This window comes from Phytoplasma sp. (assembly GCF_035187685.1).
Classification (GTDB): domain Bacteria; phylum Bacillota_I; class Bacilli_A; order Acholeplasmatales; family Acholeplasmataceae; genus Phytoplasma.
On the sequence record NZ_CP131022.1, the window covers coordinates 288,357 to 346,027 of the forward strand.

General features: G+C 21.9%; 46 protein-coding genes and 1 tRNA gene (2 of these 47 cut by a window edge). 39 read left to right on the top strand and 8 right to left on the bottom strand.

What is annotated here, in order from left to right:
• The 6 genes from der to Q2306_RS01365 form a co-directional block, all read left to right on the top strand.
• Positions 1 to 134, top strand: partial view of a ribosome biogenesis GTPase Der gene (gene der / locus Q2306_RS01340; RefSeq protein ID WP_323847516.1) — the 3' end only. 1,186 nt of this gene lie to the left of the window's left edge; 134 of the gene's 1,320 nt are visible here — the last part of the coding sequence; its start codon lies off the left edge, out of view; the stop codon is at positions 132 to 134.
• Positions 134 to 1,120 carry an NAD(P)H-dependent glycerol-3-phosphate dehydrogenase gene (locus Q2306_RS01345; protein ID WP_323847517.1) on the top strand — a complete coding sequence of 329 codons (987 nt, stop codon included), beginning with the start codon at positions 134 to 136 and terminating at the stop codon, positions 1,118 to 1,120. Before der ends, Q2306_RS01345 begins: the two co-directional genes overlap by 1 nt.
• 125 nt (positions 1,121 to 1,245) lie before the next feature.
• Positions 1,246 to 1,545 carry an HU family DNA-binding protein gene (locus Q2306_RS01350; protein WP_323847518.1) on the top strand — a complete coding sequence of 100 codons (300 nt, stop codon included), beginning with the start codon at positions 1,246 to 1,248 and terminating at the stop codon, positions 1,543 to 1,545.
• Between the two features lie 287 nt (positions 1,546 to 1,832).
• Positions 1,833 to 1,982 carry a 50S ribosomal protein L33 gene (gene rpmG / locus Q2306_RS01355; RefSeq protein ID WP_323847519.1) on the top strand — a complete coding sequence of 50 codons (150 nt, stop codon included), beginning with the start codon at positions 1,833 to 1,835 and terminating at the stop codon, positions 1,980 to 1,982.
• Between the two features lie 7 nt (positions 1,983 to 1,989).
• Positions 1,990 to 3,261, top strand: a complete 1,272-nt coding sequence (locus Q2306_RS01360) for an aminopeptidase P N-terminal domain-containing protein (protein WP_323847520.1) — start codon at positions 1,990 to 1,992, stop codon at positions 3,259 to 3,261.
• 29 nt (positions 3,262 to 3,290) lie between these two features.
• Positions 3,291 to 3,364 (top strand) — tRNA-Cys (locus Q2306_RS01365).
• 125 nt (positions 3,365 to 3,489) lie between these two features.
• Here the strand turns inward: Q2306_RS01365 and plsY are convergent.
• Positions 3,490 to 4,095: a glycerol-3-phosphate 1-O-acyltransferase PlsY gene (gene plsY / locus Q2306_RS01370; protein ID WP_323847947.1), complete on the bottom strand. Its 606-nt coding sequence runs from the start codon at positions 4,093 to 4,095 to the stop codon at positions 3,490 to 3,492.
• Positions 4,096 to 6,433: 2,338 nt separating this feature from the next.
• Between plsY and Q2306_RS01375 the strand changes: the two genes are divergently transcribed.
• Together Q2306_RS01375 and Q2306_RS01380 are read left to right on the top strand one after the other, a co-directional pair.
• Positions 6,434 to 7,075, top strand: a complete 642-nt coding sequence (locus tag Q2306_RS01375) for a superoxide dismutase (RefSeq protein ID WP_323847521.1) — start codon at positions 6,434 to 6,436, stop codon at positions 7,073 to 7,075.
• Positions 7,076 to 7,107: 32 nt separating this feature from the next.
• Positions 7,108 to 7,533, top strand: coding sequence for a transcription antitermination protein NusB (locus Q2306_RS01380; RefSeq protein ID WP_323847522.1), 426 nt, complete (start codon positions 7,108 to 7,110; stop codon positions 7,531 to 7,533).
• Between the two features lie 4 nt (positions 7,534 to 7,537).
• Here Q2306_RS01380 and Q2306_RS01385 read toward each other — a convergent pair whose 3' ends face one another.
• A complete protein-coding gene (locus Q2306_RS01385; protein ID WP_323847523.1) occupies positions 7,538 to 7,735 on the bottom strand; it encodes a hypothetical protein in 198 nt (65 codons plus the stop codon).
• Between the two features lie 150 nt (positions 7,736 to 7,885).
• On the opposite strand from Q2306_RS01385, the gene Q2306_RS01390 reads away from it, so the two are divergent.
• The 3 genes from Q2306_RS01390 (at position 7,886) to Q2306_RS01400 (ending at position 10,822) form a co-directional block, all read left to right on the top strand.
• A complete protein-coding gene (locus Q2306_RS01390) occupies positions 7,886 to 9,121 on the top strand; it encodes a DEAD/DEAH box helicase (RefSeq protein WP_323847524.1) in 1,236 nt (411 codons plus the stop codon).
• On the top strand, positions 9,118 to 9,987 hold the full coding sequence (locus Q2306_RS01395) for a deoxyribonuclease IV (protein ID WP_323847525.1): 870 nt from the start codon (positions 9,118 to 9,120) through the stop codon (positions 9,985 to 9,987). Before Q2306_RS01390 ends, Q2306_RS01395 begins: the two co-directional genes overlap by 4 nt.
• Before the next feature lie 169 nt (positions 9,988 to 10,156).
• On the top strand, positions 10,157 to 10,822 hold the full coding sequence (locus Q2306_RS01400) for a hypothetical protein (protein WP_323847526.1): 666 nt from the start codon (positions 10,157 to 10,159) through the stop codon (positions 10,820 to 10,822).
• Between the two features lie 169 nt (positions 10,823 to 10,991).
• On the opposite strand, the gene Q2306_RS01405 is transcribed toward Q2306_RS01400, so the two are convergent.
• Positions 10,992 to 12,176: a glycosyltransferase gene (locus Q2306_RS01405; protein ID WP_323847527.1), complete on the bottom strand. Its 1,185-nt coding sequence runs from the start codon at positions 12,174 to 12,176 to the stop codon at positions 10,992 to 10,994.
• Between the two features lie 1,468 nt (positions 12,177 to 13,644).
• Between Q2306_RS01405 and Q2306_RS01410 the strand changes: the two genes are divergently transcribed.
• The 10 genes from Q2306_RS01410 to Q2306_RS01455 all read left to right on the top strand — a co-directional run bounded on the left by Q2306_RS01410 (position 13,645) and on the right by Q2306_RS01455 (position 25,686).
• Entirely contained in the window at positions 13,645 to 14,490 is an 846-nt protein-coding gene (locus Q2306_RS01410) for a phosphatase PAP2 family protein (RefSeq protein WP_323847528.1), read from the top strand.
• Between the two features lie 230 nt (positions 14,491 to 14,720).
• Positions 14,721 to 16,208 (top strand): carboxypeptidase M32, encoded by a 1,488-nt coding sequence (locus tag Q2306_RS01415; protein ID WP_323847529.1) that lies wholly within the window; start codon positions 14,721 to 14,723, stop codon positions 16,206 to 16,208.
• Between the two features lie 1,417 nt (positions 16,209 to 17,625).
• Positions 17,626 to 18,717, top strand: a complete 1,092-nt coding sequence (gene pdhA / locus Q2306_RS01420; protein ID WP_323847948.1) for a pyruvate dehydrogenase (acetyl-transferring) E1 component subunit alpha — start codon at positions 17,626 to 17,628, stop codon at positions 18,715 to 18,717.
• Positions 18,718 to 18,896: 179 nt separating this feature from the next.
• Positions 18,897 to 19,889, top strand: coding sequence for an alpha-ketoacid dehydrogenase subunit beta (locus Q2306_RS01425; protein ID WP_323847530.1), 993 nt, complete (start codon positions 18,897 to 18,899; stop codon positions 19,887 to 19,889).
• 21 nt (positions 19,890 to 19,910) lie between these two features.
• Positions 19,911 to 20,141: a biotin/lipoyl-containing protein gene (locus Q2306_RS01430; RefSeq protein WP_323847531.1), complete on the top strand. Its 231-nt coding sequence runs from the start codon at positions 19,911 to 19,913 to the stop codon at positions 20,139 to 20,141.
• Between the two features lie 39 nt (positions 20,142 to 20,180).
• Positions 20,181 to 20,945, top strand: coding sequence for a dihydrolipoamide acetyltransferase family protein (locus Q2306_RS01435; RefSeq protein ID WP_323847532.1), 765 nt, complete (start codon positions 20,181 to 20,183; stop codon positions 20,943 to 20,945).
• Between the two features lie 13 nt (positions 20,946 to 20,958).
• The gene (gene lpdA / locus Q2306_RS01440; RefSeq protein ID WP_323847533.1) at positions 20,959 to 22,338 is read left to right on the top strand and encodes a dihydrolipoyl dehydrogenase; all 1,380 of its coding nucleotides are present in this window, start codon (positions 20,959 to 20,961) and stop codon (positions 22,336 to 22,338) included.
• A 141-nt stretch (positions 22,339 to 22,479) separates the two neighbouring features.
• Positions 22,480 to 23,241: a TatD family hydrolase gene (locus tag Q2306_RS01445; RefSeq protein ID WP_323847534.1), complete on the top strand. Its 762-nt coding sequence runs from the start codon at positions 22,480 to 22,482 to the stop codon at positions 23,239 to 23,241.
• A 38-nt stretch (positions 23,242 to 23,279) separates the two neighbouring features.
• Complete coding sequence (gene ligA / locus Q2306_RS01450; protein ID WP_323847535.1) at positions 23,280 to 25,286, top strand: NAD-dependent DNA ligase LigA; 2,007 nt, start codon at positions 23,280 to 23,282, stop codon at positions 25,284 to 25,286.
• A 55-nt stretch (positions 25,287 to 25,341) separates the two neighbouring features.
• The gene (locus Q2306_RS01455; protein ID WP_323847536.1) at positions 25,342 to 25,686 is read left to right on the top strand and encodes a 4'-phosphopantetheinyl transferase superfamily protein; all 345 of its coding nucleotides are present in this window, start codon (positions 25,342 to 25,344) and stop codon (positions 25,684 to 25,686) included.
• A 51-nt stretch (positions 25,687 to 25,737) separates the two neighbouring features.
• Here the strand turns inward: Q2306_RS01455 and Q2306_RS01460 are convergent, their stop codons facing one another.
• The gene (locus Q2306_RS01460) at positions 25,738 to 26,733 is read right to left on the bottom strand and encodes a hypothetical protein (protein ID WP_323847537.1); all 996 of its coding nucleotides are present in this window, start codon (positions 26,731 to 26,733) and stop codon (positions 25,738 to 25,740) included.
• A 348-nt stretch (positions 26,734 to 27,081) separates the two neighbouring features.
• Between Q2306_RS01460 and Q2306_RS01465 the strand changes: the two genes are divergently transcribed.
• Together Q2306_RS01465 and Q2306_RS01470 are read left to right on the top strand one after the other, a co-directional pair.
• Positions 27,082 to 27,597, top strand: coding sequence for a DJ-1/PfpI family protein (locus tag Q2306_RS01465; protein WP_323847538.1), 516 nt, complete (start codon positions 27,082 to 27,084; stop codon positions 27,595 to 27,597).
• Positions 27,598 to 27,751: 154 nt separating this feature from the next.
• Positions 27,752 to 29,218 carry a 2-hydroxycarboxylate transporter family protein gene (locus tag Q2306_RS01470; protein WP_323847539.1) on the top strand — a complete coding sequence of 489 codons (1,467 nt, stop codon included), beginning with the start codon at positions 27,752 to 27,754 and terminating at the stop codon, positions 29,216 to 29,218.
• A gap of 66 nt (positions 29,219 to 29,284) precedes the next feature.
• Here Q2306_RS01470 and Q2306_RS01475 read toward each other — a convergent pair whose 3' ends face one another.
• The 3 genes from Q2306_RS01475 to Q2306_RS01485 form a co-directional block, all read right to left on the bottom strand.
• Positions 29,285 to 30,655, bottom strand: coding sequence for a hypothetical protein (locus tag Q2306_RS01475; protein ID WP_323847540.1), 1,371 nt, complete (start codon positions 30,653 to 30,655; stop codon positions 29,285 to 29,287).
• Positions 30,656 to 31,787: 1,132 nt separating this feature from the next.
• Positions 31,788 to 33,260 carry a sucrose phosphorylase gene (gtfA, locus tag Q2306_RS01480; RefSeq protein ID WP_323847541.1) on the bottom strand — a complete coding sequence of 491 codons (1,473 nt, stop codon included), beginning with the start codon at positions 33,258 to 33,260 and terminating at the stop codon, positions 31,788 to 31,790.
• A 1,189-nt stretch (positions 33,261 to 34,449) separates the two neighbouring features.
• A complete protein-coding gene (locus tag Q2306_RS01485; protein WP_323847542.1) occupies positions 34,450 to 34,815 on the bottom strand; it encodes a hypothetical protein in 366 nt (121 codons plus the stop codon).
• A 699-nt stretch (positions 34,816 to 35,514) separates the two neighbouring features.
• Between Q2306_RS01485 and gyrB the strand changes: the two genes are divergently transcribed.
• From gyrB to Q2306_RS01565, 16 genes are all read left to right on the top strand, one after another.
• Complete coding sequence (gene gyrB, locus Q2306_RS01490; protein WP_323847543.1) at positions 35,515 to 37,434, top strand: DNA topoisomerase (ATP-hydrolyzing) subunit B; 1,920 nt, start codon at positions 35,515 to 35,517, stop codon at positions 37,432 to 37,434.
• A gap of 44 nt (positions 37,435 to 37,478) precedes the next feature.
• The gene (gene gyrA / locus Q2306_RS01495) at positions 37,479 to 40,004 is read left to right on the top strand and encodes a DNA gyrase subunit A (RefSeq protein ID WP_323847544.1); all 2,526 of its coding nucleotides are present in this window, start codon (positions 37,479 to 37,481) and stop codon (positions 40,002 to 40,004) included.
• Between the two features lie 111 nt (positions 40,005 to 40,115).
• On the top strand, positions 40,116 to 40,604 hold the full coding sequence (gene tsaE / locus Q2306_RS01500; protein WP_323847545.1) for a tRNA (adenosine(37)-N6)-threonylcarbamoyltransferase complex ATPase subunit type 1 TsaE: 489 nt from the start codon (positions 40,116 to 40,118) through the stop codon (positions 40,602 to 40,604).
• Positions 40,605 to 40,651: 47 nt separating this feature from the next.
• Complete coding sequence (gene tsaB / locus Q2306_RS01505; RefSeq protein ID WP_323847546.1) at positions 40,652 to 41,221, top strand: tRNA (adenosine(37)-N6)-threonylcarbamoyltransferase complex dimerization subunit type 1 TsaB; 570 nt, start codon at positions 40,652 to 40,654, stop codon at positions 41,219 to 41,221.
• Positions 41,222 to 41,279: 58 nt separating this feature from the next.
• Positions 41,280 to 42,281 carry a tRNA (adenosine(37)-N6)-threonylcarbamoyltransferase complex transferase subunit TsaD gene (gene tsaD, locus Q2306_RS01510; RefSeq protein WP_323847547.1) on the top strand — a complete coding sequence of 334 codons (1,002 nt, stop codon included), beginning with the start codon at positions 41,280 to 41,282 and terminating at the stop codon, positions 42,279 to 42,281.
• A gap of 48 nt (positions 42,282 to 42,329) precedes the next feature.
• Positions 42,330 to 43,958: a glutamine--tRNA ligase gene (gene glnS, locus Q2306_RS01515; protein WP_323847548.1), complete on the top strand. Its 1,629-nt coding sequence runs from the start codon at positions 42,330 to 42,332 to the stop codon at positions 43,956 to 43,958.
• Positions 43,959 to 43,974: 16 nt separating this feature from the next.
• Positions 43,975 to 45,066: a DUF2130 domain-containing protein gene (locus Q2306_RS01520; RefSeq protein WP_323847549.1), complete on the top strand. Its 1,092-nt coding sequence runs from the start codon at positions 43,975 to 43,977 to the stop codon at positions 45,064 to 45,066.
• An 834-nt stretch (positions 45,067 to 45,900) separates the two neighbouring features.
• A complete protein-coding gene (locus Q2306_RS01525; RefSeq protein WP_323847550.1) occupies positions 45,901 to 46,590 on the top strand; it encodes a hypothetical protein in 690 nt (229 codons plus the stop codon).
• A 667-nt stretch (positions 46,591 to 47,257) separates the two neighbouring features.
• Positions 47,258 to 48,664 (top strand): hypothetical protein, encoded by a 1,407-nt coding sequence (locus tag Q2306_RS01530; RefSeq protein ID WP_323847551.1) that lies wholly within the window; start codon positions 47,258 to 47,260, stop codon positions 48,662 to 48,664.
• A gap of 772 nt (positions 48,665 to 49,436) precedes the next feature.
• Positions 49,437 to 50,150, top strand: coding sequence for a sigma-70 family RNA polymerase sigma factor (locus Q2306_RS01535; protein WP_323847552.1), 714 nt, complete (start codon positions 49,437 to 49,439; stop codon positions 50,148 to 50,150).
• Positions 50,151 to 50,405: 255 nt separating this feature from the next.
• Entirely contained in the window at positions 50,406 to 50,903 is a 498-nt protein-coding gene (locus Q2306_RS01540; RefSeq protein WP_323847553.1) for a hypothetical protein, read from the top strand.
• 242 nt (positions 50,904 to 51,145) lie between these two features.
• On the top strand, positions 51,146 to 51,655 hold the full coding sequence (locus Q2306_RS01545; protein ID WP_323847554.1) for a hypothetical protein: 510 nt from the start codon (positions 51,146 to 51,148) through the stop codon (positions 51,653 to 51,655).
• Positions 51,656 to 51,896: 241 nt separating this feature from the next.
• On the top strand, positions 51,897 to 52,517 hold the full coding sequence (locus Q2306_RS01550) for a hypothetical protein (RefSeq protein ID WP_323847555.1): 621 nt from the start codon (positions 51,897 to 51,899) through the stop codon (positions 52,515 to 52,517).
• 75 nt (positions 52,518 to 52,592) lie between these two features.
• Positions 52,593 to 53,972, top strand: coding sequence for an ATP-binding protein (locus Q2306_RS01555; RefSeq protein WP_323847556.1), 1,380 nt, complete (start codon positions 52,593 to 52,595; stop codon positions 53,970 to 53,972).
• A 48-nt stretch (positions 53,973 to 54,020) separates the two neighbouring features.
• On the top strand, positions 54,021 to 55,661 hold the full coding sequence (locus Q2306_RS01560) for a hypothetical protein (protein WP_323847557.1): 1,641 nt from the start codon (positions 54,021 to 54,023) through the stop codon (positions 55,659 to 55,661).
• 85 nt (positions 55,662 to 55,746) lie between these two features.
• Positions 55,747 to 56,628, top strand: coding sequence for a hypothetical protein (locus Q2306_RS01565; protein ID WP_323847558.1), 882 nt, complete (start codon positions 55,747 to 55,749; stop codon positions 56,626 to 56,628).
• 196 nt (positions 56,629 to 56,824) lie between these two features.
• Here Q2306_RS01565 and Q2306_RS01570 read toward each other — a convergent pair whose 3' ends face one another.
• A protein-coding gene (locus tag Q2306_RS01570; RefSeq protein WP_323847559.1) for an IS3 family transposase crosses the window boundary here: on the bottom strand, positions 56,825 to 57,671 show its 3' portion. Its footprint extends 116 nt past the window's final position; only the last 847 of its 963 coding nucleotides appear in the window; its start codon lies beyond the right edge, outside the window; its stop codon occupies positions 56,825 to 56,827.

The following is a 57,671-nucleotide window of genomic DNA, read 5'->3' on the forward strand; positions in this document are numbered from 1 at the left end:
TTTGTTTAGTTAATGATCCGAAATTTATTCATTTTTCTTATGAAAGATTCTTAAAAAATCAATTAAGACTAAATTTAGAACTAACTGGAATACCTCTAAAAATAGTTTTTAAAAAGAAAGAAGTTTTTTTGTAATGGAGAAAATTACTATTATTGGCGGTGGCGCTTGGGGCGCAACTTTAGCTCAAGTTTTAACAGATAATAAAAACGAAGTATTAATTTATGATAATAATTTTGAATATATTCAACAAATCAATAAACAAAAACATCCTTTTTTTGATATTGTATTGTCTGAAAAAATTCAAGCTACTGATTCTTTAGATAAAGCACTTAATTATTCTGATTTCATTTGTTTAGCTATCCCGGCTCAAAATATGAGACATTTATTCAAAAAAATTAATCAAAATTTAACTGTTCCAAAAAACTTTATTAATGTTTCTAAAGGGATCGAATTTCAAAGTAATAAACTTATTTGTCAAATTATTAAAGAAGAAATAAATGAAAATAAAATAAAAAATTATGCTTTTCTTGTAGGACCTTCGCATGCAGAAGAAGTTATTTTAAGAAAAATTACTTTTTTAATGGTTTCTTCTTTGAATCAAGAATTTGCTTTGAATATTGCACGAATATTTTCTAATCCACGATATTTAAAAGTAACTGTTTCTAATGATGTATTAGGATGTGAAATTTGTGCTTCTTTTAAAAATGCTTTAGCTTTAGTTAGTGGTCTTTTAGATGATGGTATTAATTTTGCTCATAATGCTCGTTCAGCATTTATTACTTTTGGAATTTTTGAAATGAAAAAAATTTTAATTTCATTTTCTAATTCTATTTCTGATGATACTGTTTTAAGTTTAGCAGGATTAGGTGATTTATCAGTTACTGTTTTTAATGAAAATTCTCGTAACTATCAAGCTGGCAAAAAAATTCAAATGGGTCAAACTTTAAATCAAATTTATGAACAATCTAATCAAGTTATTGAAGGTATTTATAATTTAAAAGTTTTTTATCATTTAGCTATTCAAAATAAAATTAATTTACCTATTATTAAAAGTGCTTATCAAATAGTTTTTAACAACAAACCTATTAGTAATATTTTATTAAATCTTTTAGAAAAATAACCAAATAAATAATAAAATTGTTTTATTCTATTAATTTATGTTGATAATATTATTTTTTATGTTAGAATTTTATTAGTTTTATATAAAAAATTTAAAATTAATGAAAAATAGGAGATTATAAAACAATGAATAAATTAAAATTGATTAGTAAAATATCTGAAGAATTAGGAGTTAAAAAAGATCAAATAGAGACATTTTTAATTTCCTTAAATAAAATAGTAGTGGAAAGTTTAAAAGAAGAAAAAGAAAATAATCCAGATGCTAAAGTAATTAAAGTAATTGTTGGTGATTTAGGAGCAGTTCATTTAAAACATAGAAAAGAAAGAATTTGTAAAGTACCTAAAAGTGAAAAAGTTTTAACTATTCCAGCACAAGATGTACCAGTTTTTAAAATTAGTAAAAAAGTTAAAGATTCTTTTAAATAAAAAAATATTTTTTTCTAATTATATATTTTAAAAAATAATTAATTATTATGATTTTAAACGCAGATATTTATGTTAATTAAACAAATAAAAAGTGAATGTGCCAAAAGATTTTATTTATAATTTGTTTATCCAAATACAAAAAGTCATTTATAATATCTTTTGGTTTTTTAAAATTAAAATTATTAAATGTTTATTTAATAAAAATAATATTTTTGAAAATAAATTATTATATGAATTTATTATAATTAATTTTGTAAAATACTGTAAATAATAAAAAAGGTTTAAAAATGAATAATTTAGTAAAATTAATTTGTACAGAATGTGGCAGAGAAAATTATCATACTTCTAAAAATAAGAAAAAAACTCCTGGACGTTTAGAATTCCAAAAATATTGCCCTTTTTTACGTAAACATACTCTTCATAGAGAAAAAAAATAAAAAAATTGTGAGTTTTAATAAAATGCTTTCTTTTTATAAAAAAAATCGTTCTTTAGTTTTTGCTAATATGAACAAAGGCAGTATTGCTTTGTTTTTTTCTAATCCAAGTAATTTTGTGCTAAATATGAATTTTGAATTGGATAAGAATTTTTACTATTTGACAGGAATAGAAGAAAATAATGTTGCTTTGATACTTATTAAAAGTATCCGTGGTCATGAAGAGACTTTTTTGTTTTTAAAGCCTAATGATTTATTAAAACAAAAATGGGATGGAGAAAATTTAACTTTTGAACAAGCATCAAAATTAACTTCTATTCCTTTATCAAATTGCTTAGATATAAATTTTATAGATTCTTTTTTATTTAATTGTTTAAATGCTTTACAAAATTCTAAATACAGTTTTATTGATAATTTTTATTTAGATTTATCTAAAAAAAATATAAATGATTTTGAAAATTTATATTTATCTAAAGCTAATTATATTCAAAAAAATTATCCTTATGTCAAAATTTTTGATATTTGTCGTTTTTTATCAAAAATGAGAACTATTAAAAATGAACAAGAAATTGATTTTATAAAAAAAGCCATTGCTTTTAATGATAAAGCTTTGAGAGAAATAGCTCAAATGTTAAAAACAGGTATGTATGAATATCAAATAACATCTTTTTATAATTATTTTTTAGCAAATCATGCTCTTCGTCCTTCTTTTAATGCTATTGTAGCTTCTGGAAAAAATGCTACTATTTTACATTATAATAAACAAAAAAGCCGAATTAAAGCTAATGATTTAGTTTTGTTAGATTTAGGTGTTAATTATAATAATTACTCTTCTGATATTTCAGTTTGTTTTCCTGCCGACGGAAAATTTACTTTTCAACAAAAAACTATTTATAATATAGTTTTAGAAGCTAATAGAAAAATTATTGAATGGATTAAACCAGGGTATACTTTTGCACAAATGAATAAATATGGCAAAGAAATTTTAACTAAACGTTTACGAGCAAATAGTTTTTTAGGCGAAAATGAAACAATAGAAAAATATTGTTATCACGGGTTAGGGCATTATTTAGGTTTAGAAGTGCACGATGTCGGAAATATTTACGAACCTATCCCAAATAATAGTGTTATTACAGTTGAACCTGGTTTATATTTTGAAGAATTTAATTTAGGAATTAGAATTGAAGATAATATTTTAATTCGAAATAGTGGTAATATAAATTTAACTGAAAATATTCCTAGAAAAATAGAAGATATCGAAAATTTAATGCAAAAAGAATAATCTTTTCTTTTTTACAAAGAAATTCTCAAGGCCCTGTAGCCAAGTGGTAAGGCATGGCTCTGCAAAAGCTTGATCGGCGGTTCAAATCCGTCCAGGGCCTCCAAAATTGATTTTTAATTGATTTTTATAACAAAAAAGTATTTTAATAAAATGTTATCTATTTAAAGTGTAAATCGAAAACGTAATTAGATACATTTTTTTAAAATATTTTTTTAATATAATAGAAAATTATTTTTTTTTGTTAAAATAAAATTTATTTTCTTTTCTTTTTATTAAATTTTTAATATTATTAGTATGTTTTATAAAAATCATAATAGTAATGATTAAAACTATTAATAGTTGAGAAACTTTAATAGTTTTTGGGCCTTCGTCAATATAATACCAAATCCATAAAAAAATATTAATTATTGAAGTAGCCAAAATAGAAGATAAAGAAGCGTATCCTGAAATTCTAACAAAAATAACAAAAAAAATAATTCCTGAGATGCCAATATAAGGATTGATAACTGTTATAAAACCTACGGAAGTAGCTATCGCTTTCCCTCCTTTAAATCGATTGAAAACAGAAAACATATTACCTATAATCACTAATAAACCACTGATAAAAAAAGTTTCTTTGTCTTTTATAGCTAATAAACAAAAACCTTTGCAAAAATCTAATATAAAAATTATTAAACCATATTTGAAACCTAAAACTCTAACTGCATTTGTAGAACCTATATTTTTAGAACCTAACAAACGTAAATCTTTATTTTGGAATAACTTACTTACTATTAATCCTACAGGGATAGAACCAAACAAATAAAATAAAAAATAGGTAATTATATTGATTATAATTTGGGACATTTTTTCTTTACCTTTTGTTATATAAATTTCAAGACATTTTTTATATATTTTGAGACATATAATATATTTTATATGTTTGTGATATGATTCGAAAAAGTTACATATTGATTATAACTTTTTTTTGTAATTTTAATTCATTTTAATAATAAAAAATATTGAAATTATATTTTTATTGAGTTCCAAAATATAGAACCGCTAGAAAGTCTTTAATTAAGTCAAATTGTTTATTAAAAAAAAAAAAAAGATTTTTTTGCTAAAAACTTAATTTTAAAAAATAATTTAGTTAGAAAAATTTTTTTAGATAGAAACTAAATTATCGTAATAGATTCATTGTGTTTTGGTTATTTAAAATGGGGACTTTTCGCGCACCACCCCGTACAAAAGTAATTTTCCAATCATACCGAGGTTTTAAATTTCTAGCTTATAATTTGTAACTGCTTTAATTTTGTCGAAAGTTTAGAATTTTTTTGAGTTGATTCAATCGTTAACATCAAGTTAACCACCTTTCTTCATCCAAAATTAAAGCACGAAATTTAATTCTCCTTTCGCCCTATATCATGTTTTCCATGACTTCTTGGTTGGGCAATTATCTTAGTATATTCCAATCTAAGTTTTACTCTAACGACTACTATGGTTCTGTTTTTTTCTTGAGACCATAAACTTAATTATGTTTTCCTTACGGAGAGTCTTTTAGGAAGATGAAAGTTACTCTTATTAATTACGTGAACTCTTTTTAGGTACGCCAACCTTGGCTTTAACTAATTATTACTAATTATGTAGATTAACATCGTTTAGCTAGGTAGGGTCAAGAAGGGTTGGTATTAAAACCAGACAGATTTTATCTTAAAATCCGAAATAATTAAATTAGATATCTAATCCATCTAATTTATCCCTTCTTGCAAATCTTTATCAGTTATTTCCAACTCGGTTTTAACATTACTTTATTTTGTGCACTTAGGCTTTTTTCAAGGTTTTCTATATGATTCTTTGTTCTTGTAAGGTCATTGTCAGGTAGTAATTTCCCCTCAACTAACTTCTTTTATCTGCTGTAACCTTCTATTCTTTCGTTTAGGAGGTCCGAGAAAATAACTTGTGCGTTATTATCCAGCGCCCCAGTTTATTATGCTGGAATTAATTAGGTTTCTCTTTGGCTCTTATGTGGATTTGTTATATTTTTAATATAAACTACAAACAAACTGATATAACGATAAATATCGAGAATTTATGAGAATGATGAAAATTATTTTTAGAACTTTATTTATAATTGATTTTACTTTCTATATTTTTATTTTGTCGAAAATGGTGTTTTCATAATAATTGGTTAGTTGAATATTCTTATTCCTCGTTGTTAATTAAAATTTGATGTGTTTTTCTTTATTTTTTTCGGGAAATAGATTATTTTGACTAAATTTTATGAATAATTATATTTACGAATGTGTTTAACTTTTTTGGTCCTTTTTTAATAAAATGTTTTATTTTCCTTGTTTTTATTGTTGGTTTTGCTCATATAGTGAACGGTTTTGTTGTCCCGGGCAGTAACAAATTTGTTTATATAAATTGTAATTTTTCATAAAAATTAATTTTTTTTTGGATTTTGGTTGCCAGAGTTGTATTGAGTATATTTTGTTTTGTTGTCTTTTTTAGGGTGGAAGTTTGAGATGTATTCGATTGTTTTGCCTGTCGTTTTTAAAAAATCAGTTTTTTTGATTATGTTTTCTTTTTGAGGGTAGAATTTGGAGATGTGGTTTATTTTTTTGTTGTAGTTGTGTTTAAATGGTAATTATATAGATTAAATTTTTTGATTTTGGTTTTCAACGTATTCACTTGGGTTATTTTGTATTTCTTTTTCGGAAAACATAAAATATTAACATACAATTAATAATATAATAGATATTAAGATTACGACAATAACAAAAGTAATTGTTTTTGATTTGGATTTTGTGGTTTATAAATTTGGTTCATAATTTAATTTTTACTGTTTATTGTAATATTTTTTTTTTTTTTTGATATAAATCGTCTTTTTTAAATAAAAAAACCAATTAAAGTCTTTTCAGAGTTAATAATTTTTAATTTTTAAAATATAATTTTATCTAAAATTCATTATAGTTTAGATTTAAGGCTATTTTTATTCTTATATTATAAAATTTGAAATTAATCCAAATTTTTATAATTGTTTTTTATAAATTTTTCGCAAAATATTTTAAATTTTTTAATATTATTTTTTTATATAGTAATTAAGTGTTATAATTTTAATTGAATTAAGTTTTTTAGATAATAATAAAATAATTAATTGTAAAATTTTTAAAAAAAGGATATATTTGTGATTATGTTAAAAAATTTATTTAAATTACCAGAGTTAAATTATTCCTACGATGCTTTAGAGCCATTTATAGATGCTAAAACAATGGAGATACATCATACTAAACATCATCAAACTTATATTAATAATTTAAATGCAGCTTTAAATAAACATCAAATTTTAAATAAAGATTTAGATTTTTTATTAAAAAATATAATTTTTTTGCCTTCAGATATTAGACAAATAGTTTTAAATAATGGAGGAGGCCATTTTAATCATTCTTTTTTTTGGACTCTTTTAAAATTAAATACAAATTGTAATTCTTCTTTTGAAATATGCCATCTAATTAATAAAACCTTCAGAAATTTAGAAAATTTTAAAGAAGAATTCGGGATAAAAGCTAAAAATGTGTTTGGTAGCGGTTGGACTTGGCTAATTTGTGATTTTCAAAATAATTTAAAAATAATTAATACTCCAAATCAAAATACAGTTTTAGAGATGGGACATCCTCTTTTAGGATTAGATTTATGGGAACATGCTTATTACTTAAGTTATCAAAATCGTCGCCCAGATTATATCGAAGCTTTTTATAATGTTATAAATTGGCTTCAAGTTGAAAAATATTTACAAGAAGCACTTTTAACTAATTTATCTTTAAATTCTAAATAGAATAGGTTGTTCTCTTGGAAAAGAATTCTTTTATGTTGCCAAAAAATTTTAGAAAATTAAGATTAGAAATTATGACTAGTTTATATCAATATGATTTTTATCAAGAGGAATTGAGCAATCAAAATTTTAATGAAGTTAAAAATATTTTGATTTTAGAACATATTATCGAAAATATTTGTTTAATTGATAAAATTATTAATAAAAACTTATATGGTTATGGTATAAATAGATTAAATAAAGTTGATAAAGCAATTATTCGTTTAGCTACGTTAGAATTATTAGAAAAACAAAATTCCCATCAAATAATTATTAATGAAGCTATCGAATTAAGTAAAGAATATTCTACTTTAAGTGATGGAAAGCAATATAAATTTAATAATAAACTTTTACATTTGATTTATGAAGATATTCAAAAAAACAAATATAAAACAAACGAGCTTTGTAAAAGCTCGTTTTAAATTATTAAACTATATTTGATAAATTTTTATAAATAAATGTGATAATTTCTTTTATAGCTAAAATAAACGGCACTAACAAAATTATAATTAGCATTATAAAAAAAATTTTTTGCATTAAAGATGTTTTCTTTTTAGGGAAATTATTATAATACATTTTTTTGTTAGATTTTTTATTTTTTGGAAAATCTATTTTTTTTTTCATTTGGGAAGACCTCATTTTTTTATAGAATTTGACTATTTGCGATTTATATTGATTAATTTAAAAAAAAATAATAAAAAAATTCTTTAAACTTATATATATTATATAAAAAAAGAATGTTTTAAATCATTTTTTTAAATAAAAGGATTGAACATGGAAAATTATATTAAACAAAAATTAAAACAATTAAAATTCGAACAAATAACACCTATCCAAAAAGAAGTATTTGCTAATTTTAAGCAACCTTATCATTTAGTTGGAAGTGCTCCAACAGGAACAGGCAAAACTCATGCTTATTTATTGCCTGTTTTAAGTCAAATTGATTGGAATCTAAATGTTATTCAAGCAGTTATTGTTGTTCCGACTAATGAATTAGTTTTTCAAGTTTTTAAAATGTTAAAGGAATTAGAACAAAGAAATTCACAAGTTAAAATTTTTTATGGTGGTATGGATAAACAAAAGATTTCTAAAAGTTTAGAAAAAAATCAACCCCCTTTGATTATAACTACTTTGAATAAATTAAATGAATATACAGTTGTTTTAAAAAAACTTAATATTTATAAATCTTCTTTTTTAATTTTAGACGAAGCGGATGCTTTATTTGATCAAAATTCTTTGTATACATTGGATGTATTATTATCAAAATGGAAACCTAAAATTTTATTATTTTCAGCTTCCATCACTAATAACATGAATACTTTTATCCAAAAATATTTTGGTAAATCTTTATTTTTAGATGTTCATTCGCAACAAAAATTAAATATTAAATATTATCTTTTACAAAGTTCTTTGCAAAAGCGTTTAAATGATTTGAAACATTTTATGAAAAATTTAAATCCTTTTTCTGCTTTGATTTTTTTTTCCAAAAAAACAGAACAATTAAAAATATATAACGAGTTAAAAAGCAATAATTTTAATGTTTTAAATTTTTCTTCTGATTTGTTAGTTAAAAAGAGAAAATATTTGATGACAGAAATTAAAAAAATGAAATATCAATATATTTTAGCTAGTGATTTAGCAGCTAGAGGTTTAGATTTAGATATTCAATGGGTTATTCATTATGATTTGCCTTCGAAAAATTTAGAATTTTTTCAACATCGCAGCGGTAGAACAGGTAGAATGGGAAAAGAAGGCAACGTAATTCTTTTTTATGATGAAAAAGAAGAACTTTCTTTAATTAAAATTAAAAAAAATTATGGTATTTGTTTTAACAAAATAATGTTAACTGAAAATGGTTTTCGTGAAATAAAAACTGATATAGATAAAAACAAGAATAATTCATTGTCCGATCTCAAAAAAAAGAAAAATATTTATTCTAGTAAAAAAAGAAATTTATCGATTCAACATAAATATAAAAAACATATTCCTTTGAAAAGGAACAAAAAATGATTAAAATAGGTAGCCACGTATCTTTTAAAAACCCTGGGTTTTATTTAGATGCTGTTAAACAAGCTTTATCTTTCGGTTCTAACACTTTTATGATTTATACAGGAGCTCCTCAAAATACTAAAAGAGTTAATATAACAAATACTTATTTAAATGAAGCCTTACAAGAAATACAAAAGACAAATATTAATTTAAATGATTTAGTAGGTCATGCACCTTATATCATTAATTTAGCTAATGTGTTTTCTGAAAAAAGAAATTTTGCTATTTCTTTTTTAACTGAAGAAATGAAAAGATTTGATCAATTAAAAATTCCCCAAATGGTCTTACATCCGGGCAATGCTTTGCAAAAAACCAAAAAAGAAGCAATTCAATTGATTGCTTCCGGAATTAATCAAATTTTAACAAATACACATTCTTTACAAATAAAAATAACTTTAGAAACTATGGCTGGGAAAGGAACAGAAATCGGTTCAACTTTTCAAGAATTAAAAGAAATTATTAATTTAATAAATTGTAAAGATAGAATAGGTATTTGTTTTGATACTTGTCATGTGTTCGATGCTGGTTACGATATTAAACATAATTTTGATCAAGTTATATCTGAATTCGATCATATTATTGGTTTAAAATATTTAACTGTTTTGCATATCAATGATTCTAAGAATAATTTAGGTAGTAAAAAAGATCGTCATGAAAATATTGGTTATGGTTGTATAGGTTTTGAAGCTTTAATTAAAATTATTTATTATTCGACATTATCTCATCTACCTAAAATTTTAGAGACTCCTTTTATCCAGGATTTTCCTATTTATACAGAAGAAATAATAATGATAAAAAAGAAAACATTTAATCCTTATTTAAAATAATCATTATTAAAAAAAACAGATTATAAATTTTAATTATTTTAGAATTAATAATATACAAAATATTAAAATAAGATTAAAATTAAAAATCCAAAATAATATATGAAGACATAACTAGTTTGTTGATTTTTTTACAAAAACGCAATATAAATTAAATAAGATTGGAACTCAAATGAATTTAAAAAAAATAATTTTTATATCTATTATGACGGGTTCATCTTTAACTTTAATTTATTTTCAACAATATTTTTCTTATAACACACCTCTTACTTATAATAATTATATTATATTGCCTAGTATTACTTTGATTCTTATGATTTTAATTTCGGATTTTTATTATAGCTTATTTGGTGTTTTAATTTATGGTTTGTTATCGGGTTTGTCTAAGTATACAAATTATATACAAATTTATGATTATTTCATTATAAAAGATTTTGGCATTAATGCTTTTGTTTTTTCTCAAATTTTATTAAAACATTTTCTTTGTAATTTTGTTTATTTAGGTTTATTTTTTGCTTCATATAATATAGAACAAAAGAGAAAAATAGTTTTTCAAAAATTTTGGTTATTTTTGTTTTTAATAATTTTAATTCAAAGTATTATTTTAACTACAAATGGCATTTATTTTTATGGCAAAGTTTATAAAACGTTAGTTCACCGAGTTACATGGTGGCCTAATTTAAAAAACTTAATTAATAATTATTTTATTTTAATTATTTGGCTTTTTAATTTTGTACCAATTTTTATCAATAATTTGTTGGTTGGCATTTTAGTAACTTTTATATATCGAAGTATTCAAAAAACAAATTATTTACATATATTAAATATAAAAATATAAAAATATAAAAATATAAATAACGATTGAAATATCAGCAAATCAAGTTTTTATTATGAAGTTTAAGTTAATATTATTAACTAATATAATATTTTTTAAATAAATATAAATTGTTTATTTTTTGTAAAACAATTTATATTTATTTGTTTATTTTGATATAATTATGTAATTATTATTTGTTATTCCTAGATATAGCTATTTTATAAACATCAATCATTTTTTCAGCAAATATCTCTTGTTTATAATTATAAGTGGATTGTTTAGCTTTTAATGACATTTTTTCATGTTTTACTTTATCTTTATAAAGACATTTTAAAGCTTGAAAGAATTCTTCTTTATCATTATATAAAAAACCATTTTCATTATTTTGAATAACTCCATCTAATGCTTCATCATAACGAGCTACCACTGGTAAAGAGGCAGATAAAGCTTCAATATAAGTTAAACCTTGAGTTTCGAATAAAGAAGCATTAAGAAAAACGCTTCCTAATTGATAATATAATCCTATTTGATCGTTAGGAACAAAATTTAAAAAAATAATTTTGTCTTTTAAATTTAATTTTTTAACTTTTTTTTGTAAATTTTTTTTTTCAGGTCCATCGCCGATGATTAAAAATTTACTTTTATCGTTTTGTTTATGAAAAACAGCAAAATTATCTATAAGAAAATCAATTTCTTTTTCTTTAGAAATTCTTCCTATAAATAAACAAACAAAAAAATCTGTTAAACCTAACTTTTCTTTTAAAATATTTACTTCTTTTTCAAAATAATTTTCCGGATTAAATTTTTGTAATTGAATGCCAGATGGAATAATTTTATATTCTTTGTCTATCGGATAACGTTTTGTTAAAAAATTTAAAGTTTTTTTAGTAGGAACGACAATTATATTAGCTTTTGAAATAAATTGTTTTAAAATATGATCTAATAATTTTATAATTATTTTTCTAAATATTTTAATCCAAAGAAAATTATTTTTTTCTAAAAAAACATGATACATAGAATGCATTGTATAAATTAAAGGTATGTTTAATTTTTTATGAATATATAATCCTAAATATCCTATTCCTGCTTCTGTATGAACATGAATTATATCTAAATTTAAAGCTTGTATTTGAGAGATATGTTTTTTATATGTTATAACTAAGCGGCAACCTTTTACACTTTTGAAAAATAATGGTATTGCTCCCTTAATCCTAATGATATAAGGATCTTCTTCTTTATGTTTTGGAACAGCTTCTGTTGTTATAATATAAACTTCATGGCCTAAAGATTCTAAACCTTGTCTCAGTGATTTAGTAGAGACGACGACGCCACCGATAAATGGTTCCCAACAATCTAAAAATAAACCTATTTTCATTAATAATTAAAATCGTCTTTCTTATTTATTTTTTAAAAAAAATTATGTATTTTTTATCGAAAAATTTATTACAATTAAATTATAATAAAAAACTAAATTATAAGATAAAAAAAGTTTAAAAAGTAATCAAAAATTATGTTTTTTTTTTTATAATCATGGATTTTATTTTTTTTAAGTACAAAGATAATGATATGTTTGATATTGTTTAAGTTTGCTGCTTATAATATTATTTTATAATTTTTTTATTATTTATTAATATTTAAAATTTTAAAAAAAACGAAGATAATAAAAATGATGAATTTGATGGAAAATGTAAATAAAACATTATAATGATTTATTTTATTAATTTTCAATTTTTTTGTTCTTTTGTATATGTTTTTAAGCCTTTTTTCATGCATCGCAATATTCTTCGAGAAATTTTTTCTCTTGGATTATTTATGAGAGAAAACACTTTATTAGCGCATTTGGTTTTTTAAATTTAATTAATACAAATAGATATTTAAAATATTTATTTTATTTAAATTTAATTTGTTTTGTTAATTATCGTTTTTTTGTATATTTTATGATTTAAATTTTATTTTTTGAACATAAATTATTGCCTTTAATATTTTTTTATTTATTATTTTATATAACTCAAGACATTATAACACATGATAAAATATATATTGGTTTTCTTTATTCTTTTTTATTTTTTTGATTATATTTTTTTAACAGAAGTTTATTCCCTTTATATAAATTAAATTTCTAACATTTATAATAAGTATTATAATAAATTTATTTTTATTATTATCTTTTCAAATTTTTTTATTTTTTATCTTTTTTTATCAAAATAAAAAACAAAAGAATTGTTAAAAAATATATAATAAATTAATTGATAACTACCCTGTTCCTTTTTTTAAATGCAACTTTTATCTTTTAAATCTTTAAAATTACTTTTTAAGATTTAAAATTAAGTTTATAATTTCATATTTTTTAATACTTTATTTGTTCATATATAATACTAAGATAAAAAAATTTAAAAACACTGTAACAAAATTTAATTTTTTTCATATATTATATCATTTTTATTTAGAAAAATTATTTATCTTAGATGTTGAAAATATTTGAAGTAGTGATAAATAATTTAATTTAGCTAAATAATTTAATTTAGCTAAAAGCTATTTTTTTATTTTTTTATTAAATTTTTAAAAAATAAAAAGTGTCTAAAGTTTTGGAAAGTTTTTTCAGAAGCCTTTTAATCAATTTTTATTATATACTCTTCTACTTAGAACACATAAGAAACTATTTTAAATTACAAAAAAATGTAAACAGACGAGACTGTACTATTTCTTTTGATACTCTATCGAAAAAAATTACTTAATAAAAAAATTTAAACATTTATTATTTTTATAAATAACAATTATATTTATTATTTAATTTGTTTTAACAAATTTTTTTATAAAAAAATTTTACAAAAGGAATTTCAAAGATGGAAAAAGAAAGCAATTGTAAAAAAACATTATCATACAAAAATCGAAATAATTATAAACGTTTAAAAAATTATATTTTAAAATTTGTTCTTATAATTTTTATTTCGCAAGTTACATATCATGTTGTTTTATATTTTATTGATTGGAGTTCCATTAAAAGATATATTGTCATAGGCGGTGACATACAAAAAAATAATTATTGGATCCAAATATTAAATTTAGGAATAAACAAAAAAATTAAAGGTCTTTTGAGTTTTCCTTATTGCAAATTTTCAAGTTTTTTTGTTTTAATTTACATAAGTTCTATTTTTTGGTGGTATACTATAACTCCAATTTTGGTATATAAATATTTATATTCAAATTATGATCAAGACCCAAAAGTACTAAATGTTTTATTTAAATCTTTTTTTATAGTTCTTTTTATTTCTTTGATTATTTTTTTAGTTTTTCCTATTCAATGTTCAGGAATAGATTTAAATATTCCATCAAGTGATGATAACAAACTTTTTAATTTATTAATAGCTAAAAGTGATTATTTATTAGATCGAATTTATAAGATGGATCATATTAGAATAAATTGTTTACCTAGTTTACATGTTTCTAATAGTTGGTTTTGTTACATCCCTTTTCGTTATGAAACAAACAAACGTATTCCTAAAAAAATTATTTATATTCAATTTATTATCGCTATTTTGGTTTTTATTTCTACTTTTGTAATTAAACAACATTATATAATGGATGGCATAGTTGCTATTGCTTTAGTAGAATTAGTTTTTTGGTTGGTTTGGAAAAAGACTAAAAACAAAAATAATACACTTTATATTGATAATTCTAATAAATTTTAACTAAGTAATAGTCAACGTTTAATAGAAGGCTTAATATAAGTGTTACATTTTAAATAATAAATCTATTTAACATGCTTTTTAATTAATTGAATTTAATTAATGAAAAAAATAAAAAATTTATATTATTATAATAACTAAAATTAATATTATTTTCTTTATTTTGATTTTTCTAATTAAAAAAGAAATTAAAAATTTGTAAAAGTAAAAAATTTAATAAAAAGGTGATTTTGATGCAAAATAATTATAATAAATTAGAAAAAAAAATAGAAAAAATATATCATTTAAAAAATATTTTAAGTGTAATACAATGGGATATATCTTGTAATATTAAAAAAGATTCATTGGAAAGCCGTACACAAGAAGTTATTACTGTCGAAAACATAATACATTCTGAATTAACATCTCAAGAAATACAAAATTTATTAGAACAAACTAAAAAAGAATTCTCTTTGTTAGATGATTGGCAAAAAGTTAATGTAAAAGAAATAGAAAAACAAATTACTGAAGCTAATTTAATTCCGATAGAATTAAAAGAAAAAATGACTATAGCGACCGCTCATGCTGAAATTAATTGGCGTAAAGCAAAAAAAGAAAATGATTATAATCTATTCAAACCTTATTTACAAAAAGTGTTAGATTATACTAAAAAAATTGCTAAAATAAGAGCTAAAAAATTTAATTTAAGTTTATATGATTCTTTATTAGATAAATTTGATGCAGGAAGTACAACTAAAGAAAATCAAGAAATTTTTGAAGTTTTAAAAAAAGAATTGCCATTTATTATCCAAAAAATTTTAAATAAACAAAAAGATATAATTTTTAATGAAATACCAATGAATTTAGACATGCAAAAAAAAATTAATCAATATATGACAGAAGTTTTAGGTTTTGATTTTCAAAAGGGTCGTCTTGATGAATCTACACATCCTTTTTGTGGAGGCACTCCTTATGATATTAGAATGACAACAAAATACAACCCTAGCAATTTTTTAGATGCTTTTTATGCGACAATACATGAAACAGGACATGCTTTATATGAACAAAATCTACCTGAAAATTATAAAAATCAACCTGTAGGTCAAGCTAAAAGTTTTCAATTTCATGAAAGCGAATCTTTATTTATGGAAAAACAAATTGGAAAATCCAAATCTTTTATCTCTTTTTTAAATAAAATTTTAAACAACCAATTTAATCAAACAAATTCAATATTTGAAGCAGATAAATTATATAAACAAGTTAATCAAGTTAAACCTGATTTTATAAGAATTTTTTCTGATGAAATCACTTATATGTTTCATATTATTTTACGTTTTGAAATTGAAGAATTATTAATAAATGATAAACTTTCTTTAGATGATTTGCCTAATTGTTGGAATCAAAAATCTCAAGAATATTTAGGTATAATGCCTTGTAATTATAGCGAAGGTTGTCTTCAAGACATTCATTGGTCTCAAGGAGCTTTTGGCTATTTCCCTAGTTATGCTAAGGGTATGATAATTGCTGCTATGAAAATGAAAAAATTAAAAAAATTATATCCTGAATTAGAACATGATATTCAAAATGGTGAATTTAAATATTTAAATAATTATTTAAATAAAAATTTCAGACATTTAGGTTCGTCTAAAAAATCTAGAGAATTATTGTATATATCTACAAGCGAATACAAAATTAATCCTTATATATTTTTAGATTATTTAAAAGAAAAATTTTTATTATAATATTTTATTTTGGAATACTCTAAGATTGAGTTCTAAAAAAATAATTTATTATAAAATCTAAAAAATAAGTCAAATTTTTTATTAAGCAAATAAAACAGTTTGACTTATTTTTTTAAAAGTTAATTTTTAAAATAAAAATCTCTTTCTTCTAATTGTTTTATATATAACTTAAATTAAAAAAGGATACTCCTTAAAAAATTTTTTAATTTAAGTTATATATAAAACAATTGGGATGTCTAGTTTTTTAGAAAAAATTAATTTTAAGGGTGAAAAGATATATATATCATAATAAGTAATTTAATCAATTACTTGTTTGATAATACTAATATAATACGTAAAAACAGAAGAAACTTCATCGGTCATATAAATTTAAAGAATATGTGATTAGAGTAAAATACGAATTAGAATTAATTCAAATGAACTATTCAAGATGTGTTATTTTAAGTCCAAATGAATATCATGTAAAATATCTAATATTTTTCTAATGGGAATAAAAATAGTAAATTTTAAACACCGAGAAGGAAAATTTAATGAAATGAGGATGTGCATAATATTAAAAAGATATTAGTATAGTTTTTAACAATTATCATCACAACTATTAGATTAGTAAATCCAATATATATCTAATTAATAATATAATTCATCCATCTTAAAATTAAAGGTTATAAACCTAAAAATTCGAGGCAAAAAGTCGAATGGTTTAAAAGATAAAGATACTATTTAGTGGTAGAAGAAGCAAAACTAAGTCAGAATACAAGACAAAGATTTATAAAACTTCACAAGTTCGAAGCATATAAGTAATTATAATTTGAATAAATTATGAATCGTATAGTGAGATATATACGTTAGTTCTTGAAAGGGATATAATTATGGCAAGTTCGTACACTTGGAAACACTTGTTCGTACAGTTTTAGATCGGGAACAATTTGTAATAAAGTATATTTGTAATAAAGTATGTAAATACAAATTCCATATTCAAACTTATTTGATTTATCGCTATTCAAAATAGTAATCTTGGAGAAGTTTTTTAAAATATAAATATCGTTAAAGACATAGATATTTTAAAAAAATAAATTTATTTATCAGTTGAGTATATTTTTATTACGAATTATAAACAATAATTATTTAAAAATAAGTTATAATTATTAAGTAAGTTGTAGATGTGTAAAAATTTACTAAATATTAAATAAATATTAAGTAATTATGTTTTTATAAAGTTATTTTTTATATCATAATTATTTTGGAATATTCGTATTATACATATAATATTTTATATTTGATAAATGAATTATTATTTTTTAAAATTTATTCATTTTAATTTATTTTTTACAAAAATATAAAATTTTTCATATGTATATTGAATATATATTTGCATATATAACTAAGATTGATAAAAATTTTTAAAAAAGGACGTTGTATCGTGGAATTATTTGATTTATATAATCCTTTAAAAAAACAAAAATTACAGATTTTGGATTTAGAAGGTAAAGTGATTAATTCAGAATTAGAACCGAAAATATCTGATGGCGAATTATTAAAGATGTATAAAATTATGATTTTATGCCGTATTTCTGATTTAAAAGCTGTTCAATATCAACGTCAAGGTAGAATGCTTTCTTATGTTATTAACCAAGGGCATGAAGCTGGACAAGTTGGAATAGCTTCTGCTTTACAAGATAAAGATTGGATTTCCCCTTATTTCAGGGATATAGGATTGTATTTATATCGTGGTATTTCCTTAGAAAATATATATCTTTATTGGTTTGGTAACGAAAAAGGTTCTCAAATGGATCCTAACAAACGTATTTTGCCTGTTAATATTATAATAGGTTCAAGCGTTAATATAGGAGCAGGTTTAGCTTTAGCTAGTAAAATTCAAAAAAAAGATGAAGTTACTTTAACTACAATAGGTGATGGCGGAACAGCTCATGAAGAATTTTATGCAGGTTTAAATTTTGCTTCTGTATATCAAGCTCCTTTAGTTGTTGCGATTCAAAATAATCAATATGCTATTTCTACTCCTAGAAAAATTGCTTCTCATTCTGAAACTTTAGCTCAAAAAGCTTATGCTTTTGGCATTCAAGGTATTCAAGTTGACGGAAATGATGTTTTAGCAGTCCATGTAGCTATTAAACATTTTGTAGAAAGAGCACGTCAAAAAAAAGGGCCTGCTTTAATAGAAATTATAACTTATCGTATGGGTGCTCATACCACTAATGATAATACAAAATTATATCGTTCTGTAGAGGAAGAAGAACAATGGAGATTGAAAGATCCGATTGTTCGTTTTCAAAAGTATTTATTAAATAAAAATATTTTAACCCAAGATATGATAGAAGAAATAGATAAAGAAACTGAACAACATGTTAAACAAACACATGATAAAATCATGTCTTATGGTGATAAAGTAGAACCTATTGAAATTTTTGAACATATTTATGATAAAATGACACCTCAATTAATAGAACAATATTCGGAATACGAAACTTTTTTAAAAAATAAAAAATAATCATAAATTGTATAAAGTTTTATTTTGTTAAATAAATGTTTTTTATCGAATAAATTTTATAAATAATTTTTATAATGTTTTCAGTTTATATAAATTCAATATAAATTATTAAAGTTTATATTAATTCCGATCAAGAATATATTCGTGCATAGGATAAATATTAAAAAGGAAATCAAAAAATGAATTCACATAAAGTTTCAATGAATTTATTGCAAACTATTAATCATACTTTAGATATTCAGTTAGCTAAAAATCCCAAAATAGTTTTGTTCGGCCAAGATATTGGTAAATTAGGTGGTGTTTTTAGAGTTACAGCTGGTTTACAACAAAAATACGGAGAAGAACGTATTTTTGATACTCCTATATCTGAATCTGCTATTGTTGGTAGTGCTATAGGAATGTCTATGAATGGTTTAATACCGATTGCAGAAATTCAATTTGATGGTTTTGTATACGTCGGATTACAAGATTTAATTTCTCATGCAGCAAGAATGAGAAATCGTTCTAGAAATAGTTTTTCATGCCCTATGGTTTTGAAATTTCCAATTGGTGGCGGTGTAAAAGCTTTAGAGCATCATTCAGAATCTTTAGAAGTAATTTTAGGTTCGATTCCAGGTTTAAAAGTAGTTGTTCCTTCTAATCCTTACGATGCAAAAGGTCTTTTAATTGCAGCTATTAATAGTCCAGATCCAGTAGTTTATATGGAACCAAAAATTTTATATCGTGGCAAAAAAGAAGAAGTGCCATTAGAAGAATATGAAGTTGAAATTGGCAAATCTAAAATAGTTCAAGAAGGAAAAGATATCACTTTAGTAGCTTGGAGTTCTGCTGTTCAAATTTCTAAATTAGCAATAGATTTATTAAGTAAAGAAGGTATTTCCGGAGAATTAATAGACTTAAGAACTATCAATCCGATAGATGAAGAAACTATTTTAAATTCTGTTAAAAAAACAGGTAGATTATTAGTTGTACATGAAGCAACAAAAACTTATGGTCCAGCTGGAGAAATCATATCTTTAGTTAACGAACATGTTTTTCATTATTTGAAAGATTCTCCGCAAAGAGTTACAGGTTTTGATATTATTATGCCTTTAGCTAGAGGAGAATATCATCAAAATTTAAATCCTGACAAAATTATTTATAAAATTAAAAAAATGTTTAATAAAAAATAAAAAATAAAGGTGATTATTATAATGGTTGAATTACGTTTTACAGATATTGGTGAAGGTGTAAATGAAGGAGAAATAACTAGAATTTTTTATACAGAAGGAAAAGAAGTAAACGAAGGAGTAGATTTGATAGAAGTTGAAACAGATAAAGCTACTGTTCCTATATCTTCGCCTATTACAGGAAAAATTATAAAAATATTTGTTAAAGAAGGTGATAAAGTAGAAGTTGGAGATTTATTATTAACAATTGAATAAATATTTTAATAATTTTAAATAAAGGAAATTAATATTAATATGGAAAATAATAATAAAAAATATGATAATAATTTAAAACATGAGAACAACAATACAGCAAACGAAGTAGAAATTATTAAAATATCAAAAATAAGAGAAATAATTGCTAAAAGAATGGTTGTTGCTAAAACAGAAATTCCAGACGTTACTATAACAGAAGAAGTTGATATTACTAATTTAGTTATTTTAAGAAAAAGATTAAAAAACGAATTAGAACCACAAGGAATTAAAATAACTTACATGGCTTTTATAGCAAAAGCAGTTGTTTCTGCTTTAAAAGAATTTCCATTATTTAACTCTAGTTTTGATCCTGAAAAAAACGAAATAATTATAAAAAAATTTATTAATTTAGGCATTGCAATTGATACTTCTCGTGGTTTAATAGTGCCTAATATTAAAAATGCAGATAAATTAAATATTATTGAATTAGCCCAAGAAATACATAAATTAGCTAAAAGTGGTCAAGATGGTAAATTAACATTGAGCCAACTTCAAAATGGAACTTTCACTTTGAGTAATTTTGGTACTATTGGCGGTTTACAGTGTACACCTATTATTAATTTGCCTGAGTTAGCTATTTTAGGAATTGGTAAAATTATTAAAAAACCAGTAGTTAAAGAAGATAATATTGTTATAGCCGACGTTTTACATTTATCTTTAAGTTTCGATCATCGTATTATAGATGGCGCTGATGCTTCTAGGTTTATCAATAAACTTTCTACATTGTTACATGATATCATTGAATTAGAAAAGCATATTTTTTAAAGAAAAATAATATATGAAAAAATATGATATTTTAATTATTGGTGGCGGGCCCGGCGGTTATGTTTCTGCTATTAGAGCGGCTCAATTAGGTGCTAAGGTAGCTTTAATAGAAAAGCATAAAGTTGGTGGTATTTGCTTAAATTATGGTTGTATCCCAACTAAAGCTTATTTAAAAAGCGCTAAAATGTTTGATTTAGCTCAGAATATAGAACAGTTCGGTCTTAAGAAAAATAGTGATATTGTTTTTGATTGGTTATCTATTTTAAATCGTAAAAATAAAATAGTTCAGAAGTTATTTAATGGTATTAATGTTTTATTAAAAAAAAATAAAATTGATCTTTATAAGTCTTTTGCAGAAGTTTTAACTCCTAATATTGTTCAAGTAGGAGAAATTACATTAGAAACTGAAAAACTTATTATAGCCACAGGTTCTAGTGCTTTTATTCCACCTATTCCTGGCGTTAAAGAATCTTATGAAAATAAATACCTTTATACTAGTAAAGAATTAGTTAATTTAGAAAAGTTTCCTAAAAAAATAATTATTATTGGTGGCGGAGTTATAGGAATAGAATTTGCATCTATTTTTAATAAATTTAATTCGGAAGTTGTTATTATAGAAAGACAACAAAATATTTTAAGTAACATGGATTATGATATTGTTAATGTTTATGCCAAAAAATTAAAAAAAGATAATATTAAAATTTATACATGTTCTGAAGTAATAAAAATTGAAAATAATAAAGTTTATTATAAAAAAGATGAACAAATTTATCAAGATGAAGCAGATATAATTTTAATGGCTGTCGGTACTAAACCTAATTTAGATGGAATTCAAAAATTGAATTTGAAAATAGAAAGAACAGGAATAGTTACTGATGAGTTTTTAAGAACTTCTGTTGAAGGTGTTTATGCTATCGGAGATGTTAATGGCAAATATATGTTAGCGCATGTAGCTAGTCATGAAGGCATAATAGCTGTTTCTCACGCTTTAAATTATAAAGATCATCTTATTCCTATGGATTATAATTGTGTCCCTTATTGTGTTTATGGTTTTCCTGAAATAGCATCTATAGGACTTACTGAAGAACAAGTTAAAACAAAACAAATCTGTTATAAAGTTTCTATTTTCCCTGCAAGTGCTATTGGAAAAGCTTTAGCTGATGGCGAAACTGATGGTTTTGCTAAAGTAATCGTTGAAAAAGATAGTTTAAAAATTTTAGGTATGCATATATTAAGTTGTAATGCTACAGAATTGATTAGCGAAATAGGGGTTGCCATGGGTTTCCAAGGCACAGCTCATGATATAGTTAAAACAATTCACCCTCATCCGAGTTTATCAGAAATGATCTTAGAAACTTTTTTAGGAGTAATCGATAAACCTATTCATATGTAATGTTTATTATAAAATAAATATGATAAAAAAAATTTTAAAAATATATATAATAATGAAATAAAACCCAAATAATTGGGTTTTATTTCATTATTGAATAAAATATTAATAATAAAAATTAATTTGTTAAAAGAGAAATAAAATATGTTAATCGATACACATACTCATTTAAATTTTTCAAATTTTAATAAAGATTTGAATCAAGTTCTGCAAAGAGCATATGACAACGATGTGAAATATTTTATCGTTCCAGGAGTTGATAAAGAAACAAATGAAAAAGCTATTGATTTAGCTGTTAAAAATTCTTGTATTAAAGTTGCCGTTGGAATTCATCCTTGTTATTGGTTGAATGAAGATCCTTTGAGTATTGAAAAATATTTTAATTGTCCACATGTGGTTGCTGTAGGAGAGATCGGTTTAGATTTGTATCATGAAAAAAAATTTTTACCCATTCAAAAACAAAATTTACAAATTCAAATAAAATTAGCTTTGAAATATAACTTACCTATTGTTTTACATGCTAGAGAATCTTTTGATGAAATATATCAAATTTTATTACCTTATAAAGGTGAAATAAAAGGAGTTTTTCATTGTTTAACCAACCATTTAGAAGAAGCAAAACAAGCTTTAGAACTAGGTTTTTATGTAGGCTTGGGCGGTATTGTTACTTATGAAAAAGCTGGGGAAGCTCATAAAATAGCTAAAAAAATTCCATTGGATAAAATTTTATTAGAAACTGATTCACCTTTTTTAACTCCTTCGCCTTTAGACAAAAATAAAAGAAATGAACCTAGATTTGTTAAAATTATAGCTGAAAAAATAGCTAAGTTAAGAAACATTAGTTTCCAAGAAATTTCTGAAAAAACAACTAATAATGCCAAAAAATTATTTAATTTAAAAATATAAATATAATGTTAAAGTAATCACGATAAAGGTTATTCACGATGACATCAGAAATAAAAAATAAAATTAAACATTTAACAGATACACTTGATAAAGCTAATTATGAATATTATCATTTGAGCAAAACAGAATTAATAGATCATCAATATGATGCTTTATTAAAAGAATTATTTTTGTTAGAGAAACGATATCCTGAATATAAACTTCCTTATAGTCCTACTTTAAAGGTAGGTGGTTTTTTAAGTTCTAAGTTTGAGAAAACAGAACATCTATTACCGATGTTATCTTTAGATAATGTATTTAATTTTGAAGAATTAAAACTTTTTTGTGAACGTGTATTAAAAAAAAATATTCCTTTTTGTTTTATTTTAGAACCTAAAATTGATGGCGTTGCAATTAATTTAAAATATAAAAAAGGTATTTTAGTTCAAGCTGCAACAAGAGGTAACGGTTATATAGGTGAATTAATAACTGATAATATTAGAACTATCAAAAATATCCCTTTAAAAATTAAGGAAGAAATAGATTTAGAGGTAAGAGGGGAAATTTTATTTGATCACGATTCTTTTGAACAAATAAATAAAGAACAAAAAGCTAAAAATAAAATTTTATTTTCTAATCCTCGTAATGCTGCTTCAGGAACTTTAAGACAATTAAATTCTAATATAGTTGCTAATAGAAATTTATCTTCTTTTATTTATTCTATTGTTAATCCTCCTATTTTTATTAAAACTCAAGAACAAGTTTTAATATTTTTAAAAAAAATGGGTTTTTCTATTAACCCTTATTATGATGTTGTTTTTTCTTTTGAAGCTTTAAAAGAAAAAATCGATTATTATACAAAAATAAAGACAAATTTGCCTTATGATATAGATGGTGTTGTCATCAAAGTAAATGAATTAATATTTCATGATTTAATAGGTTATACAACTAAATTTCCTAAATGGGCTGTGGCTTATAAATTTAATTCTTTAAAGGGCGAAACAATAATTCGAAATATTGATTTTCAAATTGGTAGAACGGGAGTTTTAACTCCTATCGCTTATATTTTACCTATTATCATAGATGGTAGTTTATTATCTAAAATATCACTTCATAATTATGATTATATTCAAAAAAAAGATCTTCGTATTAATGATTTTGTTGTAGTTCATAAATCAGGCTCTATTATTCCTGAAATTGTGGCAGTTGTAAAACAAAAAAGAACTAATCAAATTCCTTTTAAAATGATTTCTGATTGTCCTTTTTGTCATAAATCTTTAACGAAAAAAGATGAAGAAGTTGATTATTTTTGTTTAAATGACGATTGTGAAGAAAGACAAATTAAAAAAATCATTCATTTTGTGTCTCGTGAAGCAATGGATATTAATGTTTTAGGAAAAAAAAGTTTAATTACTTTTTTTCAAAACAAGCTAATTAAAAGAATTTCTGATTTATATTCTTTAAAAGATAAATATCAACAATTAAAAATATTGCCTGGTTTTAAAGACAAAAAAATAATGAATATTTTAAACGCTTTAGAAGCCAGTAAAAATCAAACTTTTGATAGAATTTTATATGGTTTAGGGATTGATCACGTAGGTATTAAAATAGCTAAGTTATTAAATCATAAATTTCAACATATTACGAATTTAAAAAAAGTTACTTTTGAAGAATTAGTTCAAATTCCTGAAATAGGACCTGAAATAGCTCATAGTATTTGTAAATATTTTCAAAACGAAGATAATATCAAAGAAATTGATTTATTACAATCTAAAGGAATTATTTTTGGAACTTTAAATAATCTAATTGAAAATGTTACGCTCGATAATATATTTAAAAATAAAAAAGTAGTTTTGACAGGCATTTTTGAGAATTATTCAAGAAAAGAAATAACTGTTATTTTAGAAAAATGTGGTGCTTTTGTTCTTGATAATATTTCTCGAAAAACGCATTATTTAATTAAAGGTGTTAATAGCGGTTCTAAATTGCTAAAAGCTCGTTTGTTCAATATTAAAATAATAGATGAAAAAGAATTGAATTCTCTTTTGAATTTGAATAAATATTAAAGTAATAATTATTCAAATTAATAACTAAATATTATATAAAAAAAGGTTATAATAAATGAAAAATATTGGTGTGGATTTAGTTGAATTAGAAGAAATTAAAAAAGTAGGAATAGATAAAATAGCTAATAGGATTTTGTCTAATGAAGAAAATTTAATATATCAAAAGATTAATCATTTAACAAGAAAAATTAGTTTTTTAGCTGGCAGATGGGCCGCTAAAGAAGCTATTTTTAAAGCTTATCGTAAAGGTGATTACCAAAATAATTATTCTGATTGGTCTATTTTGAATGATGAAGCATCTGGGTTTCCTTATGTCATAAATTCTTATTTAACTTGTAAAATTATGATTTCAATTTCTCATAGTAAAAATTATGCTTTAGCATTTGTTGTTTTATTATAATACCAATATTCAAATTTACAAAAAAAAAAAAAAAAAAAAAAAAAAGAGCTTTTATAAACTCTTTTTTAAGGTTAACTCTTTATATGGAATTTTTTTAGACAAAATATTTTTAATTGTATATTTTTTTTTAATGAAAAAAAATATAAATATGAAAATAGTTAGATTCATAATTAACATAATAATTTGTTGCTTTTGTAATTTATTTTGTTCGTTTAATAAAGATGTTATTTTATTATTATTTGAATTTTGTTCTTCTTTTATTTTATCTTCTTGAAATATTTCTATAAAAAAATTTTTTAAATTTATTTTTATTTTTTGATATTTTTTAAAAGATTCTTGAAAATAAAAAGTGGCTCGATCATATTTATTATTTATGTTTTCATTATTATTAATATTATTATTTGTTGAGTAATTATTTTCTGCTTCTTCTAGTATTAATTTCGCTTTATTAAATAAATTTGCTGCCGTTTCTTTTGTTTCTATATTTTCCATTTCTTGTTGTATTTCTTTTTTTATATTGATTGCACTTTCTTTATTATAAAAAAAATCATTTGTTTTATCTAAAAGTCTTTTTATTTCTGTGATTTCTTTTTTTATTATTTCTCTGTTAACTAAAGTTTTATATTTTTTGATATTAGTTATACTTTTGTTATAATTTTGAAGTGAATTTTTTAATAAAATAACAATTTGGTCTAAAAGGATTTCATTTGTTTCTTGTTGAAATGCTTTTTGTGCTTCTGTTAATTGACCTATAGCCGTGTTTTTATCATTTTCGTTTTCTATCGTTTGTATTGCATCGTCTAATAAAAAATTTTGAACGAAAGAATGATCGATTTTATTTTTTAATTTTTTAGCTATATTTAATTCTGTTTCGGCATTTCTCTTTTTTACTAAAATTTCCTCCAAAATTTTAGTAACTTTGCCTTCTTGAATTATTTGTGTTGCTTGGATTTTTTTACTAAAAATGTAGATGAAAACACAAAATATGCAATAATATAAAAAGTAAAGCAAAATTTTATTTTTGAGATATTTTTTTCGTATTAACAATTTAGTAATTTTTTAATTATTCTCTTTTCTAAATTTATTTTTATTTATTTTTATTTATTTTTATTTATTTTTATTTATTTTTATTTATTTTTATTTATTTTTATTTATTTTTATTTATTTTTATTTATTTTTATTTATTTTAATGGATATTTTTTTTATAAAAGAATACATATCCAGATAATTATAACATATATAAAAATTATTTTAAGGAAAATAGCAAAATTTTATGTAATATACAAATTTAATATAAAATAATGATACAATTATTTAGGATTTGAATAAAATTAAATATTAAATTATTTTATTATATTTTTTGAATTCAACACGAAAAGAGTATGTTATTGGCTTATGAAAAAAGGTTTATTGTTTTTATATAATGGTTTCGAAGATTGTGAAGCTTTAGCAACAAGATCTTTTTTAAGAAAAAATTTATTAGATGTTGTTACTTTTACTTCAAATGCTACTTTAGAAGTTTTTTCCTCTCAAAGACTTATGGTAAAGTCAGATTTATTTATTGATGAAATTCAATTATCTGAATATGATTTTTTAATTATTCCAGGAGGTCCTTATGTCAAAAAAATATTAAAAGAAGATAAAATAAATTTAAATAAAATTTTAACAATTTTAAAATATTTTACTGATAATAGAAAAATTATTGGTGCTATTTGCGCTGCCCCTGCTTTATTAGGTAAATTAAATTTATTAGAAAATCACAAATTTACTTGTTATCCAGGTTACGAAAAATATATAAAAGGTAATTATTGTCCTAACGAAAAAGCAGTTACTAGTGATATTTTTGTTACTTCTCGTTCTCCAGAAACAGTTTTTGATTTTATAGAACATTTGTTAAAAAAATTAAAATAATAGATGTTTTATAGGATAAATAATGTTTTTGTATTTATTTTTTGAGGATAAGATAATATCTTTTATACTTTTTTAGCATATTAATCAAAATTACTAAATTTAGTAAAACTTAATGTATTTAATTGCATTTATAGAAAGAAAATATATATTACTAATGAAAACAATTAGCAATTCAGACATTACTTCTTTAGGTGAAAAAAAAAATAAAAAAATAATTATTTTAGGTTTTTCATTATCTTTAATTATAATGATTTTATTTTTGATTTTAGTTCATGTATTTTTAAGTTATAATCATGGAAACATAGAATCACCTTGGCATAATTTTATGTCAATGTTATTATTTATCATGTTTTTTGCTGGCATTCTAAAGTTTATAGGTTCTAAAACTCCTATTTTAAAAAATATAGGTGGCGGTCCTATTTTATGTTTGCTTATTCCTGCTTTTGTTTTTCATTATAATTTTGGTAATGATACTTTTCAAAATTTTCAAGAACAATTTATTAAAAAAGCTGATTTTTTTGGTAAAAACGATAAAAGCATTGGGTTTACTGATTTTTTTATATCTTCTTTAATAGTAGGAAGTCTTATAGGCATTAAAAAAGAATTTTTAGGTAAAATGTTAAAAAAATTTTTGCCCTTAGTAATTATTTCTTTAACAATATCAGCTTTATTTGTTGGAACAATAGGTTTCTTTTTACAACCTATAAAAGGTTTAGGTGCGGCAAGCACTAAAAATAATTTTTTAGATTCTATATTTTATATTTTTATTCCTATTTCTTGTGGTGGTATTACTTGTGGTATAATTCCTTTATCTAAAATTTTTTCACAAGTCAACAATGGTGGAACAGAAGATGCTTTTAAAGCTCATATTTTGCCTTCTTTATTAATTGCGGGTATTTTCAGTGTTATTGTATCTGGTTTAATAAAAAAAATATGGGGTCAAAGTAAATATAGTAGTCCAAATAAAATGTTAGAAAAAAATATGGCAACTGATAAAGAAAATATAAAAATAACTCCTGAAATTAAAAAGACAGAATTCAAAATTAGTTACGAAAATATTACTACCGGTTTAATAGCTACTTTTTCTTTTTATATATTAAGCGGTATTTTAAGAGAAGGTGTATCAAAATTATTTCAATTTATACCTATTTTAAACAAAGTATCTGCACCCCCGATTATTATTTTCTTAGTTATATTAGTAATAATTTTTAAATTTTTTGATTTAATTTCTGCTTATTATGTTAAATGTATTGATCAATCTTCTAAATTTATTACAACTAATTTTACATCTGCTATTTTCTTTTTATTAGGAATAGGAACGGATTTTAATAAAATAAAGGATTCTATGTTCAATTTATCTTTTGTTTTAATATGCTTATTATGTGTAATAATAACTGCCTTATCAGCTGCTATTATTGGTAATAAATTCGGATATTATCCTGTGCAATCTGCTATTTCTGCCGGTCTTTGTTCTAATAGTATTGGAGGAATTGGTAATATCGCTATTTTAGAAGCTTCAGATTCTATGGAATTATCTCCTTATGCTCAAATATCTACGCGTATTGGTGGAGATATTATAGTTATATTAACTAGTATTTTGTTTCCGTTAATTTATTGTTGAAAATGATTTTATTTAATCAAATTTTATATTTAAATAATAAAAAGTTATATGATAAATAATATTTATTTAATCATATAACTTTTTATTATTTAAATATAAATCATATTCAATAATTGTACCATCTGAAGAAATACTTTTGAATAATTCATCTGTTATTTTGTTATATTCATATCTAATATTTACTCCATTTGGCAATGTCTCTTCTGTTAATAATTCTTTTATAGAATCATATTTTTTAATTGTTCCGTCAGGTAAAATTTCTTTTATTAAATTCTTAGTGATAGGATCGAATTCTTTAATATGTTCATTTGGTAAAATTATTTTTAATAATATTTTGTTATTTAGGTCGTATTCTTTGATTGTTTTTATTTTAGTACCATTCGGATAAATTATTTGTTTGATTTCATTTGAATCATGTTCGAATTCTATTATATTTTGGTTTGGTAAAATTAATTTTAGTATTTTATGGTTGTCTTTGTCATATTCTATTATTGTTTCTAATATTTCTTTATTTGGTTTTATTTCTTTGAGTATAAAACCAGTAGAAACGTCATATTCTTGTATCGTTCCATCTTTCATAATTTTTTTAATTATTTTTCCTGTCAAAGGTTCATATATTATTACGTCGCCATTGGGAAAAATTTCTTTTGTTAATTTATGGTAATATAAACCATATTCTTTGATATGCCCATTGTTGTAAATTATTTTAATTAATTTTTGAGAATTTAAACTATATTCTTTTATTATTTTTTTATCTGACGTGATTTCTTGGAAAGAAAATGCATTATAATTTCTGATGTTTCCGTTAGGAAAGATTTCTTTTACTAAACAAGGTTTATATTCTTTGATAATCCCTTTTGAATTTATTTTTTGTAATAAATGACCTTTTTTAGCGTTGTATGTTTTTTGATATTTTAAATTTATTTTTTCATCATTCATTTTATTATCATTTATTTTATTTTTAATAAAATATAATTCTTTGATCAAACCATCTTCTTTATAATCATATTCTTTAATATTATTTTGTTTATCAATAATTTTATTTAATTGTTCTTTCTGGTAATCATATATTAATTGAAAATTATTATTTTTTGAAAACATTTTTATTATATTTTTATTTAAATCAATATATTCTATTAAAAGATCGTCTTCAGGAATTTTTTTATTTTCTAATAAAATTCCTGTAATAGGATCAAATTCTTGTATATGACCGTTAGGAGAAATTTTTTTTAATATTTTATTTGTAAAAAAATCTAATTCTTGTATATGGCCATCATCTAAAGTTATTTTTTTGATTAATTGTTCATTATTGGCAATTTTATTTATAATATTGTTTTTTTTATTTTCTTTTAACTTATAAAAAAAATAAAATATGTTTAAAAAAAATATTATAAAAAAAAGTATACAAAAAATGTTATTATTTTTATTTAATTTCAACGAATTGCCTTTCTTATCGTGTAGTCAATTAATTTAATAAAAAAATTTATAATAAAAAGCATTTTTATTATACATGAAAATTAATTCGTATAAATAACGAAAATTAAATAATTATTTTTAATAATATTTTTCGTGATTAAATAAATAAAATGAGTTGCTTTTGATATAATTGTACTATCTACAAGTATTTATAAATAATTGGGTTTTTAGGTTTATAATATTTTTTATTCCTTATTTATATAATATAAAAACTAAGTAATTATTTCTTTTTCATTTTTTTGTTTTTTTCTAAAATAAAAACCCAAAATTCTTATTTTATATTGTTTTTTTTGATTCGTTTAATATATAAATTTTTTTTGATTATAATTATTAGCAGTTATATCAACTTTTAAATGATAAAGTGATAATTTGTAATCTTTTAAGAAATTAATTTGTTCTTGTACATTTTTTATTTGAGTTTTGAAATTTTTTATTTTTTCTTTTAATTGTATTATTTATTTTTCTTTATTTATGATTTGTTTTATATCTTTTTTTGGTCACAATTGATAAATTGTTTGAAGTAGATAATAAATCAATTGAATTTTTAAATTCAATATTTGTTTGTTGCTAATTATTAATAATTTTATTAGGGCGATAGATTTTTTCTAATTTTATATATTTTATGCCATTAGCCAAATAAACCCTATTTGGGCACTAGAAACAAATTAGATAACTATTTTGATTGACTATGAGCATTTAATTTCGTTTTTAGATTTAATAATTAATTAAAGCATTATTTTGAATATTTTGTTTATTTTGATTATTAGTTGCAAAAAAAAAAAAAAAAAAAAAAAAAAAGATCAACTATAATATATGTCGTGTATCGAAAGGAATTTGTCATTTAGATTCCACATTGCATTTGAATATAATATCTATTTTTGTTCTAACAATTTGTTTTATATTTTGGATAATTTTTGATGCAAACGCATCTTTTATTATTTTCTAGGCGTTATAATAAATTATTTTATTTTTCATTGTTTATTTTTAATCCTTATAATAAAGTTAAATAAAACATAAAAACACGTAATAATAGTTTTATAATCATTTCGTTTTCTTAAAATACAAATAATTAATTAAGAAAATTTTTTAGGAATTATTTTTTTATTTTAAGCGATTCAAAAACTATTTTATCATTTTCTTTTATGATGAATTCTTTTTTATTTATACAAGCTTCTAAGGTCGCTATATTTTTTTTTGCTTTATCTGTACGTTTTATTTTAATTTCGTCTTCTTTTGAAGTTGTTTCTACTGAAATGCTACCTTCTAAATCAAAAGCTGGACATTCATTTCTCCATGACAATAATTTTAAAAGATTTTTAACAATAGGGCGTTTGACTTGTTTTCGGATCTCTTCTAATGAATAGTAATGTCGATTGATATTTCTACCTTCTTGAGAAGATTCTAATAATTTAATATCATTTTCTCCGGCTAATAATCCTACATAATAAATTTGAGGAATTCCTGGAGCGAATATTTGAAAAACGCGAGCTAATAAATAAGAATAATCATCATTACCTAAAGCAGAATAATAAGTTGTGTTAATTTGATATATATCTAAATTATTATATGAAGCCGAAGAATAAATTTTTTTAACATTAGCTCCTATTTTATATAATTTGTCAGAAGTATAATTAATTTCTTCATCTGTTAAAATCTCTCTAGCATCTACTACACCTATGCCATCATGAACATCTAAAGTAGTAAATTGTTTCATAGGTGAATTTTTTAACCAATGAGCTAAAGTTTTTGTTTTTCCTGAATACAGTGTATAAAGAACTATCAAAGGTAAAGCGAAATCATAAATAAAATAATTATGTTGACTAATTTTTTTTGAAATCTTATAATTTTCATGAATTTCTGGTAAAATATCTACTTGTAAAGGTTTTAAAATATTATCGACTTCTTTTAATAGTTCCCATATTTCTGGTTCTACAAAAAAACAATTTGTATCTATTTTTTTACAAGCATAAGCGAAAGCATCTAAACGAATTAAACTAGCTCCATGATTAGCCATATCTTTTAAAGTTTTTTTTATAAATTCTTTGGCTACTATATCTTTTATATTGATATCAATTTGATCTACGCCGAATGTATTCCAAAGGTTTTCTGTTGTTCCATCTTCAAAATTAATAGTTTGAAAAGGTGCTTTATCTTTACGTTTATAAATTAAATTAATATCTTTGTCGGTGGGTTTATTTGTTCCTTTTTGAGACCAAAATTTTTCCCAACGGATAAAAAAATTTTTATATTTTGATTGGTCATGATTTTTTTGAAATTCTTTATACATTACAGATGAAGATGAAATGTGATTGATCATAAAATCAAACATTAAATAATATTGTTTACTTAATTTTTCAATATCTTCCCATGTCCCAAATAAAGGTTCAACGATATTATAATCTGATGGCGAAAAACCACGATCACTTGTAGAAGGAAAAAAAGGTAAAATATGTATTCCACCTATAGCGTTACCTAAATTTTCTTTTAGAACTTTATTTAAATCTTGAAGATTTTGTCCTAATGAATCAGGATAAGTTATCAACATTACTTTGTTTTCGAATTTCATTAATTATATGACCCTTATTATATAGAATTAAAATATTATTTTTGAATTTTTAATTTTTGTTATTTACAAAGAAATTATATTATTATTATAATAATTTTTGACAATTTTTTTATTTAAATATTTTTTATTAATATTTATGAAAAAAATGTAAATTTATTAATCTTTTTTAGTATCATAAAACTAATAGGAATTATTTTTATTTTATTTAAAAGATGATTTTGTTATTTTTGTTATTTAATGATAAAATTTTAAAAATTATTGAAAGCCTAAAGAAAAAAATATTTTTTTATTGTATTAAGATTCTTTTATTCGATTTCAATCTTTTTCTTTTTGATATCTGAGGCCGTTTTTTAAAGAAAACTTTGTAAAACAGAAATTCCTGAATATTTTTATTTATTAAATGTATTATGAATTAAAAATATAATAGTTTAAACATTTACATGATGCGAACAAATATGATATGTTTAAAAACAATAAAACAGTAATTTAGATAAAAAAATAGAAATTACAGAATTAAAAAAATATTCGATTGACATAAAAAAATAAAAATGTTTATGAAAATTATGAAAATATTTTGTTGGTTCTGATGTTAATATAATAGCAAATTATTAATAGTAAATTATAAAATAACTTTGAATAAAATAAATTGCTATTTGTTATTTTTGAAAATTGCTTAAAGATATTTTAGGATTTTATTTTGTTTATAGTTATTTTATTTCTTTTTCTTTTGAAAAAAAATTAAAAAAATTTTGATCAAAATATCGTAGAAAGATAAAATATTTAACTTATTTCTTGCATAAGAAATAAAAAATTTCTACATTAATATATTTTATATAATATTTTATTATATAAAATAAAACTCAGAACTAAATTAGTTTTTTATTGAAAAAAGCTTTTATTTTTATAATAAATAACTAAAACATTGATAATAATAAATATCGGTAATATTATAAATGGACATTTAGTAAAGTATGGATTAGTAAAGTACGGAATAAAAACGAAGAGAGTAAGGACAAATAAATAAAAAATAAGATATAAATGTAAAAAACCAAATTATTTATTATTTGTTCAATAAATAATTTGGTTTATTAATTTTTGGGTTTTAATTATCTAAATTAAAATTATAAATAATCATTACTTTTTTAAGTATATTTTTATAAATTAATTCGAATATAATTAATTTTATTTTTTATTCAGAATTTTTTCTTTTTTTGTTAAAATTAGAGGACATCAATTTTTTAAATCGAGCAAAACTATTTTTTTTATTTTTTTTTGTTGAAATTGATTCTTCGTTATTATCTAATAATTCTTTTTCTAATTCTTCTTCAGATGATATATCATTTTCTTGACTTATTCCATCGTTTGCAGGCGAATCATCATTTATTGTAGAAGAAGTGTTAGAAGAAATTACAGAATATTTATGATTTTTAGGCAGTAAAACAAAACAAAAAGCTAAAGAAGTTAAAAATGTAAACATAAATGTAATAATAAATAATTTTGCGCCGGTTGTAGCAAATGTATCTTTTTTATTAATTATTATAAATTCCTCATTCATTTTTTATTTTTTATTTATTTTTTATTTATTTTTTATTTATTTTTTATTTATTTTTTTATAAAAAGTGGATTTATTTAAAAACCACCAAAACTATTATAAATGTTTTTTATATATTTGAAACATTTTTTGTAATAAAGTTTGTTTTTTTATTTTTTTAGATAAATTTATTATAATATATCTTGGAGTTATGTAAAAAATAAAAATTAGTTTAATTTACAAATCAAAATAAAAGGTTTTTTAGTTAAAATTATTCCTAATACAAAATATTATATAATTATTTTATTGAACATTTTGATTAGAAAAAGATTTAAATAAGATTAATTATAAAAAAGCAAAATAAGTTTTATTTTTATATGTTACATTTATTTTTAAGTTATTTTTACAAATATTTTAGTTTTAATTTGTGCATCTAAAAAAGAAATAATTGTTTATTACTATTTTATTTTCAAATTTTTATGTTTTACAATAAAAAAATAAACAATGTAAAAACGTGAATATTTATTTAAATTATCTTATTTTTATGTTATAATTCTTTATAAATATTTTGTATTTATATAATCAAAAAATTAATAAAGAAATATTGTGAAAAATAAGAAAAGACTTTAATATTTATAGATATACAATATAAATTTTTGTATTCTTGTATTCTTTTGAAGTTCATATTATACATACGATAATAAGGAGAATTGAATTTTACAAATGGATAAAAATAAAAAATATAATGCTGATAGTATTAAAGTTTTAGAAGGATTAGAAGCGGTTAGACTAAGACCTGGGATGTATATCGGTTCTACTTCTGAAAAAGGTTTGTATCATTTGGTTTGGGAAATTATAGATAATTCTATTGATGAATCTTTAGCAGGTTTTGCTAACGAAATTTTTTTAGAAATTTTAGAAAATAATGTTATTCGTGTTTCTGATAATGGAAGAGGAATTCCTGTCGATATTCATCCAAAAACTAATAAACCGGCTGTAGAAACTATTTTAACTACTTTACATGCAGGTGGTAAATTTGATAATTCTTCTTATAAAATTTCGGGTGGTTTACATGGAGTAGGCGCTTCTGTAGTTAACGCTCTTTCTTCTTGGTTTACAGTAGAAATTCATTTGAACAACGAAATATATTATCAAAAATATGAAAAAGGAATTCCTATAAACCCTTTAACTAAAAAAGGTTTTACTGACAAAAGAGGAACAATAATTACTTTTACTCCTGATCCAACTATTTTTGAAAATATGGAAAATTTTACTTATAAATTAGATATTTTAAAAGAAAGAATTCAACAAATAGCTTTCCTAAATAAAAATATTAAATTGAAAATTATTGATAGAACAAAAGAACCATTACAACAATTTGAATTTTATTATAAAGATGGCGTTAAAGAATATATTGCTTATTTAAATCAAAATAAAACAACTTTAAATCAAATTTTTTATAAAGAATATTCTGCAGAGCAAATTGTTTACGAAATTACTTTTCAATATACAGAAAATTATACTCAGAATATTTATTCTTTTGTGAACAATATTCCTACTAAAGAAGGTGGAACTCATGAAGAAGGATTTAAAATATCTTTAAATAGAATATTGAATAAATACGCCAAAGAAAAAAAGTTTATAAAAAAAGAAGAAACTAGTTTGATCAGTGAAGATACTTTAGAAGGTATAACGGCTATTATTTCTTTAAAACATCATAATCCTTTGTTTGAAGGACAAACTAAAAATAAATTAGGTAATCAAGAAGTTAGGCAATTCGTCTCTAGGTCTTTCGGAGAATTTTTAGAAATTCATTTATTAGAAAACCCTCAAGAAGCTAAAAAAATTATGGATAAATGTTTATTATCTATGAAAGCTAGGATAGCTGCTAAAAAAGTACGAGAAATAACTAGAAAAAAAATGTCTTTAGAATTATTAAATTTTAATTCTAAATTAACTGATTGTTATACTAAAGATCCTAGTTTATCAGAATTATACATTGTAGAGGGTGATTCGGCAGGAGGTTCTGCTAAACAAGGTAGGGATTCTAAGTTTCAAGCTATTTTACCTTTAAGAGGTAAAATTATTAATGTAGAAAAATCACGTGTAGAAAAAGTTTTAAGTAATAATGAAATTGTTTCTTTGATACAAGCTATAGGTACTGGCATTGATAAAGAATTTAATTTAAATAAAGCTCGTTATCACCGTATTATTATTATGACAGATGCTGATGTTGATGGAGCGCATATTAGAATTTTAATACTTACTTTCTTTTTCAGAAATTTAAGACCTTTGATTGAAAATGGTTATGTTTATTTTGCGCAACCACCTTTATATAAAGTAGAAGATAGAAGTAAAAAACTTAAATATTTTTATAATGAACAAGAATATACTAAATATAAAGATAGTTTGAAGCTTCAAAATAAACAAATTTCTTCTCAAAGATATAAAGGTTTAGGCGAAATGAACCCCGAACAACTGTGGGAAACTACTATGGATCCGAGCAAAAGAACTTTATTAAGAGTATCTTTGGACGATGTTATAGAATCAGATAAAGTTTTTTATAAATTAATGGGTAAAATGGTTGCTCAAAGAAAAGCATTTATTGAAGATAACGCTACTAAAGCAGAAATAGATGCTTAATAATTTCTTTATTTTTTTCAATATTAAAAAAGGCGATAAAAATTATGTCAAACAAAATTAAAAAAAATATTTCTTTAACTGAAAATAATTCTGATATTGCTGAAAATATAGGGATTATTAAAGATGTTAATATTAATCAAGAAATGGAAAAAGCTTTTTTAGATTATTCCATGAGCGTTATTGTTTCTAGAGCTTTACCAGAAATCCAAGATGGTTTAAAACCAGTTCAAAGAAGAATTTTATATAGTATGAAAGAATTAGGTGTTTCTTATCAATCTAGTTATAAAAAAGCGGCTAGGGTTGTCGGTGATGTAATGGGTAAATATCACCCTCACGGAGATAGTAGTATTTATGAAGCGATGGTAAGGATGGCTCAAAGTTTCAATTATCGTTATCCTTTAGTTGATGGACATGGTAATTTCGGGTCTATTGATGGCGATTCTGCAGCAGCAATGCGTTATACAGAAGTACGTATGTCTAAAATAGCAATGGAATTAATTAAAGAAATAGATCAAGAAACCATTGATTTTGTAGATAATTATGATAATAGTGAAAAAGAACCTAATATTTTACCTACTAGTTTTCCTAATCTTTTAGTAAATGGGACTACAGGGATTGCGGTTGCAATGGCAACTAATATTCCGTCTCATAATTTAGGCGAAGTAGTAGATGCTTTAATTGCTTATATAGATGATAAAACAATTTCTATTGTTGACTTAATGAAATATATTAAAGGTCCTGATTTTCCTACAGGAGGGGAACTTTTAGGCATTGATAAATTACAAGAAGCTTATGAAACAGGAAAAGGGAAAATTATTATTCGTTCTAAAACAGAAATTATCACTTCTGATAAAAATAAAAGCTCGATAGTCATTACCGAAATTCCTTATCAAATCAAAAAAAGTAATTTAATTAAAAATATTGTTTATTTATATAGAAACAAAATTTTAGATGGTATTACAGATTTAAGAGATGAATCTTCCAACCGTAAAGGGATTAGAATTGTTATTGATTTAAGAAAAGATATTAATCCCAAAATCTTTTTAAACAATTTATATAAAAGATCTCGAGTTCAAATCTCTTTTCATTTCAATATGGTTGTTTTAATTGATAAAAAACCTAAATTAGTTAATTTGAAACAAATTTTAGAAGCTTTTTTTTCTTTTAGAATAAATATAATTAATCGTCAAAAACAATTTGAATTAAAAAATGCTTTAAAAAAACAACATTTAATAAAAGCGGCAGTAATTATTTTAAATGATATTGATGATGCTGTTCAATTAATTAAAAGTTCTAAAGATGTTAAAGATGCACGTGAAAAATTAATTTTAAAATATAATCTTGATGAACTTCAAAGTAAATATATTTTAGAAATGAGTTTACAAAGAATAACTAATTTAGAAATAGAAAAATTTAGAATCGAAGAACAAAAATTAATTAAACAAATTGAAGAATGTAATTCAATTATTGAATCTCAAAGCAAAAAAGAAAATATTTTAAAAAAAGATTTACTTCAATTGAAAACAAATTTTAAAGACGAAAGAAAAACTTTTATTTGCAAAGATCAAGAATTTAATATAACTGATGAAGATTTAATCAAAAAAGATGGCATTTTAATTACTATTACTAATAAAGGTTATATTAAACGTTTAGGAATAGATACTTATAAAAGACAAAATAAAGGCGGTACTGGTGTTAGCGGAATTACTATGAATGAAAACGATTTCGTTAAACATTTGGTTAATACCACAACTCATGATTATCAATTGTTTTTCACCAACAAAGGTAAAGTTTATCGTATGAAAGGTTATGAAATACCTGATTACTCACGTCAAGCTAAAGGAATACCATTGATTAATTTAATTCCTTTAAGCGAAGGAGAATTTTTAACTTCTGTAGCAAGTTTAAAACCTGATTTGAAACAAAATTATAAATATTTGGTTTTAATAACTAAAAAAGGTTTAATTAAAAGAAATAATATTAAAGATTATCAAAATATTCAAAATAAAGGTAAAATAGCATTTAACTTGAAAAAAGATGATGAAGTTTTAACAGTTTTAAAAAGTATAGGTAACCAAGATATTATTATGGCTAGTTCTAATGGAAAAGCTATTCGTTTTAACGAAAAATCTATCAAACAAACTAGTAGAATGGGTAGTGGAGTTATCGGAATGAGATTAGATTCTGATGAAAACATCATAGGTGCTGCTGTTGTTCAATCAGATGAACAAGATATTTTAGTTGTAACTGAATTAGGTTATGGCAAGAAAAACAAAGTTGTCGAATATAAAAATCAAAAAAGAGGCGGAAAAGGTATTAAAACCTTAAAAGTTACTCCTAAAAATGGTAAAATTATTGCTTTAAAAATTGTTTTAAACGAAGATGAATTAATTTTAATTTCTGAACGAGGAAAAATTATTAGATTAGAAAATAATAATAAAATTCCAACTTTGAAATCTAAAGTTACTCAAGGCATCAAATTATCTAAATTAAAAGATAATGATAAATTATTCACAGTTGTTGTTAATAAAAAAAGCAAAGATACAAATATAGATATTATAAGTGAATAATTTTTTATTTGTAAATCAAAAAATCATCTAATTAAATTTTCCCAATTAGATGATTTTGATTTTTTATTTTTTTTATCTTTATAAAAAAATTTACTAAGGTTTTTTTAAGATATGGAAATTGAAAAAAAAAAATATTCGAAAATAACTATTTCAGCATTACAAACTAAAAAAATAGGAATACAACTTTGTCAAAAAATTATTAATAGACTTTTAAATAAAGAAACTCAAAAATATATTATTATTTTGGAAGGTCAAATAGGTTCAGGCAAGACTATTTTAACTAAAGGGATCGCTAAAGAATTAGGAATTAAGTCTGAAATCAATAGTCCTAGTTTTATTTTGTTAAAAACTTATACAAATGCTTTTAATAAATTACATCATTTAGATTTATATCGCCTTTTAAACGAACAGAAAACAACAAAACATTTAATAATAGAAATAGAAGAGTTATTAGAAAATGTAGAACAAGGTGATATTATAGTGATAGAGACAAACCAAAATATAAAATCTTTTTTCGAAGATTGGGATGTTTATATTAAAATTAATGTTTTAAATAGTAAAACAAGAAATATTTTGATAGAACAAAAAAATAAATTTTGATCAAATTATATTATTCGCTTACATAATAAGAAAGAGTATTTTAAGATATGGAATCATCTAGAACAAAAAAATATATTATTTTAGATGTTTCTGCTAGTGTTCAAATAGTTATTTTGAGTACTAAAGATACAATTATTAGTATAAAAAAAAAGACATTCAAACAAGATTTTGTCTCTGGTATGATTCCTTTGATTTCCGACATATTAAATGAAAATAAATTGAGTTTAAAAGATTTATATGGCATTATTGTAGGTATAGGCCCTGGTTCTTATATAGGTAGTAGATTATCTGTTTTGACATCTAAAATTTTAGCTTTAGAATTGAATATACCTTTATATCAAATAAGCAGTTTATTATTGTTATCAAGTGGTTACAAGGAAAACATTCTAACTCCTAAAATTTATGCTAAAAAAAATTTTTTTTATAGTTTAAGTTTAGAAAATAATAAAATAATTTTATCAGAAAATATTTATAAAAAAGATTTTTTAAATAATTTTATAAATAATTTCTTATTAGATGAAAGTAATTTTAAATTTTCACCTCAAAAAATTTTTTTTTATATGAAGAAAGTTTTAGAACCTTCTTCTTTGATTCCTAAATATTATACTCATTATTAAAAAATCAATTTTATTTCTTTTGGACTAAAAAAATAAGAAATTAGGTTTTTGTATTATTATGATTATTTTATCGATTGAAACTAGTTGTGATGAAACAAGTATTGCGGTTACTGAAAATGGTAAAAAAATTTTATCTAATATTATTTTTTCACAAATAAAATACCATCAACAATTTGGTGGTGTAGTGCCAGAATTAGCTTCACGTAAACATTTAGAAGTTATTACTTTTGTTTTAAAACAATCTTTAAAAAAAGCTAATATTACTCCTCAAGAAATTGATTTGGTTGCAGTTACACAAGGGCCAGGTTTAATTGGTTCTTTGTTTGCTGGAATTAATTTCGCGAATACATTTGCTTATGTTCATGATAAACCTTTAATAGGAGTTAATCATTTAATAGGGCATATATATGCTGCTCAAATAGAAAACGAAATAAAATTTCCTTCTTTAGTTCTTTTAGTTTCAGGCGGTCATACCGAATTATTTTATCTAAAAAAACACTTTCAAATTGAAAAATTAGGTCATACTTTAGACGATGCTGTTGGCGAAGTTTATGATAAAATTGCTAGAAGTTTAAAATTAGGTTATCCTGGTGGAATTATTATTGAAAAATTAGCTTTGAAAGGGCAAGATGTTTGTTCTTTTACGCGACCTTATTTAAACAATAAAAATTTAAATTTTAGTTTTTCTGGTTTAAAAAGTCAAGTTATTAATTTTATTGATAAAAAAAAGAATAATTTAGAATTACATATGAAGGATATTTGTGCTTCTTTTCAAAATAGTATAATAGATGTTTTAATAAATAAAACTAAAAAAGCTTTAGCTTTGTGTTTTGCTAAACAATTAATAATTGTAGGCGGTGTAGCTTCTAACCAATTTTTAAAAAAACAATTTCAAAATACTTTTCAAAATTTAGAATTAGTAGTTCCTTCACCGCATTATTGCACTGATCAAGCGGCTATGATTGGCATCGCTGCTTATTATCAAAATCTTTTGAGTTTCCCTAAAGGAAAAAAACAATATAATTTAACAGCAGTTCCTGATTTGTCTTTATTTTTTTAATAACTGCAAAATATAAAATATATTTTTATTAGCGAGGAAATTAATTTAATGTCTCAATTATGTAAAGAATCAAATTTTATTAAAAGTATTATTAAAAAAGATTTAAAAGAAAAAAAATATACAAAAATAATTACTCGTTTTCCTCCCGAACCTAATGGTTTTCTTCATTTAGGGCATGCTCGAGCTATTATTATTAATTTTGAATTAGCAAAATTTTTTAATGGCCAAACTTATTTAAGATATGACGATACCAATCCTAATGTAGAAGAACAAAAATATGTAGATTTTATTTTAAAAGATATTCGATGGTTAGGTTATCAACCAGATAAAATTTGTTTTGCTTCTGATTATTTTGAAGAAATTTTTGAAAGAGCAATTGTATTAATAAAAAAAGGCTTAGCTTTTGTAGATGATTTTAGTCCAGAAGAAATCAAAGGACAAAGAGGAGATTTACTACGACCAGGTAAAAATTCTCCTTATCGCGAACGAACGGTAGAAGAGAATTTAGATTTATTTTTAAAAATGAAAGAAGGCATTTTTCCAGAAGGAACTAAAGTTTTAAGAGCTAAAATTGATATGGCTAGTCCTAATATTAATCTAAGAGATCCTGTTTTGTATAAAATTTTGAACGCTTATACTTTTAAAAAAAAACATTATTTTATTTTTCCTTTATATGATTTTGCTCACCCTTTAGAAGATTCTATCGAAGGTATTAGCCATTCTTTGTGTTCTTTAGAATTTGAAAACCATCGCCCTTTATACGAATGGGTCTTAAAAGAAACTGAAACAAAACATATTCCTACTCAAATAGAATTTGGGCGTCTTAATATTAATAAAACAGTTTTAAGTAAAAAAAGTTTAAAATTTTTAGTTAATTCTGGTTTAGTTAGTGGTTGGGACGATCCTAGAATGCCTACTTTAAGGGGTTTGAAAAATAGAGGTTATACACCAAAATCTATTAAAAAATTTATTTGGGAAATTGGCTTGTCCAAAAATAATTCTCATATTAATCAAGAAATGTTAGAATCTTTTGTTCGAGAAGATTTACAAAATAAAGCAAAAAAAATAATGGTTGTTAGCGATCCTTTAAAAATAACTATTATTAATTATCCAGATAATCAAATAGAATTTCGTGATATTCCTTATCATAACAAGATTGAATTAGGAATGAGAAAAGTTTTTTTTTCTAAACATCTTTATATTGAAAGAAAAGATTTTCAAATTGAAAAATCAGATTCTAAATCTAAAAAATTTTTCTTAAATGGTGAAATTAGATTGTTTTATTTTTATTTTATTAAAGCTGTTGAAGTTATTAAAAATAAACAAGGCGAAATTATTGAAATTTTAGCTACTTACGATCCTAAGACTAAAAGTGGTACTAATTTTAAAGAAAGAAAACCTAATGGTACTATTCATTTTGTAGAAATTAATACAGCAAAAAAAATTATTATAAATTTTTATCAAACGCTTTTTAATAAAGATAATCCCCAAAATTTAGAGATCGATTTTAACCATTCTTCTTTAGAAATAAAAGAGAGTTTTATTGAAGGTGGAATAAAAAATATTCAAAAGAATGAAAAATTTCAATTCATCCGTAAAGGTTATTTTTCTTATGTTGATAGAGAAACTAAAATACCACATTTTAATGAAATTATTTCTTTAAAAAAAATTAAATAAAGAAAAAAATAAAAATATGAAAAAAATAAAAAGTTTAATTAAAAATTCATATGAATTAGAATTACAAGAAGATGGTCATAAAGGGGATATCATCGATCTTAAAGAATGTTTAGAATTAAATTTAACTTTATTACAACAAAAATTACATCAAGATGAGATACAACAAGAAATAACAAAAACTAAAGAACAATATGAACAAAAAATAAAAGATTTACATAATCAACAAGAATTATTATTGATTAAAACAATAATGGAATTAGAAAATAAAAAAAATAATACAATTAATGAATTAAAACATGAAATTACTAAACTTACATTAACCAGAACCGGTTATAATGTTAAATTAATAGGTGAACATTTAGAAAAATGGTGTAATAACGAAGTACAAAATCAATTGTTAATTGCTGATGATATTTCTTGGTATAAAGATAATCAAATTATCCAAAATAGTAAAGGCGATTTTGTTTATAAATTACATTATGATGAAAATAAAAAAGAAAATGAGCTTTTAACTTCAGCTCTTTTAGAAGTTAAATCAGAAGCTAAAACTTTAGACAATGTTAGAAAACAGAAAAACGAACAATTTTTTAAAAAATTAGATAAAGATCGTAATAATAAAAATTTAGAATTTGCTATTTTGGTTAGTGAATTAGAATATGATAAAGAAAATGATGCTCCAGTTCGTAAAGTCTATGAATATCCTAATATGTTTATTATTCGACCTCCTTATTTAGTTATTTTTTTAAACATTATCACTGCTTTAGGCCGCAAACATAAAGAATTAATTTTAACTCTTTCTGAAAAAAAACAAGAATTTTGTCAAGAAAAAGAAATAGAAGAAAAATTTAACAAAATGAAAGAACAAATTTTAAATAATGCGTTTACTAAAATCAAAAATAATTTGTTGAAAATTTCTGAAGAAAACGAAAAAATTAAACAAATATCTCGATCTTTAAATAATTCTTGTTACCGTATTCAAGAAAAAATTCAAATAATTATTGCAGAACATTTAGAAACTGTATTTAATCAAATTAAAAATTTTAAAATAACACATATTATTAAAAAAATTAAAAAAATTAATCATTTAAATAAACAAAAGAGATCTTAAAAACATGTCTCTTTTTATTTAAATTATTAGTAGTTATTTTAATAATTTTATTGTATCTATGTATTTTAGATAACTATTTAAATTTAAAAAATATATTTTACTTTAGAAAGAAATCAAAATGTATACTAATCAATTAAAAAAAACGAATAATAATAAATTAAACATAATTTATTGCAATTATTGAGGTTTTACAAAAGTTTAGAAACTTTTGACTTTTTCAAATTCTTTAAGACTGGCTATTCAAGTTAGTCTTTTTTTATTAAGCTGGAGTGCTCTTAAAAACCGAACCGATAGAAAGTCACAATTTTTTCTAAAAATAATTTTTAGAAATCAAAATTGTTTATTAAAATATTTTTTTAATAACATAAAAAATAATTTTTTTAACAATTAAAATTTTTAAATTATTAAAATTAAAAAATGTTTTTTTTTTTTTTTGTAGTATTATATTAATAATAAATAATTTGAATTTATTTTGTGCGAAATAATTAATATTGAATTTAGTTTTAGTTCAAATATATATATGAATACTACATATGTCTAAAGATAAGTAAGTTTTTTAATTATTTCATTTTAAGATTTTTAAATATTAGTAAAGTTTTTAAAATTTTTTAAAATAAAAAAAGAAGTTTTAAATACGAATGAAACACTTTCTGCAAAATCTTATTTATTTAAATATTATCTTTTTTTATTTTTATTACTAGTCTCTCGAATACTGTATAATAATAATAATACTCACGGATAAATCTTTAAATATGTTAAATATGTTGTAAATGCGAAATAAATTTAAATATTTATAAAAGTTTAAAATATAAATAAAAAGGATTATAAAAAACAATGAAATTCAAAATAAAAGATAAATTATTGATTTTATCGGCAATTGTTATTTGTTTGTTTTGTTTAATTATGTTTATAAAAGCCAATAATGTTAGAGATACGGATTATAAAAAACATTTAGACTACGAAGCTGATTTCCAAACTGAATCACCTCTTTTTGCGGTTACAAAAAAACAAATTAGCGGTTTAAATAGAAAGCTTATACCAAAAAGTTTATCTACAACAGTAGATGATGACTCAAATTATGTTAATTCGATATCATTCGAACAAGCGGCAAACATAAATGGAAAAAATATTAAACTTAATAGCGGCGATGTATTTTTAAAAATAGAATTTTACAACTATGAAATGCAAAAAGACTTAATGAAGTGGTTTGATATACAAATCTATATGTATGATGAAACAAGTGCAGCATATTTAACTGAATTAAAAATGAATAAAATAAATGGAATATATCAGTTTAGCGAAAATAAATATCCAAAAATAGAATTAGATAACAAAACAGGCGATGGTAATCTAAAATTTAAATGTATAGTTACACAAACGCAACCAATAAAAGGTAATTTAAGCGAACATATAACACAAAGTTTAAAAAATTCACAATTAAAGTTTGTTAAGAGTTATCAATTGGTAGACTCAAAAGGTAATTCCATTGATGATAAAATAAATACTTTGGTGGATCAACAATAAAATATTATTAACAAGTAACAAATTAATATAATAAAGTTAATAATTTGAATTCAATAACAAAGTTATTATTAAGTATTTATTGTTAGCATTTTTATAAAAAAATTCTTTATAAGTTAATTCAAAAAATATAATTCCAAAATATGCAGAAAAAATGGAATTATTAAAAGATAAAAAATTGATACTCATTTGAAACAAATTCAAAAATTATAATAGTCAAATAAAACATACCAATAAAAATAAGATAATAATAATTTTAAACAATTAGATGTTAAAAAAAAGCTAACACAACTTTAAAAATCAATACTGAACGGGTAAATATTTAATAAAAAAATAATTTTAAAATTTTAATTTTTTTATTAAATTACTTTTTTTCGATAGAATAGCAAAATAGTGGTGTAATTCCGTTTTTGACAACAGATTAAGATTTTTTATGAAGACGTTCGATATACTTTTCTTTTATAAACGCTTAAATAAATAAGTTATGCAGTCTATAGAGATAAATGTATACATTTTTTTAAAATGTAAACTTGGTTAAAAGTATTTTTCTAATAAATATTATATAAATAATTTTAATACATTTATTAAATAAAATAAATATTATATTTCTTGACAAAAAATATTGTCAATATTTTTTTATTTAATAAATTATATGAAAGTAGATTATATCTTGAAAATAAAATTTTGTAAAAAAGTTTTATTAATTATTTACTGTTTAATTGTTATCTTATTTAAAAATTTTAAAATTTTAGCTCATAATTATTTTTATGTTGCACAGTCGTCATACGAAATTCCAATTGCTAACTTCGAAGAATATCAACAAGAATGGTTAAGAAATGAATTGATAACAAAACCTTACAAAATATATAATATAAATGTTCATGATATCATAACTAATTTTAATAATTTTAATATTGATAAGATGGAATATTATAAATGGTTTAACAATAAACAATTGAATGAACTGATGATGGAAGAAAATGCTTATTCTAAAACAAACCCATTAGTATGTTATTTTCAATATAGAGATAATCCTTTCGATATCAAATGCCCTACTAATATTAATGAATACCAATCGCAAAAACTACTAGACAATCAAATAGCTATTAAAAAGTTATTTATATTTTATGATAAAGAAGAAGTGACAACAAATATTGATATTAATATTAATACGATGTTAATCAATGTGAAACATTTGGAGGATGAATCGCAAAGAATAAAAGATGAATTTTTAACACAACAACAAATAAGTCAAAAGAATAAGTTAGAAGAATCATTAAATAATACAAATGTATTAAATATAAATATATTGCCAATAAAAGAGTTTATTTATGAGCAAACAATTAAAGTCGAAAAACAAAGAAATTCATATGTTGAAAAATTAACCAGTACATTCATAGAAAAATCACAAGTCGATTTTAAAGATATAAAGGATTTATTAAACATAATAGAAAAGTCATTATTATACAATATACTTCAAAAGAATAATAAAGATTTTTATCATTTAGAGTTTAAAAATTATAATAAAAAACAAATAACATACTTGCTTTGTGATTCTAATACACCTCAAGAAGATATTGATCAGTTTATGAGAAGCAAAAAATTAGTCCCTAAAAAGGCAATAACAATAGATAACACAATAACAACAATATTAGAAACTGAAGATACAAATTATACAATTCGTTGTACAAAAATCCAAAACATATTAAATGATGATTATGAGCAAAAGTTAAACGAATTAAAAAAAAAGACGGTTATTAAATCAGATGTACAATTGAATACATTAAAATATGTTGATACAAATATATTTATAAAAAATAAAGAAAAAATTAAAACTACAGAAACTAATAACTTTTTAACAAATTATGTTAAACAAGAAGCTGTCTTATATGATTACAATGGTAATGAATATACTTATATTAAAACAACAAAAACTATATTTTGGGTCAACATTGCAATTACTTATATATTTAAGTTCAATGAAAAACAAAAAGACATATTATTTCTTGAATTTAAAAGAAATAACTCCGAACTAAGTTTTGAACAACCTACGAAACCACCTAACTTAAATATTTAGATAAAGCAGAAAACAAAATTAATTTATAATTTCGCTATTAATTCATAATCTTTTTTAATTAAATTTAAGTAATAAAAAAGTCTGGTCAATAAAACTTGTCAACAATTATACAAATCAAAAGGATTAAATAACAAATATTCGTTTTTATCGATATTTTAATCATATCTTGTTTTTTAACAAAATCTAATCTATATTTTTTATTTTGAAATATTTTGTTAAATAAAAGTTTATATTTGATTAATTGGTTTTAAACTAGGATAAAATAAAGACGCTTCTTTATAATTGAATGACCAAAATTTTTCTTTTAAAAATTACAAGATTATATATAAAGTTTTATGATATTAATCTTATTATATTCATGGTGTTATCTGTCGAAAAGTTTACAAATACACAAAAAAGAGTTCAAAGATCATTTAATTATCAATACTAATCATTTCACAAAATTATTTCTCTCTATAAGACTTCAAAGTCCTTATGACTTTCGAAGTCTTTTTTATTCGTCTGAAGTGTTCTTGAAAACGAAACGATAGTAAGCCCCAATTTATTCTAAAAGAAATCAAAATTGTTTATTAATTATTTTTATATTAACATAAAAAATATTTTTTTAAATTGTAAAATTAAAAAATAATTAAAATATTAAAAATAAAATAACAAAAGGTATCATATCTAAATGCATCCTATATATTAAACACTTTTAAATTTCGTTTTTATTTATGTTTTTTAAATTTTTTATAAAGATAATAAATAAAAAATAAAGGAAAAATAATTATATATGGGTGTTAATATAAAAAATTATTTAGGTATAGAAAATAAAATTAACGAATTATTTTTTATTTACGATAAAGATAATAAAAAAAATTATTTTATCCGAGAACAAATATTTTTATTATTTTATAAAAATATAATTTGTCGTATTGTTAGTAAATTAAAATATTATCCTAGATGTTTAGAGAAAATTGATTTAATTCATGAAGGAATTTTGATTATGGATGATATATTATTGAATTATGTTTATACAAAATATAAATGTGATTTTGTAACCTTTGCTAAAGGGAAAATTAAACAAAAAATTGATAAATTAATTCGTTTAAGTCATTATCCTTCCACTCCTATAAGAGTTTATAATAAAAATAAAAAAAATAAAAGACCAAATCAAGATATTGAACTGTTTTCTTCGAATGAAAATATAGAAAATAGAATAGTCACAAAATATGAATATGAACCTTATTTTCCTAAAATGCTGAATCCTCATCAAGAATATATAAAAAAACTTAATTTTGAAATATTTTTACATAAAATGCACAAAAAATTGAATAAAATGGAATATCAAGTTTTAATGTATAGTTATGGAATTCCAAAAACAATTATTAATAATATATATTATGGATGTTTTTTGGCGGATTTTGAAATATCCTCAAGATTAAACATAACAAGAAAACAAATTTATAAATATAGAGAAAAAGCCATTTTAAAATTAAAAACATAATAGATAATAAAATTATTTTATAAATTTTTATTAATAATTTGTTTAAAAACAAATTATTTTATTTTTATTATGACCTGAGCAAGTCTTAAAACTACTTATATTTAAACGAATTCGTTAATAAATATTTTTTGTTTTTAAGAAAAGTAAAAAAGTTATCAAAAATTAATTTTTATAAAGTTTTTTGTTTAATTTTAGATTCGAAAAATTATTAATTTGTTGCGCAACTACAAATTAAAAAAATAAGGAGTTCTCGAAATGGAACAAAAAGAAAATAAAGAAAAAGGAACCATATTTAAAAATCCAGAAATATTAGCTAAAAATTTAAATTCAACTATAATGCAAGTTATTGTTTTTGTTTTAGTTTTTCATATTTACAAAGAATGGGATTTAGAACAAATTAAAAATTTAAATGTTTCTTTTTTATTTTTCTTAAAAAATTTTATTGCTTGTCATTATCAAATAATTTTATTAAATAAGTATCGTAATAATTTCAAAACATTGAATAAGACAAATAATTTACTGCAAGAAGAATGTAATTCTTTATACTTAAGAATTAAAGAAAAAGTTTTAAATGATGATAAAACTCAAGAACAAATATTTAATGAATTAGAAAAGGAATATCAAGATATATTAAAGGAAGATACTAATAAACTTATTTCAGAATTTATTGCTCAAACATTGATAAATCACTCGACTAATAATTCGTTTCAAGAAAAAGTTGATGATTCAAAAGAATCTCCTAAAAATGAATAATTTTTAAAATTGTAATAAAAAGTAATGAATAAAAAATTTAATTATTTTTTATTTAATCGACCAAAGAGATTAAACATTATGTTTAATCTCTTTTTTATATTCTTTTTGATTGTTTTAATGAAATGTTATAAAAAAATTTCAACGAAGAAATAACAACATTGAAATGATTTACATTCATTATTTCAATTATAAAATAAAAAAAATATAAAAAATATAAAAAATATAAAAAAAGGAAATGAAATATGATTTTTCAAGATAAAACAAAAATTTTAAAAATCTTTGGTCCTATTTTGTTATTTATTATTTTATCTTTAGTTGCTTTATTTTCCGTTATTTACCCTGAACAAAGCCAAGATTTTATAGATAAGGAATTATTAGAAAATTCAAATCCAAATTTTAATGATTTATCTCATGGTTCACACAAATCCATTGATTTAACTCAAGTACATAACGAATTACAAGAAATAATACAACAACAACAAAAAGACATTCAATCTAAAGAAGAAGAAATTAGTTTTTTGAATAATTTGATTCTTAATAATGATAATTACGATGATGAAAATAATTTTCAACCCAAATTAGATTTATTTACTTTAGATAAAGAAAAAAAAGATTTAGAAAATAAAATAAACCACTTAGAAATTTCATTGACAACTTCTGAACAATTAAATTCTGTATTAAAGGATAAAATTATATTTTTAGAACAACAGTTGAATGATGAATTTTATTTAAAAGATACACAACAAGAATAAATTAATTTGTTAAAAGAAGAAAATAAAAAAATATTAAATGACCTGAATAATTATAAACAAAAATATTAAGAATAATTTTATCATGAAATAAATAAGTTAATAAAATATAAATTATTTTTTTAATAAAAATTTATTGATTTAATTTTCATTTTTTGAAAGTGTCATAACTTAATTAAATATTTAGACATTTTTCGTTCAAGTTGTACATGAGAAAAAGAATAAAGAGAAGGTTTTAATATTTATGATCAAAAAACAAAATAAATTCAAATTTTTCATTTTATTTTTAATTATAACTATTTTATTTTCTTTATTAGCGACATCGATTTATTTTTTTCAAAGAAAAACGGAAGAAATTCGATTAGAACATGATTTTCCTACTTTTGAGATAGAACTTATAGGTGGTAATCATCAAAATAAATATCTTATTCCGATTTCTATTCCTAATTTAAATAAAGACAAATACGAACATTTGATAAATATAGAACATAAAGCTATTTTACATTCTAAATCTACAGAAATAAAAGAAATTTTGTTTTTAAAAATTACACTTTCTTTGGAATCGCCTAATATTACATTCGAAAATAGAAATAATTTTTTTGCTTTTCAATTTCTTGTAACAGATGCAAATAAACAAAAACAAATTTATTCTGATGATGATAGACCTTGTTATGTACATATGCAGCCGAACAATACACAAACAATTATTATTAATACTCAATTACAACAAAAAGATATTTTGACTTCTAATCATCCTAAACTTTATTTAATTTATGATTATGAATTAGTAGATAAACAAGGAAAATCAATTACAGGTGGAACTAATATTGTTACGAATAGAATCACTAATGTCGCAAATAATTAATTGTTAATGTTTTGATAAAAAATAATCAAATGCAATATTTTTTTAAAAATAAAAAGACTTTTTAAAGTTAAAAAAGTGTTAGAAAATAGAGGTTACGCGTTGAAAGAACAAGTAAATAAAATTCAATCATCAAACAAAATATTTTTTCTTTTTGTTTTTATTTTAATCTTTGTAATTTCAATTTTTTATATTTGGGTTCATCATAAAGCTATTACTGAAAATGAACATAAAATTCAACAAATAGAAAAAAACAATATTTCTATAAGTGATAAATTAAAACAAATTGAAAAAAATATGAAAGAACAACAAATAAATCAAGAAAGAACGAAGACAGGATTACAATCTGATAATTCATTTGATAAAAACAAATTTTATAATAAAAATAAAGATATTTTGTTAGAAAGTGATAATTTTATAGCACAAGATTTTAAAAAATTTCCAACTTTTGAAAAATTAGTGGGTTTGAATGAATCTAAATCAGCAGCTAAAGGTTTTATTAATTTTTTTCAAAATAAAAAAGCTTTTGAGGATAGAGGAAAAGTAATTGTACCTAAAGGTTTAATGATGTACGGAACTCCTGGTTGTGGTAAAACTGTTTTTGCAGGTTCTATTGCAAGAGAAACGGAATTACCTTTTATTGAGGTATCTTGTTCTATTTTTGCTCAAGAATTTGTAGGTAGAGCGCCTAAAATGGTAACGGAATTATTTGACTTAGCTAGAGAAGTAGCTTATCAAAATAATAAAGGAGCAATAATCTTTTTAGATGAATGCGAAAATATTTTTTTAAATATTGATAGTTTAAAACCAGGTTCTGAAATTGCTAATGTTGTTAATGAATTTAAAATTCAATTAGAACCAAAAGAAGGAAAACATGATTTAGATAAACCTATTTTTGTTATAGGGGCTACCAACCATATGGACGGTATAGAACCTGCTATTTTATCGCGTTTTACTCATCGTATTGAATTAAAACCAGGTAATAAAGCGGAACGAAAAATTCAATTGAATAATATTTTACAAAGAAATCAATTTCCTATTACGATAGAAGCTAAGAAATATTTACTAGAAACAATTAATGATGCATTAGAATATTTACCGCCACAATACGAAAAAAAAATTGATGGAACCGTAGTAGAAATTTCAATGGAAAAAAATTATAAAAAAGCTTATCGTGTTTTAGAAAATTTGGTAAAAGAAGCTAGTTTAAAATCCATTGATCGCGAAATAATAAATCTACAAGAAAACACAAAATGTTCTCATCCTAATCATGAAGAGCGTTTTGGAAATAATAGAATTTTCGCTAATAATAATTTATTGAAACAAAAAACTGATTTTCATATTTTAGAAAATTGTTGCGAATGTAAAGCGATTAATGTTGAAGATTTGAAAAAATCTTATCAAATAATAATGGATGAATCATGTAAATCTTTAGAAAAAGCGGAAAATAAAAATTAATATTTTATTAATAATGTTTGACAAAATATAATTAAAAGGAAGACAAAAATGTTATCACCTTTCGGTTTAATTAGTGGTTTTACAAATGTTAAATTATATTTGACATTATTTTTTATGGGCATACTTATTTTTTTTATTTTTTGGATAATTAAAAAATTTAGTGGTCATCAAAGTTCCATGAAAGAAAATATAATTTATTTTTCTATTTTAATAGGGGCTTTATTTTTAATTTGGTTATTTATTTTGAAAAAAGAACCTATAACTAAAAATTATGATAAATTAATTGGAGAAGTTAATCAAGCTGTTAATAAATATGATGATATTTGCAATAAATATAAAGGATTAGCTTCTAATTGGGAGCAAGAATTAAAAGATGCTGAAAATGAATTAAAAAGAATTGCTGAAATGCAAGAAATTACTGAAGCTGAAAAAGCTAAAATTCAATCCATAATAGAACAAAATGAAGAAAACATTATTAATATAAAAGCACAATTAATTAATATTCATGGGGAGATATTGATTGAAAAAGGAAAATTAAAAGATTTAGAAAAAGAAAAAGAAAAAATTGAAAGCGAAATTAAACAAAAAGAAAAAGAAGTGTTGAAAGAAAAAAATGAACAAAAAAAAGAAAAATTATATTTCGAAATCGATCGACTAAGACAAAAACATATTCAAATAGTTGAGGAAATAACAAATACAAAAATAAAAATTAAAAAATTAGAAACAGCAGAAAACGCATTAATTAAACAATTAAAAATAGTAGAAGAATTTAAACAAAATTTAATAAAATCTATGAACGATTTAAATCTAGAATTAAAAAAAATAGCTTCTTATATTATTACAATAGAAGATAAAAAACGCGAAATACAGAAAAATATAGATGAAACAAAAACACAAATAGACAAAATTCAAATAGAATGTGAAGCTTATCGTAATTTTAAATCTATTTTATTAGTGCTTAGACAAAACGCGGAAGCCTGGGAAAGATCAAATTCATTTTCTTTAAATAATATATCTAAACTTTTTTTTAAAGCTTTTGAAACAGTAACGGATGTTTTGACTGTGAATATGAGATTTCGTATTTTTCAAGATAAAGTAGTTTTTGATAAAGATTCTAATTCACAAATAAGTAAATTATCAATAAATTTATCTAAAAATCACCCTATATCTATTATAGTTGATAGTTTGATTCAAAAAAAAGGCGAAGACCCTAAAATGATAAGCACCGAAATGTTAAAAATTTATATGGAGGACATTAATAAAGAATTAGAAAGATTAGAAAAAGAATATAAAATACAAGAAAATAAATATATGGAATATAAATCACAAAATAATAATAATAAAATTATTCAAGAAATTAGAGATTTTAAGATAAAAACAATTAAAGAGGATAATATGATTATGGGAGATTATAGCAAATGGATAGGTGAATATGAAAAATTAATAGGTGAATTAGGTCAAAAAAAAGATGAATTTATAGAAAAAGAAAATCATTTAAATAAAATTGATAATTTAGACAAACAAAAATATAGAATTGAAGAAAATATTGAAGCCAAAGAAATAGAATACACTGAATTACAACAACAAAATCCTAGTTATAACAAAATTCAAGAAAAACTTCTGGATAGAAAAAATAAGAAAACTGGCATAAAAGTTCCTCATTTTGAAATACAAAGAGTAAATAATTAATTATTTTTACAATCAAGTTTAATAAAAAAAATAAATATTTTTTATATGGGATAAAAAAATTGATATACGAAAAGGATTATACCCAATGATTTTAAATAAAATAAAAATTTTTATTATAATTTTGTTTTATTTCGTTATTATTATTTTTGTTAAATTTATTTTTGCATGGGGTTATTTTCATGTTCGTTTGGGCGATGATTTAAATCAAAGTCAATATCAAATTCAAATTATGGATACGAACGAACTTGCTTATGAATGGTTAAGAAATGAATGTCCTACTCAGATATACAATATAAATATTCAAGATTGTGAAAGTATGAAACTTTTTTTAAAAGAATATAAATATTTAGATACAAATTTAAACAATAATGTGCCTGGTTATAATAGTTTCAAACAAACACAATTAAATTATATTTCTTTAAAAGAACCTCCCAAAGGGTTATTAGGCGTTTATATTATTCCTAGAGAAAATCCTTTTCAAATAAAATATTCTAATAAACAATATTCTAATACATTATCTGAATTGTTAAATGATAATAAGATTTCGATGAAAGAAATTTATTGTTTTTGGGATGTTAAAGAGAAACATAGAGAACAAGATGTTAAAATTCATCATATTGTATTAAATATTCGATCACATGAAATAGAAAATTGTATAAATAATTATTTAGATTCAAAAAATATTTTTAGAAGTAATAGGAATGTTCGAACGGGTTGTTATAATATGACCCAAAAATCTGGACTTATAATCCCCTTACCTCATTATAGTTATTATAATATACAAGCGGTGACAAATATTTATTTTGATGATGGTATTCGTATTATGGACATTAATAAAGGTAATATCCACGATCTTTTGAATATGGCCAATGGAGCTAAAAATATTTATATTTTTAGTTTAATAATATTCGAACCATTCTTGCTTCATAATGAGGACTTTCTTCGTCCTTTTGAAAGAGCAAGATAAAATGATTCATTCAGATAACGATTTTAAAATGGATTATACAAGTTAAAACAAATTATGATTTGTAAAATTTTGAAAGAAATAATATTATATATAATAGTTTTTATTTATATGTTAGTTGTTTTTTGATTTTTAAAATTTAAGTAATATTAATAGCAAAATAAATTGAAATTTTTTGAATCCAATTTATTTTATTTTTTTAAAAATTTTTAAATTTTAAATATTGGAAAGGCGATTTATAATTAAATTTGGCGAATATCCAATGTTTATTATAATAATTAATAAAATTTTTAATTTTTTTATTTAATGTTTTTAAATTTTCTGTATAGAAATTAGGTTTGTTTTCTTTTAAATAACCTTTTAAAGTTCCAAAGTAAGATTCTATCATTGCATTATCATTAGGAAAAGCTTTTCTTGAAATACTAATCAAAAAACCTTTTTTTTTGAGATATTTTTTAAATTGAATATTTTGATAAACACTGCCTTGATCTGAATGCATAATACAAGGTTCTTTTAATTTTGGCAATTTTTTAAAAGTTTTTTTTACTAATTCTAAATTTGGGTTTTCACTTATTTCAGATGATAAAATTTGATTATTAAAACCATCTATTATAACTGACAACCATAATTTACCATTTTGAGTCGGAAAACAAGTTAAATCGGTATATATTTTTTGTAAAGGTTTATCGGCTTTAAAATTAAAATTAATCAAATTAGACTTTTGTTCTATTTTGTTATAAAAACTTTTTTTATTATAAGGTTTTCTATATGTCATGAGCCATTTATTTATACGCATAATATTTAATACTTTTTTATTGTTCACTATTTCTTTATAAGTTCGAAAATAAAGTATTGTTATTTTTCTATATCCGAAAGAATATTGATTTTGTTTACATAATTTTCCTATTCTTTTGGTAATTATCTTATATTTAGATTCTCTTTTTTCTTTTATAGGTTTAACTTTTTTCCAATAGTAATATGAATTTCGATTTATTTTTAATAATTTTAAAATATCTTTAATTTTAAAATATTTTTTGTAAAATTTA

Excerpts from the sequence above, each read along its gene's own strand:
- Q2306_RS01345 (WP_323847517.1), top strand. The coding sequence starts at position 134 with ATGGAGAAAATTACTATTATTGGCGGTGGCGCTTGGGGCGCAACTTTA.
- Q2306_RS01350 (WP_323847518.1), top strand. The coding sequence starts at position 1,246 with ATGAATAAATTAAAATTGATTAGTAAAATATCTGAAGAATTAGGAGTT.
- rpmG (WP_323847519.1), top strand. The coding sequence starts at position 1,833 with ATGAATAATTTAGTAAAATTAATTTGTACAGAATGTGGCAGAGAAAAT.
- Q2306_RS01375 (WP_323847521.1), top strand. The coding sequence starts at position 6,434 with ATGTTAAAAAATTTATTTAAATTACCAGAGTTAAATTATTCCTACGAT.
- Q2306_RS01380 (WP_323847522.1), top strand. The coding sequence starts at position 7,108 with ATGTTGCCAAAAAATTTTAGAAAATTAAGATTAGAAATTATGACTAGT.
- Q2306_RS01385 (WP_323847523.1), bottom strand. The coding sequence starts at position 7,735 with ATGAAAAAAAAAATAGATTTTCCAAAAAATAAAAAATCTAACAAAAAA.
- Q2306_RS01390 (WP_323847524.1), top strand. The coding sequence starts at position 7,886 with ATGGAAAATTATATTAAACAAAAATTAAAACAATTAAAATTCGAACAA.
- Q2306_RS01395 (WP_323847525.1), top strand. The coding sequence starts at position 9,118 with ATGATTAAAATAGGTAGCCACGTATCTTTTAAAAACCCTGGGTTTTAT.
- Q2306_RS01400 (WP_323847526.1), top strand. The coding sequence starts at position 10,157 with ATGAATTTAAAAAAAATAATTTTTATATCTATTATGACGGGTTCATCT.
- Q2306_RS01405 (WP_323847527.1), bottom strand. The coding sequence starts at position 12,176 with ATGAAAATAGGTTTATTTTTAGATTGTTGGGAACCATTTATCGGTGGC.
- Q2306_RS01410 (WP_323847528.1), top strand. The coding sequence starts at position 13,645 with ATGGAAAAAGAAAGCAATTGTAAAAAAACATTATCATACAAAAATCGA.
- Q2306_RS01415 (WP_323847529.1), top strand. The coding sequence starts at position 14,721 with ATGCAAAATAATTATAATAAATTAGAAAAAAAAATAGAAAAAATATAT.
- Q2306_RS01425 (WP_323847530.1), top strand. The coding sequence starts at position 18,897 with ATGAATTCACATAAAGTTTCAATGAATTTATTGCAAACTATTAATCAT.
- Q2306_RS01430 (WP_323847531.1), top strand. The coding sequence starts at position 19,911 with ATGGTTGAATTACGTTTTACAGATATTGGTGAAGGTGTAAATGAAGGA.
- Q2306_RS01435 (WP_323847532.1), top strand. The coding sequence starts at position 20,181 with ATGGAAAATAATAATAAAAAATATGATAATAATTTAAAACATGAGAAC.
- lpdA (WP_323847533.1), top strand. The coding sequence starts at position 20,959 with ATGAAAAAATATGATATTTTAATTATTGGTGGCGGGCCCGGCGGTTAT.
- Q2306_RS01445 (WP_323847534.1), top strand. The coding sequence starts at position 22,480 with ATGTTAATCGATACACATACTCATTTAAATTTTTCAAATTTTAATAAA.
- ligA (WP_323847535.1), top strand. The coding sequence starts at position 23,280 with ATGACATCAGAAATAAAAAATAAAATTAAACATTTAACAGATACACTT.
- Q2306_RS01455 (WP_323847536.1), top strand. The coding sequence starts at position 25,342 with ATGAAAAATATTGGTGTGGATTTAGTTGAATTAGAAGAAATTAAAAAA.
- Q2306_RS01465 (WP_323847538.1), top strand. The coding sequence starts at position 27,082 with ATGAAAAAAGGTTTATTGTTTTTATATAATGGTTTCGAAGATTGTGAA.
- Q2306_RS01470 (WP_323847539.1), top strand. The coding sequence starts at position 27,752 with ATGAAAACAATTAGCAATTCAGACATTACTTCTTTAGGTGAAAAAAAA.
- gtfA (WP_323847541.1), bottom strand. The coding sequence starts at position 33,260 with ATGAAATTCGAAAACAAAGTAATGTTGATAACTTATCCTGATTCATTA.
- Q2306_RS01485 (WP_323847542.1), bottom strand. The coding sequence starts at position 34,815 with ATGAATGAGGAATTTATAATAATTAATAAAAAAGATACATTTGCTACA.
- gyrB (WP_323847543.1), top strand. The coding sequence starts at position 35,515 with ATGGATAAAAATAAAAAATATAATGCTGATAGTATTAAAGTTTTAGAA.
- gyrA (WP_323847544.1), top strand. The coding sequence starts at position 37,479 with ATGTCAAACAAAATTAAAAAAAATATTTCTTTAACTGAAAATAATTCT.
- tsaE (WP_323847545.1), top strand. The coding sequence starts at position 40,116 with ATGGAAATTGAAAAAAAAAAATATTCGAAAATAACTATTTCAGCATTA.
- tsaB (WP_323847546.1), top strand. The coding sequence starts at position 40,652 with ATGGAATCATCTAGAACAAAAAAATATATTATTTTAGATGTTTCTGCT.
- tsaD (WP_323847547.1), top strand. The coding sequence starts at position 41,280 with ATGATTATTTTATCGATTGAAACTAGTTGTGATGAAACAAGTATTGCG.
- glnS (WP_323847548.1), top strand. The coding sequence starts at position 42,330 with ATGTCTCAATTATGTAAAGAATCAAATTTTATTAAAAGTATTATTAAA.
- Q2306_RS01520 (WP_323847549.1), top strand. The coding sequence starts at position 43,975 with ATGAAAAAAATAAAAAGTTTAATTAAAAATTCATATGAATTAGAATTA.
- Q2306_RS01525 (WP_323847550.1), top strand. The coding sequence starts at position 45,901 with ATGAAATTCAAAATAAAAGATAAATTATTGATTTTATCGGCAATTGTT.
- Q2306_RS01535 (WP_323847552.1), top strand. The coding sequence starts at position 49,437 with ATGGGTGTTAATATAAAAAATTATTTAGGTATAGAAAATAAAATTAAC.
- Q2306_RS01540 (WP_323847553.1), top strand. The coding sequence starts at position 50,406 with ATGGAACAAAAAGAAAATAAAGAAAAAGGAACCATATTTAAAAATCCA.
- Q2306_RS01545 (WP_323847554.1), top strand. The coding sequence starts at position 51,146 with ATGATTTTTCAAGATAAAACAAAAATTTTAAAAATCTTTGGTCCTATT.
- Q2306_RS01550 (WP_323847555.1), top strand. The coding sequence starts at position 51,897 with ATGATCAAAAAACAAAATAAATTCAAATTTTTCATTTTATTTTTAATT.
- Q2306_RS01560 (WP_323847557.1), top strand. The coding sequence starts at position 54,021 with ATGTTATCACCTTTCGGTTTAATTAGTGGTTTTACAAATGTTAAATTA.
- Q2306_RS01565 (WP_323847558.1), top strand. The coding sequence starts at position 55,747 with ATGATTTTAAATAAAATAAAAATTTTTATTATAATTTTGTTTTATTTC.